The organism is Streptococcus sp. HMSC078H12 (genome assembly GCF_001814615.1).
Lineage (GTDB): Bacteria > Bacillota > Bacilli > Lactobacillales > Streptococcaceae > Streptococcus > Streptococcus salivarius_F.
Window position 1 is genome coordinate 195099 of sequence record NZ_KV817316.1, and the last position, 55519, is coordinate 250617.

Genomic DNA, 55519 nt, shown 5'->3' on the forward strand with positions numbered 1-55519 from the left:
TTTGTGTTATAATGGGTCCTAAAACCTAAGGAGGTCACGTATGCTACTAACTGAATTTGATGATAATAGACAAGCGATTATCAATCCACAAGACTTACACGAACCAATTGAAGGATTTCCCAAAGTTGTCATCTCTTGCTTTTCAAGAGTAACTTTTGCTCGCCTCCTTGAGAATTATGACCATGAGGTCATTGCAAGAACCTCTATGGCTAATTTTGAAGTCGTGGTCTATGGGATCACTATTGGAGACCAACAGATTGGTGCCTTTAATGCACCCGTTGGGGCATCTTCCTGTGTGGGGATTATTGAGGACCTAATTCAATTTGGGATGGAAAAGCTCGTTCTTTTTGGGACCTGTGGAGTTTTAGATCGAGATATCGAAGCGACCTCCATCATCATTCCAATAGCTGCTCTTCGCGACGAGGGGACCAGTTACCACTATCTTCCAGCTAGTGATGAAGTGGAAGTAAACAAGAAAACCCTTCCGATCTTCCAAGCCTTTCTGGAAAGCCACAAGGTTTCCTATCAGTCAGGAAAAGTGTGGACGACAGATGCACCGTACCGGGAAACCATCGACAAGATGAAGCGACGAAAGGAAGCAGGAGCCATCTGTGTGGATATGGAATGTTCAGCAGTGGCAGCTTTAGCAGCTTATAGAGGCTTTGAGCTCTGCCATTTCTTCTACGCGGCAGACCACCTCTCTGAAGAAAAATGGGATATCCGAACCTTATCTAGTCATGAGGATTTAGATGAAAAAGATAAGGTGGCTTTATTAGCTTTGGAGTTTGCGTGTGACTGGAGTAAACCTTAAAAATTCTACTTTTTAAACTTCTTATTTGTAATCATTCTAAATAACTGTTATAATACTTTTTAGAATCATTCTAAATAAGGAGTAAGAAAATTGGAAGATAAGAATTTTGCAGAACGTTTAAATATTTTGAGAGCTGGTGTTTTGGGTGCCAATGATGGCATCATTTCCATTGCAGGAGTGGTTATCGGTGTGGCCAGTGCGACATCTAACATTTGGTTCATCTTGATTTCTGCCTTGTCAGCGATTTTTGCCGGTGCCTTTTCGATGGCCGGTGGCGAATATGTCAGTGTCTCAACGCAAAAAGATACCGAAGAAGCTGCCATCGCTAAGGAACAAGCTCTCCTGGATCGCTCACCTGAAGCAGCTAGAGAGAGTTTGTACCAAACCTTCCTCAGTCAGGGGGATTGCGAAACAGCAGCCGAAGTCAAGGTCAATCAAGCCTTCAGTAAAAATCCTATCAAGGTCTTAGTTGAGGAAAAATATGGAGTGGACTTGGATGAAATTACCAATCCATGGCATGCTGCCGTATCAAGTTTCTTTGCTTTTTCAGTGGGTTCCTTGCCACCAGCACTAGCTATCATGCTTTTCCCAGAGCCTTACCGTATTCCTGTAACAGTGGTCGTGGTTGCCCTTACCTTGCTCTTGACTGGTTATATCAGTGCCAAGCTCGGAAAAGCACCTGTTAAACAAGCGATGTTGCGTAACTTGACAGTAGGACTCTTGACCATGCTTGTAACCTTCTTGGTCGGGCATATCTTCCACGTGAATGTGTAAGTGTTAATAATGGATAAGTCTACCATGTGAGGTGGGCTTTTTTAGTCTGCTAGACCAAGCTTATCCGTGGTACAATAGGGTTATGCGTTTAGATAAATTATTAGGACAGGCGGGCTATGGTTCTCGCAATCAAGTCAAGAAGCTTATTCGTAGCCGTCAGGTATACGTGGATGGCATCTTGGCTGAACAAGATAATCTTAATGTGGATGCTAGTCTTCAAACTATTACGGTTTCTGGTAAGGAACTGGAGCATGCCCCAGAAGTCTACTACCTTATGAATAAGCCGTCAGGGGTGGTGTCAGCTCGAAGGGACAAGGAACACCAAACAGTCATTGATCTGATTAAGCCTGAAGATCAGCGAGACGGCCTCTATCCTGTTGGGCGATTGGATAGAGATACGGAAGGATTGGTGCTGATTACTAACAATGGTCCCTTGGGATTTGCCCTGCTTCACCCACGTTATCATGTGGCTAAGACTTATTACGTTGAGGTTAATGATATTCTGGGGCCTGATGCACCTGCATTTTTTGAATCCGGTGTTGTCTTTGAGGATGGTACTGTTTGTCAATCAGCTCAGCTAGAAATTCTAAATTCTGCGAGTGACAAGAGCTGTGCTAGAATTACGATTTCAGAAGGTAAGTTTCATCAAGTGAAAAAGATGTTTTTGGCTTATGGCGTCAAGGTGACCTATCTTAAGCGTATTTCTTTTGGAGCGTTTAAGCTTGATGAAGGGATAGCAGTAGGATCCTACAGAGCCTTAACGGAAGCGGAAAAAGTGATTTTGCGTACTTATTTGGGCTAGTCATTTCTTCTTATTAAGCTATGATAGGAACTTTCAATCTCCTGATAGGTCTATCCTATCAGGAGGCTTAATACTGTAAGGCCCATAACGACGGTCTTTTCTAGGGGTATAAGTGAAACTTATGGCATTCCATAAGTTTTTTTAATTTCTCAAGCCTTGTTTCTGGTGGTATGATGGTATCAATTCGATTGAGAACTGAAGTAAGTCAGGAGCAATGACCAAGTCTAATCAGAGAGGGAGGTTCATTATGACAGAAGTATTTTATAATCATTTAGCAAAGACACGTCATCAGATTCACCAACATCCAGAGGTTTCTGAGGAGGAGCACGAGACGACAGTCTTTTTGAAAGGTTATTTGAAAAATCTAGGTATTGAGCCTTTAAATTATCCCTTGAAGACGGGACTCGTCGCTGAGATTGGGTCAGGTCATCCGATTATTGCTTTGCGTGCTGATATTGATGCCCTACCGATCAAGGAAAAGACAGGACTTCCTTATGCCAGCGACAATGGGGCCATGCATGCCTGTGGTCATGACTTTCACCAGACCTCTCTACTTGGAGCTGCTCAGCTTTTAAAAGAGAGAGAAGCAGAGCTTAAGGGGACTGTTCGCTTGATTTTTCAACCAGCCGAGGAAAATTTCCAAGGGGCCTATCAGGTCATTGAAGCGGGTGGTCTTGACGGTGTGTCAGCTATCATCGGTTATCACAATAATCCTCACTTGAAACCTGGTCAGATTGGTCTTCGTTCGGGAGCTATCATGGCAGGTGTGGAGCAGTTTAGGGTTGATGTTAAAGGTGTTTCGTCCCATGCTGCCCGTCCTGATTTGGGTGTGGATACGGTCTTGGTCACTACGACCATCATCAACAATTTACAACAGATTGTTGCTCGTACGGTATCGCCCTTTGAATCGGCTGTATTGTCAGTCACTCATATCGAAGTTGGAAATACCTGGAATGTCCTTCCGGCATCGGGATTTTTCGAAGGAACGATTCGTACCTTTGAGCCTAAGGTTCGTGAAGATGTCATTGCTCGCTTTGAAAAAGTTGTTCAGACGACAGCGAATCAGTTTGGTGCTCAAGTTGACATTACTTGGGGTAATTCACCTTACGTGACCTACAATGACCAGACACTCACACCACTCATCTTTGAAAATTCTAAGGCCTTTGCAGAAGTGATTGAAACGCTGCCATCAACAGGGGGCGAAGACTTTGCGGCCTATCAAAAGGAAATACCAGGAGTCTTTGCCTTTGTTGGCTCAAATGGTGAAGAAAATGCACCAGACTGGCACCATGATGATTTCCTTGTGAAAGATGAGGCCTTGCCAGTAGCTGTGAATTACTATGTGGAAAACGCCCTTTTCCTACTTGACTATTTTAAGGAGAAAGGCAAATGACCATTCCCTTAATCGGTATTACCAGTAATGAAAAGCTTGTTAGAGAGTTGAGAGCTTCACTGACGCCCCATTTATAGGTGTTCAGTGGCATCCTGAGTTTCTCTTGGAACATAAGCTCTTAAAAGACCAAGGACTCTTTGATTATTTTGTTAAGAGTTTTAAATAAAGCTTAAGAACTTTAAATTGGTACTACTTTTGATATTGAAAAGGAGGACGTGCTTAAGGAGAAAAAATCTTTTGATCATTTAGTTTACACTTAAGAACCCAGCCGATTGGTTGGGTTCTTTTGTCGTATTTTAGAAGCAAGATTTCAGGACTTAGAAAGGGAGGGAAGATTTTTCACTTGCTATTTTTGAGTTTTTTAGATAAAATGAAAGCGTTATCATTTCAAAAATAGATAGGGAGTGGTCAAGTCATCTTTTTGATGTTTGACCTTATAACTTCCGAATAAGGAGAAACGTATGTTAATTGGTATTCCAAAAGAAATCAAAAATAACGAAAACCGTGTGGCTCTAACGCCTGCAGGTGTCCAAAGTCTTGTGGCTAAGGGACATGTCGTGTTAATCGAAACAAATGCAGGCCTTGGCTCTGGTTTTGCGGATGCAGATTATGCCAATCAAGGTGCTAAAATCGTTGCAACTGCTGCAGAAGCATGGGCAGCTGAGCTTGTGGTTAAAGTTAAGGAGCCTCTTGCAGCAGAATATGGCTTCCTTCGTGAGGATCTTTTACTCTTTACCTACTTGCACATGGCAGCAGCTCCAGAATTGGCAGATGCTATGGTCAATGCTAAGACAACAGGTGTGGCCTATGAAACAGTACGTAGCCAAGAAGGTCACCTACCACTTTTGGTTCCAATGAGTGAAGTTGCAGGACGTATGGCCGTTCAAATCGGTGCTCACTTCTTGACCAAACAAGAGGGTGGCTCTGGCGTTCTCCTAGGTGGGGTACCTGGTGTTCCTAAAGGGAAAGTGACTATTATCGGTGGTGGTGTCGTAGGGACACATGCAGCCCGCATTGCCCTTGGACTTGGAGCTCAAGTGACTATCCTTGATATCAGTGCTAAACGTTTGTCTGTCCTTGAAGAGGTCTTTGGTAGCCAAATTCAAACACTTATGTCAAATCCGCTCAATATTGAAGCGAGTGTCCGAGATGCTGACGTGGTTATCGGTGCTGTTCTTATCCCAGGTGCTAAAGCACCGAAACTTGTTACTAACGATATGGTTAAACAAATGCGTCCAGGTTCAGTTATTGTTGACGTTGCCGTTGACCAAGGTGGGGTTGTTGAAACTGCGGATCGCGTGACCACTCACGATGAGCCCGTTTATGAAACACATGGTGTTCTTCACTATGCCGTTGCCAATATCCCAGGAGCTGTAGCACGTACATCAACTATTGCCCTTACCAATGTCACTTTGCCTTATATCGAAGCCCTTGCAGGAAAAGGATTCAGAAAAGCCATTAACGACGACGAAGGTCTGCGTCAAGGGGTTACAACCTACCAAGGTCATATTACTAGCAAACCGGTTGCAAAGGGCTTAGACAGAGAGTATACATCAATTGATGAATTGGCATAAATAGATTATTTAGCATAAACAAAGAGGAGTCGCACCATGATTTGGTTGACTCTTTTTTTGTGGTCTGAGACAAGAAATGCTACAAAGCCGAAACTGTTAGAATTTTTCTAATTTTGCTCTTATTTTATGCTATAATGAGTAGACATATTAAGGGCAGTAATGAGTATCTATAAGGTATTTTATTCATGTTTGCCATTAGGAGGTTTTATCGTGGCCAACCATATTCGTGTGATCACAGTAATTATTTTCTCTCAGCTTGTCGTTCTTTATTTTGGTTTTCGTATGGATGTCTCTTTGACCGAACTGCTAACTACAGTAGCTGTGGCATCTCTGGTTGAGATTATTTATCATGTGAAGTTTGTTCGTAAGATAGGAGCCAATATTTCTTTTGAGACTTTTTGGAAAAACTGTGACCAACTTTTTAGAAAAAATGCTGTGCTGTTGGCTATTTTACTTTGTGACCTGCTTATTTTTAAAGGTGGGGATTTCATGGCCTTCATTCTTTGGCAAGTTACCTTTGTTGTCTTGGTAAGTATTATCATCATGGCATCAAATAATGCCCCGGACGCATGATACTACTTAAATCTTACAATAGAAAGTGTGTAGATAATGTTTACCATTCAAAGAAATCATTTGTCGGACCAAGGTGTAGATTATGTCACTTTTGGTAAGGGAGACAAAACTCTTATTATCATTACGGGATTAAGTTTGCAACGATTAGGTGATATGTCCAACCTTGCCATTTACTCGCTATTTTATCGATACGCTAAGGAGTATACGGTCTATATTTTTGATAGAAGGGACCACATCGAAGAAGGCGTTTCTATTGAGGATATGGCGGATGACCTCTATCAGTCCTTTCAAGAATTACATATTGATAATGCTTCTATCATAGGCATATCACAGGGAGGTATGATTGCTCAGCTATTTGCTATCAAGTATCCTCAAAAGGTAACTAGTCTGGTGTTAGCTCTGACATTCTCTCGAAATAATGATATCAGTAGAGAAACCATTGGAGGGTGGATAGAGATGGCAGAAAATGGTGATATGGACCAGCTAAATAAGGATTCGATGAGTAAATCATTTTCGTCACCTGTTTTAAAGAAATTATATGTGATTAACAGATTATTTTTGAGGTCTGTAAGCAAGGAAAAATGCCATCGATTTGTTGGTTTAGCCAAGTCAATTCTAGCCTTTGATTGCTATAGTTCGCTTGATAAAATCACCTGCCCGACTCTTGTCTTGGGAGCCAAAAACGATTTAGTTCTGGGTGTGGGTGGTGCAAGGGAACTTGCAAATAGCATTCCAAAAGCTTCCTATTATGAGTTTAGCAAACAGGGGCACGCGGCCTTTATTGAAAGTAATCAATTTAATAAAATGATATTAGAATTTCTGCGAAAGAATGCTTAGGCAGCAAACTCATAAAAATAAATCTAACCACTTACTCTCTCTAAAAAAATCAAAAAAAATAGTAAAAAAGTTATTTATTCATTTTAGATTCATCTTTCTTAGCTAAAATAAAATCATCAAGAGAAACTTGATAAGTTAATAAAAAAGAAAGTTGGAACATATCATGAAAAAAACAATTAAACAAAAAACAGTTATCACACTTGCATCACTTGGTCTCGCATGTAGTTCAGTAGTAGTGTTTGCTAATACTGCTAAAGCTACTAAAAGTACTGGGTCAACTACCCAATCAAGTTTGACGGTAGACCAAGCCAAAGAAAAAGCTCTCAATGAATCAAAAAGTGGTCAGGTAATCGGTTATGAGCAAGAGGCTAAGTTTGGAAAAACTGTTTTTGAAATTACTATTCTTGATGGTCAAAATGAGAAGGAGTACAAAATTGATGGTCAGACAGGGGATGTCTTGAAGTCTAAAACGAAAGACTTGACCAAGGATAAGGATGATAAGCAATTGATTAATGCTAGTTATAAGATTGATTTAGCTGGTGCTGAAAGTCAGGTTAAATCTAAATATCCTAAGTCTACTATTGAAAAATTGCAATTAGATGTTGAGAATAATACACTTGTCTATGACGTTAGTCTAACTGAGGGCAAGAAAGAGATTGATCTTGAACTTGATGCTAATACAGGCCAAATTGTAGAAGAAGACATTGAAACAGAAAAAGATTAATTTTAGTTATTAAAAATCTAAATCTCGACTAGTCCTTTACTAGCCGAGATTTTTCATACGAACATGATATAATATGGGATAAGAGAGTGAGAGTAGATGTCTATGAAAATATTAGTAATTGAAGATGAAGTTGACTTGAACCGAAGCATAGTGAAATTATTAAAGACACAAAAATACAGTGTTGATTCGGCTTATGATGGTCAAGAGGCATTGGATTACATCAAAGTTTCACAGTATGATGTGATTATTTCAGATATTATGATGCCTAAATTAGATGGTTTGGGGGTATTGTCCTACTTGAGAAATCATCATATTAAGACACCGATTTTGTTGTTAACGGCAAAAGATACACTAGAAGACAAGGTGACGGGTTTGGATGCTGGTGCAGATGACTATCTCGTAAAACCTTTTGAATTCGATGAATTGTTAGCTAGAATTCGTGTCATGCTTCGAAGAGATAATAGGGAAAATCTAACCAGTAGTGTGGTTTTTGGAGACTATTGTCTAGATTTTGTGAAAAAAACGTTGACTCAAAATGGCCAGCTGATTGACTTAACCTCTAAGGAATTTGAACTTCTTGAATGCCTGGTTAGACACCCGAATATTGTTTTAAGTCGGGAGCAAATTAGAGAGCATATTTGGGATTTTGATTATGTGGGAGAATCGAATATCATTGATGTGCTAGTCAAGAATATTCGAAAGAAATTGGGGAATCCGTCAATTATTCAGACAAAGAGGGGCATGGGCTATGTTTTCAAAAATGAAGAATCAGACTAAACAACTCTCTATAATTTCGAAGGTAACACTTTGGTATACAGTGTTTGTCTCCTTACTATTCATTGTCATGTTTGTAGCCTCTTTTATCATATCAGGAACTTGGTCTGACTATGAATCACGAAGTGAGTTGGAACAAGAAACGGTAGAATTGTCTACGGATCTTGATGATTTTGAATCCTTTGATGATGGTATCTATTTTGCACTCTACAATCAAAATAAGGAGTTTGAAAAAGGGGCACTCCCAAGTGATTTTGATGCGAATGCTTCCTTTAAGTCTGGTAAATTATCTACCTATAGCAGTTCACAAATGAACTATTATTATTACGATGTTTATAATGCCAAGAAAGGAAAGTGGATTCGTGGTGTGCGAACCGCATCTGGACTGAGTAAGGAATTAACCTTGTTTTTAATTTCGATAGCTATTCTTGCTCCCATTTCAATTCTTGGTATGGCATGGGTAGGACGTCGAATTTTAAAACGTGCATTTGTGCCAATTAAAGATGTGACTCAGATGGCGGAAGAGATTACAGAAAGTAGAGACTACACTAAACGTGTTTCCTCTTCTTATAAGCTGTCTTATGTTGAAACGACACGATTGACCAAAGTTTTTAATGACATGATATCATCGGTCCAGTCGACTTTTGAGAAAGAAAAGCGGTTTAATCAAAATGTTTCTCATGAACTTAGAACACCACTTTCTGTCATCTTGTCTGAAAGTGAGTTTGGTTCGAAATATGCTGATAGTCTGGAAGAATCCAAAGAATCCCATACTATCATAAACCGTCAGGCGAAATTAATGAAAAATATGACGGAGCAAATTTTGGAGTTGTCTAAAACTCAGAAGCTTAATTGGAATGATTTAGAAAGATTATCGTTGTCAAGCCTGATATCAGAATATTGCCAGGCACAAGAAAGAAAGTGGGCAGAATCAGCTATTGATTTTAAAGTAGCTATTGAACCCAATTTATGGATAAAGGGTGAGAAGTTACTTGTCATCCGAATGCTAGATAATCTGCTGAGTAATGCTATGAAATTTACTCGTACTAGTATTTCCATTACTCTTGAAAGGGTGGACAATCAGGCTCTTTTAAAAGTGGCAGATGATGGTATTGGTATCTCAGAAGACCAGCTCAATAAAATCTGGGACCGTTTTTATCAGGTCGAAGATTCTCGAAACAAATCGCTCAATAGTGGTGTTGGGTTAGGTTTATCCTTTGTCAAAGATATTGCAGAGTTACACCGGGCAGAACTTGATATTCAGTCTAAAGAAGATGTTGGGAGTAGCTTTATGATTCGTTTCCCTCTATGTGATTAGGAAAATGGGGTGAGTCTAAAAAGTAGTTATTTCTAGCTAGACTATTTTAAAGTCTTACAGTTTAGCTTCTATATTGAACTAGGGGGAGGTTACTAAACTTCCCCTTTTTGATTTACGGATCAGATATGTGCAGTCTGAAAAATTAAATGATAGAATGGCAATAGATAGGAGGATACAGAAATGTTAAACTATGATTTGATTGTTATCGGTTTCGGTAAAGCCGGTAAAACTCTGGCTGCTAAGATGAATGCAGCTGGTAAGAAAGTTGCTGTCATCGAGCGCAGTAAAGCGATGTATGGTGGTACTTGCATTAATATTGCTTGTATCCCAACTAAGACTATGATTGTTGCGGCTGAGAAGGGCTGGTCATTTGACGATACCATGAAAGAACGTGGTGCAGTGACTGGTCGTCTTAATGCTAAGAATTATAAAATGTTGGCAGACAATGGCGTTGATGTCATTGATGCAGAGGCACATTTTGTGTCAAATAAGGTTATTGAAGTAGTGGCTGGTGATGACCGCCAAGAGCTAACAGCTGAGACTATTGTCATCAATACAGGTGCCGTGTCTAATGTCTTGCCTATTCCTGGCTTGACAACAACTAAGCATGTTTACGATTCAACTGGTATTCAAACCCTCAAAGCCTTACCAAAACGTTTAGGTGTCTTAGGTGGTGGTAATATCGGTCTTGAATTTGCTGGCCTTTATAACCGTTTGGGAAGTCAAGTGACTGTCTTGGATGCAGCGACTAGCTTCTTGCCACGTGTGGAGCCATCTATTGCTAAGTTGGCCAAGGAATACATGGAAGAGGACGGCATTGTCTTTGAGCAAGGTGTTAAAACTTCCGAAGTGAAAAATGACGGTGATGAAGTTGTCGTTGTTACTGACAAAGGCGAGTTCCGTTTTGATGCACTCCTCTATGCGACAGGACGCAAGCCTAATATCGAACCTCTTCACTTGGAAAATACTGATATCGCCTTGACTGAGCGCGGTGGTATCCAGGTCAATAAACATTTGGAAACAAGTGTTCCTGGTGTCTTTGCAGTTGGTGATGTTAATGGTGGTCTTCAATTTACCTATATCTCACTAGACGATTTCCGTATTGTCTTTAATTACCTAACTGGTGATGGCAGCTATAACCTTGAAACACGTGGAGCTGTTCCAACTGCTATGTTCCTCAACCCACCTTTGGCACAAGTTGGTCTTACTGAAGACCAAGCCAGAGCAGCAGGTGGACCGGTTGCTGTCAAGGAACTTCCAGTTGCTGGTATGCCTCGTGGTCATGTTAATGGCGATTTGCGTGGTGCCTTCAAAGCTGTGGTAAACCCTGAAACTAAGGAAATCTTGGGAGTGACCCTCTTTGGTCAAGAATCTCATGAAATTATCAATCTAATTACCCTAGCTATGAATCATCACATTCCATACACAGATTTGGCTAAACAAATCTTTACTCACCCAACTATGGCTGAAAACCTAAACGATTTGTTTGCGATTTAAAATGAAAAGAGCCGAGAGGCTCTTTTTTTGGAAACATATCTCTAATGCAAAGCGACACTCTAGGTTAGATGTCGCTTTTTTTGCGCTTTGATGATAAGATAGAAGTGACATAGGAAAATTCCTTAGATTGGTGCTCTTAATCTACTCAGGGAGGTTGATAGACCTTGAGTCACCACTAGAAACTGTATGAAAAACTTAGAAAGATACTCGTATACCAACTGGTCTGTGAGTGTGTATAGCTTATGACTAAGAAAGTAGGAGTGGGCAAGGCCCACAGTAAGATTATTTTGATGGGGGAGCACTCGGTTGTTTATGGCCATCCTGCCCTTGCTCTCCCTCTTAAGGATATTGAGGTTGTCTGTCAGATTCAGGCGGCTGAGACTCCTTTGACACTCAAGGCTCAAGATCCCTTGACTATGGCGATTTTTTCAGCCCTTAACTATCTGAAAATCAAGAACCAGCCTATCAGTTATGATATTTCGTCTAGTGTCCCTGAAAAGCGTGGCATGGGGTCATCTGCTGCAGTGGCCATTGCGGCTATTCGTGCGGTTTTTGATTATTTTGACCAGGAGCTTAGCCAGGAGACCTTGGAAATGCTGGTTCATCAGGCAGAGACCATTGCCCATAGTAAACCTAGTGGCTTAGATGCCAAGACCTGCTTGAGTGACCAAGCCATTAGTTTTACGCGGAATATTGGTTTCAAGGAAATCGAGGTCAATCTGGGTGCCTATCTGGTCATTGCTGATACGGGCATCCATGGAAATACCCGTGAGGCCGTGGAAAAAGTAGAGGCTATTGGACTAGATGCCTTGTCAGACCTTAACCGATTGGGAGAATTAAGTCAGAAGGCGGAAGGAGCCCTCAAAGCCAAGGATCAAAAGCTTCTTGGTCAGCTCATGTCTCAAGCCCATAATCACCTTAAATCTTTAGGCGTGTCTTGTGACCTGTCCGACCTTCTGGTAGCAACTGCTCTAGAGCATGGTGCACTGGGAGCTAAGATGTCAGGCGGAGGACTTGGTGGCTGTATTATTGCCCTAACAAGTACCAAGGACCAAGCCCAAACGATTGCTAAAAAACTTCAAGAAAAAGGAGCCGTAAACACGTGGATAGAAAGCCTGTAAGCGTCAAATCGTACGCAAATATTGCTATTGTCAAATACTGGGGTAAGGCAGATGCGGAGCGTATGATTCCTTCAACCAGCAGTATCTCACTGACTTTGGAGAATATGTATACGGAAACCAAGTTGTCTTTTCTGCCTGAGGATGCGACTGGAGATGTCATGTATATCGATGACGAGCTCCAAGGGGAAAAAGAAACAATCAAGGCCAGCAAGGTCTTATACCTCTTCCGTACAAATCCTAACCAACATGTCAAGATTGAAACTTGGAACAACATGCCGACAGCTGCTGGTCTATCCTCAAGTTCCTCTGGCCTTTCAGCTTTGGTCAAGGCAGCTAACGAGCTCTTCCAAGTAGGAAAAACGCAGTCTGAATTGGCTCAAATTGCCAAGTTTGCTTCAGGCTCATCATCACGTTCTTTCTTTGGACCATTGGCAGCTTGGGACAAGGATAGCGGAGAGGTTTACCAAGTTGAAACAGACCTCAAATTGGCCATGATTATGCTGGTTTTGACAGATCAAAAGAAACCCGTATCAAGCCGTGATGGTATGAAGTTGTGTACTGAAACATCGACATCCTTCCCAGACTGGATTAAACAGTCTGAGCAAGATTACAAGGATATGTTAGGCTACCTCAAGGCTAATGATTTCCAAGCGGTCGGTGAACTCACTGAAGCCAATGCCCTTCGTATGCACCAAACCACAAGTACGGCAAACCCTCCATTTTCATATCTGACGGATGCTTCCTATCAGGCTATGGACAAGGTTAAGGCTCTCCGTGCTTCTGGTGAGCAATGTTATTTCACAATGGATGCAGGACCAAATGTTAAGGTGCTTTGTCTGGAAGAAGACCTGGACCGCCTAGCTGACCACTTCCGTAAGGACTATCAGGTCATTATTTCACGCACCAAGGAGTTGCCAGATGCTTAAGCAGTCGGTCAGTCGAGCCAGGGTAAAAACTGGCGGAAAACTCTACATTGCTGGAGAATACTCAGTCCTAACAGCTGGGCAGACAGCCCTAATCCAGTTTATCCCTATCTTTATGTCAGCAGAGGTCAAGGAAGCACCAAGCACACAGCTATCTTCTGATATGTTTGACTATAGTGTTAACCGTGAGCCAGACGCAAATTATGCCCTCATTCAAGAGGCTTTGAATACTTTTGAAGCCTATTGTGGTGAGAACTTGCCCGCTCTGGACCTTTCAATTACTGGAAAGTTGGAGCGAGATGGTGTTAAATTTGGCATTGGCTCATCAGGTTCAGTTGTGGTATTGACCCTCAAGGCCCTGGCAGCGGCTCTGCAGAAAGACTTGTCCGAAGACATTCTCTTTAAATTAGCTAGTTACACCCTCCTCAAACAAGGAGACAACGGTTCTATGGGGGACCTAGCTTGTATCGTATACGAGGATCTGGTTTCCTATCGCTCTTTTGACCGTGCAAAAATAGCAGAGCTTATAGACCAAATGACTCTATCAGAACTTTTGGAGAAAGACTGGGGATATCGTATCAGACCTGTAGTGCCAGCTCTCAAAGCTCATTTTTTGGTGGGGTGGACCAAGCAAGCTGCTATCTCAAAAGATATGGTTAAGATGGCCAAATCTCGTATATCAAGCAAGTATCTAGGTGAAACCGAAGTTGCTGTTCAAGTTGCCATCAAGGCTCTGGAAACAGGAGATAAGAACTTGCTTAAGAGCAGCCTTCAAACTGTCAGTGACCAGTTGGAATCACTGAGTCCAGATATTTATGTGGACAAGCTGAAAAAACTCAAAGAAGCAGAGCAAGGACTCGATGCCATTGCTAAGTCCTCTGGAGCTGGAGGTGGCGACTGTGGTATCGCCTTTGCCTTTGACCAATCTAGCCGAGATGCTCTAGTTGAGCGTTGGCAGCAGGAAGGTATAGAGCTCTTGTATGAGATTTAGGGATCAGCTAAGTAGACATTATCACGCAAGAAAGTAAAGAAATAACCTATGACAAATCGTAAAGACGATCACATCCGTTATGCCCTCAAGTACCAGTCGCCCTACAATAGTTTTGACGATATGGAACTTATCCACAAGTCTCTACCGACTTATGATTTAGATCAGATTGACTTGTCCACACATTTTGCGGAACGAGATTGGGATTATCCCTTTTATATCAATGCCATGACAGGTGGTTCCGCCAAGGGTGGTGCTGTTAATCGAAAATTAGCTGAGGTGGCCAGTCGAACAGGTATTCTCATGGTGACAGGTTCCTACAGTGCTGCTCTAAAGGGAGAAGAACCAGAATCCTTTGACTATCGCCAAGAGTTTCCAGACTTAGACCTAGCGACTAATATCGGTGTGGATAAGTCTGTGGACCTGGGCATTAAGACGGTGGAAGCTATGAAACCAGTCTTTTTACAGCTCCATGTTAATCTTATGCAGGAGCTCCTCATGCCTGAGGGAGAGCGTATTTTCCATACATGGAAGGAAAATGTGGCGGCTTATGCACAGAAAATAGAGGTTCCTCTTGTACTCAAGGAGGTCGGCTTTGGTATGGATGTGGAAACCATTCGTTATGCCATGTCTCAGGGCATCAAAACTGTGGATATCTCAAGTCGTGGTGGGACTAGCTTCGCCTATATTGAAAATAGTCGAGGTGGCAACCGAGATTACCTCAATGACTGGGGACAAAGCACCGTTCAGACCCTCTTGCAAGCCCAAGACCTTCGTGATAATGTGGAAATCCTAGCCTCAGGTGGCGTGCGAAACCCACTTGATATGGTCAAATGTCTGGTCCTAGGAGCAAAAGGTGTAGGCCTCTCACGAACAGTCCTTGAATTGGTAGAACGCTACCCTGTGGATAAGGTTGTGGCTATCGTTAATGGCTGGAAAGACGACCTTCGTCTCATCATGTGTGCCCTTGATTGTCGAACTGTTGATGAGCTCAAATCTGTGGATTACATCTTACACGGTAAGCTGCAAGGGACTTATATCAAGCAAGGAAAGTAGGAAAGAGCCAAGTGCTCTTTTTTTCTTTTTCTTATTATGTTAAAATATTGTAATGTAAAACATCGTGTTTTTCAGCCAATGCACGCTTGTTTTCAGGAAAATATGTGGAATGATAGGTTTTAGGTTAAAGAAATATTAAAGGAGTAACTATGTCTCAGCAGGTTATTAAAGCGGACAATTTAGGTAAAAGCTTTGGGTCTTTTAAGGCCATAAGTTCCCTCACTTTCGAGGTCAACAAGGGAGAAATTTTAGGTTTCCTTGGGCCATCTGGATCTGGTAAAACGACTACGATTAACATTCTCACAGGTCAATTGACACCAGACCAAGGGCAATCATCAATTCTAGGTAAGTCCTCTACCAATCTGAATGAGGAAGACCTTACCAATATCGGTCTAATTACGGAAAATAGTGGCTATTATGAAAAGTTGAGCCTTTATGACAATCTCCTCTTTTTTGCAAAGCTCTATGATGTTCCACAAGGGGACCTTGATGATTTGATGAAGCGTGTAGGTCTCTATGACAGACGTAAGACCCTGGCTGAAAAGTTATCAACAGGGATGAAGCAACGTATGTTACTCGTCCGTGCCATTATTAACAAACCTCAAGTTCTCTTTTTGGATGAACCGACTTCAGGCTTAGATCCGTCAACTTCCCAGTCTATTCATGAACTTATTAAGGAGTTGCAAGCAGAAGGGACGACCATTTTCTTAACGACCCATGATATGCACGAGGCGACTATCCTCTGTGACAAGATTGTCCTTCTTAATAAGGGGCAAATTGTGGAAGCGGGGACTCCAAGTGATCTGATTCAAAAGTATAATACAGATAAACGTGTCAAAATTACCTATCAATCTGGTAAGGAGGACTACCTATCGTTTTCAGAGTTGGGACAGGTCAGCCAGACTGATGATATTCTAACCATCCATTCTTGTGAACCAACCTTGGAAGATGTCTTTATCCAACTAACAGGAGGTAAGCTCAATGCGTAAGCAGTTAAAATCACTCATGTGGCTCAGACGCCGAATTATCTTATCAAATAAAAGTATCTTGATTCAAGTTTTCCTACCATTTGGCTTTACTTATCTATATAAAAAACTCACTGAGATACAGGGAGCATTGAATACAGAATCCAAGGTTCGTTTGCTTGTACAGTGTTTGTCTATGGCCCTTTTATTTGGGGCTGGGAATACAATTAGTACCATTGTGTCTGAGGAAAAGGAGAAAAAGACCCTCCGAACTCTCCTTCTGAGTGGTGTTAAGACTAAAAATTACATAATCTCAACCCTTGTTATCCCATTCGCCATTAGTCTTGCTTCGGCTCTTTTCATTCCTAAAATTCTAGAGATTGATTTGGGTAAACAGTCAGATACTTATTACCTTATTGTTTTATTAACTGCGGTAGCTGTCATGCTTATTTATCTATTTATTGGTATGGTGTGTAAAACTCAAATGTCTTCACAGATTATTGGTCTACCAATAACAATGATTAGCCTTTTCATTCCAACACTTTTAGGCATGAGTGATACCTTTGATACCGTTATAAAATATAGTCACATGGGGCTTTATACAAATGCACTCAGTGATTTTGACCACTTTAAGTGGCAGGACCAAAAAGCTAGTTTAATAGCTCTAATCATCTGGATCCTTGTCTTTGCATTGCTTGACTTCGTGCAGGCTAAGAAAATACGAAAGATTTCTTAATTCGTCTATTGATAAGATAAGTTCCTATTTTGACTACGACGTCCGCACTCACTTAAGGAAAGTCTAAAAAAATCCATTTTACAAAAGAATATCTTACAAAAAAGAGCGGAAGCTCTTTTTTTATTACCCACTCAAGCAAAAAGTAACTTTTCCCCTTGACAAGTTACCGCCTTAGGAGTATTATTTTCAGTGAAATACGGTAGGTGAGGCTACCACAAGGATACGGATGACTACCGCAAAGCAGTGGAGACACTACTCGTTGGTCAACAGTCCTGATCGCCAAGGTCAAGACTAAGCTCATTTCATCGCCTTGCGGAGCTAAAGCTTGAACGGTCCATTTTTTGACAGAATCTATTAAAAAATCAACCTCGAGTTTATAGAGTCTTACCTGTATATGGGTAGGACTCTTTTCATTTGTCTGAGGTCCACCCAGCATCAAAAAATTGAAAGGAGAAACCTATGAGACTAATCGACGATCACCCCGAACCGCACCTAACCAGTCAATCGCTGATTAGTGTCTTAGGGACTCCATAAGTGATTGGCTCATGATTAAATAAGGAGATTCCAATGTCAACAAATAAAGAAAGACTTATTGCTGCTCTTCAAGAGCCACTTGAAACAACCCTTACTCGCTACAAGACTCATTTGGATGGCTTGAAGGAAGACCAAGTAGAAGAAAACCGTGACCTTTATGGGGAAAATATCATAACCAAAGGACAAGAGGATTCTATCATCAAAAAGATTTATGAATCTATCATCAATCCCTTTACTGTTATTCTCCTAGTCATCGCTCTGGTTTCCTTTATCACCAATGTCTGGCTTGCTAAACCAGGTGAAGAAGATCCAACGACTTCTATCATCATTGTCACTCTAGTTTTGATATCTGGTGGTATCCGTTTTATTCAAGAACTTCGTAGTGACAAGGCTGCTAGCAATTTGTCTCGCATGATTGTCAATACAGCAACAGTGCTTCGAGATGGCAGTGAGCAAGAAATCCCAATCGATGAAATTGTGGTTGGAGATGTGGTCAAACTGAGTGCGGGAGATATGATTCCGGCTGATGTGGTCTTACTAGATTCTCGTGATTTCTTTGTTCAACAGTCTGGCTTGACAGGTGAAAGCGATGCTGTGGAAAAAGCTTGTCTGGCTAAAGCAGATGGTCAAAATCTAGAGAGCCTGCTTGAAAGTGAGAGCCTTGCTTTCATGGGAACTAATGTTATCTCTGGTCGTGCAACAGCCTTGGTTTTAGTTGTTGGTGATGAAACCATGATGGGAGCAATTGAGCAGACCATCAATACTTATGACGAACCAACTTCATTTGAACGTGAGATGAATTCCATTTCTTGGCTCTTGATTCGACTCATGTTGGTTATGGTTCCTGTTGTTTTTGTGATTAACGGTTTAACAGATGGGGACTGGCTTGAAGCCGGCGTCTTTGCCCTTAGTGTGGGAGTCGGTTTGACCCCAGAAATGTTGCCGATGATTATCACAGCCAGTCTTGCCAAGGGTTCTATCATTATGGCCAAGGAAAAGGTGGTCATCAAAAAACTTAATGCTATTCAAGACCTAGGGGCTATCGACATCCTTTGTACGGATAAGACAGGAACCCTGACTCAAGATGAAATCGTTCTTGAGTACCCTCTTGATATCCATGGCGACCTTGACCTTTCAGTGCTTCGGAGAGCCTATCTTAACTCTTATTTCCAAACTGGCTTGAAAAATCTTATGGACCGTGCCATTATTAGTCGAACTGAAAGAGAAGCTAAGAAACATGACATCGTTCGTGACCTTGACCAGACCTTCCACAAGATTGATGAGCTACCTTTTGATTTTGAACGTCGTCGCATGAGTGTCATTGTTCAAGACACTGATGGATTTGTTAGCATGGTGACAAAAGGTGCCCTTGAAGAAATGCTCTCTGTTTCTAACTATGTGGAATACAAGGGAGACATTATCCCATTGACTGACGATGTTCGTGAGGAAGTCCTTGCGGAAGTTGCACAGTTGAATGAACAAGGTTTGCGTGTTCTCGGTGTTAGCTACAAATCACAGCTTAATGAAAATGACGTCTTTAGTGTCGAAGATGAAAGTGATATGATTTTGACGGGATATCTTGCCTTCCTTGACCCACCAAAACCATCAGCAGCACCTGCTATCAAGGCTTTGGCGGAATATGGTGTGACCACAAAAATTTTGACTGGAGACAATGATAAGGTGACACAGGCTGTCTGTGAAAAAGTTGGTCTAGATGTGACGCACATTCTACTTGGAAGTGATCTTGATACCATGTCAGATCAAGATTTGGCTAAGGCTGTGGAAACGACAACAGTCTTTGCTAAGTTATCCCCAGACCAAAAGGCACGAATTATCCTAAGCCTTAAGGAAAATGGGCATAAGGTAGGCTATATGGGTGATGGTATCAACGATGCCCCATCCATGAAGGTGTCAGATGTGGGGATTTCTGTGGATACAGCTGTTGATATCGCCAAAGAAACTGCAGATGTTATCTTGCTTGATAAGGATTTAATGGTCTTGGAAAAAGGTTTGGTTGAAGGACGGAAGGTCTATGCTAATATGACCAAATATATCAAGATGACCGTTTCTTCAAATTTCGGGAATATCTTTTCTCTCCTCTTTGCCAGCATTTTCTTACCATTCCTACCAATGGCACCTGTGCATTTGATTGTCCTAAATCTTGTCTATGATATCTCTTGTATCGCCCTTCCATTTGACAATGTGGACAAGGAATTTCTTAAAGAGCCACATATCTGGGAAGCCAAATCAATCATGCGTTTCATGGCTTGGATAGGACCTATTTCGTCCGTATTTGATATTTTGACATATATCTTGCTCTATTTCATCATTGTGCCAATGATTTTGGGGCATGGCTATGTTCATGGTTCACCAGAAGCAGCAGCCTTTATCATCATTTTCCAAACAGGTTGGTTTATCGAATCTATGTGGTCTCAAACCATGGTTATCCACATGTTACGTTCACCAAAACTACCATTTATTCAAAGCCACCCAGCACTATCTGTTGTTGTGACAACCCTATTTGCTGCTGTCTTTGTAACCTCTCTTCCTTACAGTCCATTGGCTAGTCTCTTAAAACTCAGCCATCTAAATGGTCTCTATTTCATTCTCTTGTTTGTTATTATCGTTTTGTATATGCTTAGTGTTACCTTTGTGAAGCATATCTACATTAAGAAATACAAAGAATGGTTGTAGGATAACTATCCATAGAAAAAAGAGCGTTAGCTCTTTTTTCATTACCTTTCATTCTGCCAAAACCTTTTCATTTATGGTATAATAGGGCGATTATAGATAATCAGAGGCCCTAAAAAACGTCAGTTATGAGGACATATTTTCTAAGAAATGAGTGACTATGTTTTCAAGGCCCCTTTCTTTCGTAGGCTATCCCAGTGGGAGGTGGAGGCCCTGAGATTTGGGGCTCAAGGCTAAGACCGCCACGAAGGAAACCATCACAAAAAAATCTTAAGAAGGAAAAAGAAAATGAGTAATTACGCAATTATCCTTGCTGCGGGTAAAGGAACTCGCATGAAATCAGATCTTCCAAAAGTATTGCACAAGGTTTCAGGCATCACTATGCTTGAGCATGTCTTCCGTGCAGTTTCAGCCATTGATCCAGCTAAAAACGTTACTGTTATTGGTCACAAGGCTGAACTTGTTCGTGAGGTTTTGGATGGTCAATCTGCTTTCACTATGCAAACTGAGCAGTTGGGGACTGGTCACGCAGTAATGATGGCTGAAGATGAGTTGGCTGGACTTGAAGGTCAAACGCTTGTTATTGCTGGTGACACGCCTTTGATTACTGGTGAAAGCCTTAAAAACCTTATTGATTTCCACGTTAATCATAAAAATGTTGCCACTATCTTGACTGCAACTGCGGACAATCCATTTGGTTATGGTCGTATCATCCGTAACGAAAATGGCGAAGTGACTAAGATTGTAGAGCAAAAAGATGCCAACGAATTCGAACAACAAGTCAAAGAAATCAATACAGGGACTTACGTTTTTGACAACAAACGTCTCTTCGAAGCACTTAAAAATATCAACACTAACAACGCTCAAGGGGAATACTATTTGACTGATGTCATTTCTATTTTCCGTGAGAATGGTGAAAAAGTAGGTGCCTTCACCCTTCGTGACTTCGAAGAAAGTCTTGGGGTTAATGACCGTGTTGCCCTAGCTACGGCAGAAGATGTTATGCGTCGTCGTATCAACAAAGCTCACATGGTCAACGGTGTTACTTTCCAAAATCCAAACGCTACTTATATTGACGTGGATGTGGAAATTGATCCAGATGTTGTCATTGAAGCTAATGTGACACTTAAAGGACAAACTAAGATTGGTGCAGAGTCAGTGCTTACTAATGGTACTTATATTGTTGATTCAACTATCGGTGCCAAAACGGTTATCACTAACTCTATGATTGAGCACTCAGTGGTTGAAGAGGGCGTTACCGTTGGTCCATTTGCCCATGTTCGTCCAGATTCAACCCTCAAAAAAGATGTTCATATCGGTAACTTCGTTGAGGTTAAGGGGTCTACTATCGGTGAAAATACCAAAGCTGGTCACTTGACCTACATTGGTAATGCGGAAGTTGGTTCTGACGTTAACTTTGGTGCTGGAACCATTACCGTTAACTATGATGGTCAACACAAGTTCAAGACACAAATTGCCAATAATGTTTTTATCGGAAGCAATTCAACCTTGATTGCACCGCTTGAAATTGGGGCTAACGCTCTCACAGCGGCTGGTTCAACCATCACAGATGATGTGCCAGCTGACAGCGTAGCCATTGGACGTGGCCGTCAGGTCAATAAAGAAGGCTATGCCATTAAGAAACCTCACCACCCAAGCCAACAAAAGTAGGCTTAAGGCTATCTGAGCTAGATTCTCTTGTAGAGTAGAGGTAGCTTAGAATGAGGTCAGAAGTAAAAGGAGTCAATTCATGGAGTTTGAAGAAAAAACACTCAAACGTGAGTCAAAATTTAAGGGACATATTTTTGAAGTTGCAGTAGACGAGGTCCTCTTGCCAGACGGTAAGACGGCTGGTCGTGAACTCATCTTCCACAAGGGAGCAGTAGCCGTTTTAGCGGTTACCCCAGAAGGAAAAATCATTATCGTAAAACAATACCGTAAGGCTATTGAGGCAGTTTCTTACGAGATTCCTGCAGGCAAACTGGAAGTCGGTGAAGCTGGCGATGAAATGGCTGCAGCAGCGCGTGAACTCGAAGAGGAGACTCAGTATAAGGGTGATCTGGAATTGATTTATGAATTTTACACAGCCATTGGCTTTTGTAATGAGAGAATCAAACTCTATGTAGCGACCAACCTTAAACCTGTGGAAAATCCACGTCCACTTGATGATGATGAGTTCCTTGAACTCTATGAATTGACCTATGAGGAGTGTATGGAACTTGTAGCTTCAGGAGCTATTCAAGATGCCAAAACCATCATCGCGCTCCAATACTATGCACTTCATTTCGGAGGAAAATAAGCTATGGGAAAACCACTTTTGACCGAAGATATCATTGAGCAGGCCAAGCGTGGGGAAATCGATTTAGAGGAACATCCTTATTATGAGGACTATGATCAAGAGTTCTACGATGAGGATTATGAGGCTGATTACCAGCCTTCTGCCTACAAGAGCCGTCGAATTGAGAATGCTAAACGCAATCAATTTCAACACAAGCTTAATCGCATCCTCTTTTGGGTTGTGGTCCTCTTGATTATTCTCTTCATTGCTGTCTTTTATTTCTAAAAAGTCTATGAGTCAGATAGCCCTAGCTACTTATTCAGGAAAGATTACAAGCTGAAAAGGAACTATATGAAAATTGGAATTATCGCTGCCATGGAGCAGGAGTTAGTGCTTCTAGTGGAGCAATTGGAAAATAAGGTTGAAGAAACTGTTCTTGGCAATACCTACTACACAGGACGCTTAGGAAAACATGATGTTGTTTTGGTGCAATCAGGTGTTGGTAAGGTTATGTCAGCCATGTCTGTGGCTGTCTTGGCAGACCATTTTGGCGTTGATGCCCTCATTAACACTGGTTCTGCAGGAGCAGTAGCACCTGGACTTAAAATTGGAGATGTGGTTGTAGCTTCAAAATTGGCCTATCACGATGTTGATTTGACAGCCTTTGGCTATGATTATGGGCAAATGTCTATGCAACCACTTTATTTTGAAAGTGACTCTACCTTCGTAGAGACTTTCGAAAAGGTCTTGGCTCAGGCTTCCATTGATTCTAAGATTGGGCTTATCGCTACGGGTGATAGCTTCATTGCGGGTCAAGACAAGATTGATGCTATTAAGGGTCATTTCCCAGAAGTCTTGGCTGTAGAGATGGAGGGAGCAGCTATTGCTCAAGCCGCACACAGTGTCAAAAAGCCTTTCATCGTTGTACGTGCCATGAGTGATACAGCTGCTCATGATGCTAACATTACCTTTGATGAATTCATTATTCAGGCGGGGAAACAATCAGCTGCTATCTTGGTTGAGTTTCTCAAAGAACTTGCCTAAAATACATTAAATGAGTGCTTATGCTCATTTTCTTAATTAATTTAAAGACGACTGCTATTCATTTAAGAATGGCAGTTTTTTTCTGCTTTTAAATAAGAAAACCTTCTCATTTTTTAAAGAAAAAATCTGAATTTTAGCATTTTTCAGACGGAAATTTAATTAAAATTATGTCAATAAAATGAGAAAGAAAAACAATATTAAAAGAGAGACTCCGAAAGAAAGCTTATAATATAAGGGTTTGAAAATTTCACTATCTATTGATATCTTAGAAAGCTTTACAAAACCTCCAAAGGGGTAAATAATTATCTTGCAAAGTTCTGAAAATAGTGTATAATTCAGAATGAAAAGGGTTACAAAAATGTTAAGATTTGTAAAAATGGGAGGATAGAATCATGAATAACCGATTCGGTGATTCGAGGCAGCGTTTCTCAATCCGTAAGTTTACGGTGGGCGTTGCTTCGGTCTTACTTTCGTCTGCAGTTTTTGGTGTAAGTACCGCCAAAGCAGATCAAGCTGAAGAGCCTAAAGGCCAACCAGCGACGAGTGTACTTGAGGAAGCCAGTGAGTCTGATGGTGGGGGCCAAAGGACAAGCACTAGTGCCTCAAGTCAAGAAGTGACAGCTGAACCTACCGTTCAAGCAGAAAGTACCAGTGCTATCTCAGTAACTGCTGTTTCTAGTGAAGTTGCGCTTCAAGAGCAAACGGTTGCAAGCTCTGAGCAAACAAGTTCATCACAAGATAAGACTAGTGAGGGGATCAGTGAGAAACCTGTTACAGTCAATGAAACACGAGAAGCTAGCGCTAGCGACCTCGCTGCAGCAAACAATACGAGTTCCGCTTCGTCTGATAATTTCGGACTTAAGGTTACCAACCTAAGTCGTCCGATTCCAGCGGATGTCAAGGTGACTAAGACAGGTACTGAAATCACTGTTCAAAATCCTGATGTGGAAATGGAATTTCCAAACGGAAATAGTAAGTACGCTACTAGCAAGGTTGTCTACCACAATATTCCTTTCCCTGATGATATGACCATCAATGAAGGGGATCAGGTCATTTTTAATTTGCCTGAGCAGTTGCGTTTCCGTACTAGCTACGATATCAATGTCTATAATCCAGACAATCAAATTGTAGGTCTGGCTCAAATTGATCCTGAGAAGAATCGTGTCACAACGACCTTTAATAACTATTTCCAAACACATCCCAACAATAAGCTCATGAGTTTAGAGTTGGATACCCTTTATTCTGAAGAAGTAGATGAAGGGGAACATCTTACTCTTGATTTTGAGGGACGTATCATTCATGTTTCAGTGGGTAAAGAGCAGTCACCTCCTCCAGGTCAAGAGGTTATTTCTAAGTGGGGTAGTCAAGATAAGAATGATCCTACGCTTTTGAATTGGCAGATGCGTCTCAATTACTCACGACGTCTCCTTAACAACTTGAAACTGGTTGATACTTGGTCTGACAATCAAAGATTTGTGGACGGTTCTTTGCAACTTCGCTACATTGATTCGGCAGATCCTTGGATTGACAAGGGATCAGCTATGGATCTGATTAAGAGTTTCTCTTATGATGATAGCCATTTTGAGCTTAAACTCAATCAGTTGGACCGCATGGTTTATGTTTGGTATCAAACCCGTTTGACACAACCTGTTGAAGAATCAACTAACCCTGTCAACCGTATTAAACTTCATGCGGATGTTGTTTCTGATTCTTACAAGTCAACCATTCGCTTGGTTGGCGGTCGTGGAGATGCCATTGGAGATAATCTCGCTCATTTCAATCTTGAGCTTGAGAAGGACTTGGCGGGTAGAGACCTTAAGGATAAAGAATTTACATTTAAATTAGTTGATGTGACTGATAGTGCCAATCCTGTTGACTTAGGGGAAACCACTAATGATGCCAAGGGTAAAATCGTCTTTTCAGATCTCTCACTCAGTAAGCCAGGTATCTATCATTATCGTGTGACAGAGGTTCCCGGTAATGACGAAGATGTGGTCTATGACAAACTAGAAGCCAATATCACCATTCAGGTTGTTCGTGAAACTGTGGACAATCAAGTCAAATTGGTTGCCAAGGTTGCCTATCCAGAAGACATTATCTTTAACAATAAATTGGTAACACCAGCCAAGGCCAAAATTGCATTTGGTAAGGAATTGACCAAGGCAGGCGTTAAACAAGATCTAAAAGCAGATCAATTCCAATTTGTTCTTAAAGACCGTTTTGGAAAAGTCCTTGAAACTGTTGGTAATACAGCTGATGGTCAGGTTGCTTTTAGTGAGTTAACCTTTAACAAGGTAGGTACTTACAACTACACTGTTGAAGAGCTTACAGGTAAGGATGACTCAATTGTTTATGACAGCATGAAAGCTGCTGTTTCTATCACGGTAACACGTGATGGCGACGCCCTTGTTTCAACCGTGGTTAATCCTAAAGACACTATCTTTAACAACAAGTTTGTGACTCCAGCTAAGGCCGCTATTCAGTTCAGTAAGGAATTGACTAAGGCAGGTGTCAACCAAACTTTGACTGCTAATGAGTTCCAATTTGTTCTCAAAGATAGTGCCGGTCATATTGTCGAAACAGTTGGTAATACAGCTGATGGTCGTGTTGCCTTTAGTGAACTTCACTTTGATAAGGCAGGAACTTACACTTATACTGTTGAAGAAGTTAAGGGAACTAACGAAGATATCATCTATGATGGTATGAAAGCAACTGTCTGGATTACAGTGACACGAGATGGTGATGCTTTGGTATCAACAGTTGCTAATCCAAAAGATACTGTTTTCAATAACTATGTGAAAGACGTGCAACCAGCTAAGGCCAAATTCGAATTGACCAAGGTTCTTACAGGTCGTAACCTCAAAGATGGTGAGTTTAGTTTCGTTCTCAAGGACGACAAGGGTAATGTTATCCAAACAGTGACCAATAATGCACAAGGAAACATTAGTTTTGGAAATATTGTCTACGACAAACCAGGTGTTTACTACTACACTGTTGAAGAAGTCAAGGGTAATGAAGCTGACGTGGTTTATGATAACATGGTGGCTAAATTCCAGGTGACCGTAACTAAGACTGTAGGTGAAAAGGAAAATCTACTTGTAGCAGCCGTTCTCCTTCCTTTGGATACAGAATTTAACAATAGTTACATTCCTCCAAAACCTCCTACACCGCCAACACCACCGACACCACCAAGTGTCCCACCTAAACCACCAGTGGTTCCGCCAACACCACCAACTCCGCCTACTCCACCGGTGACTCCAAAACCAGCTAAGCCAGTTCAATCCTCTGAGAAATCAGGACCTCAACTTCCAGAGACTGGTCAAGCTAACGATACTGCCTTGCTTGCCCTTGGTGCGGCAGCAGAAGTGGCAGCAGTCATGGGTGTAGCATATAGCCATCGTCGCCGTAAAGACGTTTAAGATGATGACCTAAAAGATCGAGTATTCTCGATCTTTTTTAGTATTTGGCCGCCTATCTCATTAAATGAGAAATCAAGATAAAGCCAACTGCAAGATGAAATTTCTACTAAATTAAGCTATAATGAAGAGTATGAAAGTTCTACTTTATCTTGAAGGAAAATCGGTTCTTGAAAAATCAGGAATCGGACGGGCTCTCCACCATCAGATGCATGCCTTGGACTTGGCGGGGATTCCCTATACAACGGACATCTTGGGTGATTATGATGTCGTTCATATTAATACTTATGGGCCACGCAGTTTGATGTTGTTGCACGCTGCAAAACGCCGTGGCAAGAAGGTCATCATGCATGGCCATTCGACACGTGAGGACTTTGAGAATTCATTCATCGGTTCTAACCTTTTGGCTCCACTTTTTGGGAAATACTTGGCCCACATGTATCAAAAGGCCGATTACGTGATTACGCCATCTGAGTATTCCAAAAAATTGATTCAGTCTTACGGAGTTACCACACCAATCATTGCTGTTTCAAATGGGATTGATTTGAAAAAATACGGTAAGGATCCACGTAAGGAAGAAGTTTTCCGAGACTACTTTGGTATCGAGGAAGGACAGCCAGTGGTTATTTGTGCGGGGCTTTATTTCCAACGCAAGGGAATTGAAGACTTCGTCAAGGTGGCCGAAAAGATGCCTCATGTTCGTTTTATTTGGTTAGGTAGCATCAGCAAATGGTTGATTCCTAAGAAGATTCGAGACATTGTCAATGGTAAGCATCCTGATAATGTCAGCTTCCCAGGTTATTTCAAGGGAGCCGTCTTCCAGGGAGCCATGAGTGGTGCTAATGCTTTCTTTTTCCCATCTTACGAGGAAACTGAAGGGATTGTGGTGCTAGAAGCCTTTGCCAGTCACCAGCATGTAGTTTTGCGTGATATTCCTGTTTATGAAGGCTGGGTTGATGACAAATCGGCCTCATTTGGGCACAACGTGGACGAATTTGTAGTAGCCTTGCAAGATATTATCGATGGTAAAGTGGACAAACGTGAAGAAGGCTATAAGGTTGCAGAAAGTCGCTCGATTGACGATGTCGCCCAAAAGCTTGTTGAAGCCTACAAAGAAGTATTGGAGATTTAAATGCGTATCGGATTGTTTACAGATACCTATTTTCCACAGGTATCAGGTGTTGCGACCAGTATTCGCACGCTGAAGACGCAGTTGGAAAAAATGGGACATACAGTCTTTATCTTTACCACGACTGATAGAGATGTTGACCGCTATGAAGACTGGCAGATTGTCCGTATTCCGAGTGTGCCTTTCTTTGCTTTTAAGGACCGCCGTGTAGCTTATCGAGGCTTTTCTAAGGCACTAGAGATTGCCAAACAATATAAGCTTGATATTATTCATACGCAGACAGAGTTTTCATTAGGTCTGCTAGGGATTGCCATTGCACGCGAACTTAGGATTCCTGTTGTGCATACCTACCATACTCAGTATGAAGACTATGTCCGCTATATTGCCAAAGGTATGGTTATCCGTCCAAGTATGGTTAAGTACATTGTTCGTGGCTTTATGAGCGATTTGGATGGAGTCATTTGTCCGAGTGAGATTGTTTATGACCTTTTGCTCAAGTACAAGGTTGCAGCTGAAAAACGTGTCATTCCAACTGGGATTGAACTTGAAAAGTTCCAACGTCCAGAGATTACTGAAGATGATGTGGCAGACTTGAGATCCAAGCTTGGTATCGCCTCTGATGAGACCATGTTGTTGAGCCTCTCTCGTGTGTCCTATGAGAAAAACATCCAGGCTGTGCTGGCTGCTCTCCCTTCTGTTTTGGAGGAAGACGACAAGGTGCGTTTGGTTGTGGCTGGTGACGGTCCTTACCTAACAGATCTTAAGTCTCAAGCCAAAAAACTTGGTATTCAGGACAAGGTGGTTTTCACTGGTATGATTGCGCCTAGTGAGACAGCACTTTATTATAAGTCTGCTGATTTCTTCATTTCGGCATCAACCAGTGAGACTCAGGGCTTGACCTATCTGGAAGCCTTGGCTAGCGGTACCCCTATCATTGCCCACGGAAATCCTTATTTGGATAATGTAGTTACAGACCAGATGTTTGGAACGCTTTATTATCATGATAATGATTTAGCTGGGGCCATTTTGGAAGCTGCCATTGCAACACCAGAAAAAGACGAAACTAAGTGGGCTGACAAGCTTTATGAAATTTCTGCGGAAAACTTTGGAAAACGTGTCTATGAGTATTACTTGGACCTTACGATTTCTAAGGATTTCCACAATGATTTGAATGGTGAAGATAGTACCATGAAACGCTTGACGCGTATGGTAACTTATTTGCCAACTAAGGCTATTACCTTGCCTGTTAATGGCTCTGTTCGTATCCTCAAAGGATCAGCCAAACAGGTCAAGAAAATCAGAAATATCACGAAACTTTTGGATTAGAAAAGCAACCAGATTTTCCTAGTCAGATAAAATCTTAGAATTGATTAATAAAAGAGATAATTAGCTTGAAAAATTACAGTTTCATGCTATAATAACGCATAGAGATATATCAGTCATGGGAAATCTTTCAGAGAGCGTGTGGTGCTGGAAATCACGCAGAGGACATGATTGGGACTACTCGATTAACTTTTTATGCAAACATAAAACGGTGGCCACGTTAGAGCCAATCAGAGGTGTAGGACAGACTCGTTTTTTGTCGTACATGAACTAAGGTGGAACCACGTTGCGACGTCCTTTTTAGGATGTCGCTTTTTGTATTGTTTGGTATGCTTTACAATTTTTAGAATGTCTAGTTTAGATAGAAAAGCTTTACTTTGTGACTAAATATTTTCTCTTTGATTACTAAAAGGATTGTTTAGAACGAGGTGACACTATCTATTTAGTTGAGGGAGAATTTTATGGGGTTCAAATATGAAGCTATCAAGGCCTACTTGATTGATCACGGTGTAGATCCTAGTCTTGCTGAGACTATGCACGCTATCTATGCTACCCAAAGACTTGGTGGAACAGCCAATGCCTATTTTCTTATTGTTTTTACAGAAAAAGAGGTTTACATTATCTCGATTACTCCTTTAGGAAAATTAGGAAAGATTATCGCTACACTTCCTGAAGAGATGATTAAGTCCTATCAGTTTAAGAAACGTTTGTTCATTGGTTACAAACTTCGTTTCGTTCTAACTGATGATAGGGAGCTAGACTTTAATATCAACAAGATGATGATTGGTGCAGGTTGGCATAAGACGGAATTGCAAAGCATCCTAGAAACAAACTATTACAACAAAAACATTAAATAGAGAGGAAGAAGGGGCTCATCCTTTAGAGCTCTGACATCTTAATTATGATTAACATTACTTTCCCAGATGGCGCTGTTCGTGAATTCGAATCTGGCGTTACAACTTTTGAAATTGCACAATCTATCAGCAACTCTTTGGCTAAAAAGGCACTTGCTGGTAAATTTAACGGTAAATTGATTGACACAACTCGTGCGATTACTGAAGATGGAAGCATCGAAATCGTGACACCTGATCACGAAGACGCTCTTCCAATCTTGCGTCACTCAGCGGCTCACTTGTTTGCCCAAGCAGCTCGTCGCCTTTTCCCAGATATTCATTTGGGTGTTGGTCCAGCTATCGAAGATGGTTTCTACTACGATACTGACAATGAAGCTGGTCAAATTTCTAACGAAGACCTTCCTCGTATCGAAGAAGAAATGAAGAAAATCGTTAAAGAAAACTTCCCATCAATCCGTGAAGAAGTGACTAAAGACGAAGCGCGTGAAATCTTCAAAAATGACCCATATAAATTGGAACTGATTGAAGAGCACTCAGAAGACGAAGGTGGTTTGACTATCTACCGTCAAGGTGAGTACGTTGACCTTTGCCGTGGCCCACACGTGCCATCAACTGGTCGTATCCAAGTTTTCCACCTTTTGAATGTTGCAGGTGCTTACTGGCGTGGAAATAGCGATAATGCTATGATGCAACGTATCTACGGTACAGCTTGGTTCGATAAAAAAGATCTCAAAGCTTACCTTAAACGTCTTGAAGAAGCTAAAGAACGTGACCACCGTAAACTTGGTAAAGAACTTGATTTGTTCATGATTTCTCAAGAAGTTGGTCAAGGTCTTCCATTCTGGTTGCCAAACGGTGCGACAATCCGTCGTGTCTTGGAACGCTACATCGTGGACAAGGAAGTAGCAGCAGGCTACCAACACGTATACACTCCACCAATTGCCTCAGTTGAGCTATACAAAACTTCAGGTCACTGGGATCACTACCGTGAAGATATGTTCCCAACAATGGATATGGGAGATGGTGAAGCCTTTGTCCTTCGTCCAATGAACTGTCCTCACCACATCGAAGTTTACAAACACCATGTGCACTCTTACCGCGAATTGCCTATCCGTATCGCTGAAATTGGTATGATGCACCGTTATGAAAAATCTGGTGCCCTTACAGGACTTCAACGTGTGCGTGAAATGTCACTTAATGACGGTCATACTTTCGTAACACCTGAACAAATCAAAGATGAGTTCCAACGTACGCTTCAATTGATTATCGATGTATACGAAGATTTCAACTTGACTGACTATCGTTTCCGTTTGTCATACCGTGACCCTAAAGATACTCACAAATACTTTGACAATGATGAAATGTGGGAAAATGCTCAAAGCATGTTGAAATCAGCCATGGATGACATGGAACTCGACTACTTTGAAGCAGAAGGTGAAGCTGCCTTCTACGGTCCAAAACTTGATATCCAAGTGAAGACTGCCCTTGGTAATGAAGAAACACTTTCTACTATCCAATTGGACTTCTTGCTTCCAGAACGCTTTGACCTTAAATACATCGGAGCCGATGGGGAAGAACACCGTCCAGTTATGATTCACCGTGGGGTTATTTCAACAATGGAACGCTTTACAGCTATCCTTATTGAAAACTATAAAGGAGCCTTCCCAACTTGGTTGGCACCTCAACAAGTAACTGTTATCCCAGTTTCAAATGAAGCCCACACAGATTACGCTTGGGAAGTTGCTAAACAACTTCGTGACCGTGGTATCCGTGTTGAAGTGGATGAACGTAACGAGAAAATGCAATATAAGATTCGTGCGTCTCAAACACAAAAAGTCCCTTACCAATTGATTGTTGGTGATAAGGAAATGGAAGACGGAACTGTTAACGTTCGTCGCTATGGACAAAAACAAACACACACTGAAGCTGTGTCAGAATTTGTAGAAAATATCCTTGCTGATATTGCTCGCAAATCACGCCCAGATGCCGAATAAATCAGAAAGTCGGTTAGCTAAGCTAGCTGACTTTTTAGTAGGATAAACCATGCACGTTTTTAGGAAAAGACTTTTATTTCTGCTGGGAGCAGTTCTAGTCTTGTTACTGGCTAGTTTTACTTACCATAGATTGGCCTTGCAAAGAGAGAAGGTTTCTCTCAACCCTATGGGGCAAATGGTGTCTGTTAATGGCCATGACATGAGCGTCTTTGTAAAGGGGGAGGGGCCACAAACTCTAGTTTTTCTTTCTGGTGCTGGAACAGCCTCTCCCATTCTAGATTTTAAAGACTTGTATAATGGGCTTTCGAAGCAGTATAAGATAGTCGTTGTTGAAAGGGGTGGCTATGGTTACAGCGAGGACACGTCTAAGTCCCGAGATGTTTCTGAGGTTCTTTCAGAGACACGTCAAGCCCTAGCTAAGGCTCATGTCTCAGGTCCTTATATAATCCTTTCTCATTCGATGGCCTCCTTAGAGACACTTCTGTGGCAGGAAAAATACCCTAGTGAAGTGAAAGCCATCATTGGTTTAGATTGGGCCCTACCAGAAAGTTATGCTCATTTAACAATACATCCCCAGATTTTACGTATGGCTCGTTGGGGAAGTCAATTAGGCTTATTAAGGTATTTACCGAGTCGCTTATATGTGCCTAATGCCAATCTCAGTAGTAGTGACCACCGCCTCTATCAACGGATAGCCTATCGTCAAATTTTGTCAAAGGCTATGTTAAATGAGAGCCTGTCTGTTAAGGAAAATGCGAAAAAAGTTACTTCTAGCATTGATTCACAAATTCCAACCTTACTGATGGTCTCGAATGGTGGGGGTACTGGTTTTAGCCAGAAGGACTGGCGGCATTATGCGACTAGCTTTGCAAAGGACCAGAAAAATATCGAAGTGACTTTTTATGATGCTCCGCATTATCTTTATCACTATCAGACCAAAGAGGTGGCCGAGAAGATAGAGGAGTTCATCAAAGAGACGACTGAATGAATTTACATATATTATCGAGGAGGGATGTGATGCTCATTGGTTCAAAAACCTTTCGAAACTTGTGGGAGGACTGGCGAAGGGACTACCAGCCATTGCAGGTGCTTAAGCTATTGCTAGCTTATATAGGGATGCCAGAGGATTTATCGGGAGAGCTTGAAGAAACCCAACACCTTTTATCTTATTTTGATCCTGACTTAGCACCGCATGATTCCTTCTGGAAGGATGTCGTGAAATTGGTAGATCTGGCTTTTCCTGATGATAGTTTGTCTAAGAATGTTTCTATAGAGCGACAAATCCATCAGCTACGATACCTGATTTCTAGTCAACAGGCCCAGTATGTGCGAAAGCATTATAAAAAGCCGGGGATGACAGATAAAGAAGCTTTGGCTGTCTATCTCAGATGGAAGCCTTTCACCATGTTTGATCAGGGACGTTTGCACCAGAAGGTTTCTATCTGTGATGGCAAGGCGGTTTATCCTGATGGGATTCCAAGTGTTAATCTAAAAATTCTTCTCTATAATCGGATTGAGTTTATTCTGGATAGTCAGGGAAACTTTCTCAATGAGGTCGATGCGGAGCAGGTGACTGAGAGTGGGATGGTTAATGGTGCCAGTTTTAACTATGGTAATTTCAAACGCCACTGGCAACTGGATGTGGAGCCGGTCCAACCACATGACCCTGATTTTCGTAATCGGATGACCAAGGGCTTTCGTTCACCCAACAAATTGAAAAAACGTTGGGGACAGCAAGCGCCTGAACAGTTTGATAAATCTTTCTACAATCCAAAAGGCATCTATGCCCAGTCTCATAGGTCTTTGGCAAATGATGTCAAACGCCAAGCCAGACTTTTTCTCGCTCTGGTTTATGGCTTTAAACCGGATCAGAACAAGCAATCAAAGGAGGTTCATATGTCTAAACAACCACAAAACAATAAGGGAACAGCAGTTCTAGGCTCACTAGTCTTTATGGCCTTATACGCCCTAGGTATTTGGCACAATGCTGTCCGAGGAAATATTCCCTTTCTCATTCTTTGGAGTGTTTTACTCCTTGTTAATGTCAGCTATTTGATTTTCCGCTTGAGAAAATAAAAAAAGAAAGTGATACAGACCTAAATGGTAAGAAATTTAGGTCTGTATCACTTTTTTGTTTACATATATCTATAAATTAAGGTAACTCTATTTCACTTAACCATTCAAAGATTTCGTCATTACTATCAAAAGCAGAACCATTCTGACAGTGAAGGTCGCTTGAGTAGTTTTCTTTATCAAAAATAATTAACTTTTTCTCTTTCGAGGGTATGGATTCAAAATACTTAAAACCTAGTTGTTTATCGTAATACATATCATTGGCAGCTAAAAGTACGAGAACGGGCCCCGTAATTGTTACTTCCTTAAATTCCTTACAGCGATTAATCAAAGAAGATAGTGAGGATGCTCCAAAATTCCATTTTGCATGTTCAACCTGCCAATTTAAAAACTTATTTCTTTGAATATAAAACATAGCTAACTTTTCAACAAAACTTGGCATTGTATCACCAATGAAACGATGGAATATTCTAGGGATATTATTTTTGAAGGATTCTAGTACACTTGGGAAATAATTATATAAAACAATACTATCAAATAAGTCATTTTTATTTCCTTGTGCGCGAGCCATTAGCAAACCACCCAAGGATAGACCGATTCCGATGAAAGGTTTAGAAACTTGATTTTTGTAGTAATTAATTACGACTTGGCAAACCTTTTCCCAATTAAGAATAAATGGAAGATGATGTTCTCTAAGGACAGAGGATTGACCTGGTCCCTCAAAAATGATGACATCATAACCTTCTTCGATTCCTGCAACAACATTTGTAAAGTAAAGTTCTTCTAACAAGGCATCGAAACCACCACAGATAAAGAGTGTTCCTTTGCATGTTTTTGTCTTATGAGTGAAATAAAGAGAACGTAACGATATATCATCATAAGGAATGTTTTCCAAACGATAAGGAATTTCTAACGTATTTAGTCCCTCATAAAAATATTTAACTGATAGTTGATAGACGTCTATTTTTCTTTTATCCAAAGGGGAAAGGAAAAATTCAGAGGCTTGGAAATAACGACTGGCTCGCAAAAAAGCATGTCCTCGACTAATTTTAGAGGAATATCTTTGACTACGTTTTAATAGTTTTTCAGCACCATTTTTCCAGCCATGATACCAAGATTCGTAGTTGCCATCTGTGATTTGTCGGCAAATATTTTCAACCTCGGCAAAGTCACTTCCACCATTTGGACAGTACCACATGACACGTCGTGTTTCAAATTCGAATTCTCTTGTTTTAAAAAATACCATGCTTTGCTCCTTTCGAATGTAGTACAATAGTAACAGACTTCAATAATGAGAAAAAGAAGGTACCTAGAGGTAACATGAAAAACGAAATCTATTTACGCAAGCTTGCTCAACCTTTGTTAGGGAAATGGGCTATATTTATTATTTTAACGTTAGAAAATGAGAGACTTCATTTTGCAGAACTTGAAAGAAGGTTGAAGACTATATCTCGAAAAGTTCTTGCTCAAAATCTTCGTGAGTTAGAGTCAATTAATATCATTAGTCGTGACGGAAAAGCTAGTACAGGTTCTCCAGTTTATTATGGTTTAACTGATTTGGGAAAAGATTTTTTACCACTTTTATACCAAATAAAAAAGTGGATTAGAGACCATGAAGACTTACTTTCACGGGAATAAGGTTATTGTTTGCTAATATGAATAATACATAGTGGAGCTTCCTAGATTCCTGAAATCATCCACTGGACAAGTTCATCTAATGATTGATATTATCTAAAGAAATTCCCAAAACTTTATCTTCAATCTAAAAAAGGTTTACCAATTGGCAAACCTTTTTTGTATATTCAATGATAACTTACCACTTGCTTTCTTCTGGGATAATAATCCAGCAAATGATGTAGAAAAGAAAGCCTGTTCCGAATAAGAAAATCGCTGCAGCCCAAATGAGGCGAATAATGACAGGGTCGATGTCAAGATATTTAGCGATACCAGAACAAACACCGGCAATGATTTTGTTGTTTGGATCTCGTCTGAGTTCTTTTTTCATATGATTTACCTCCGTATGCCTTATTATACCATAACACCTAGAAGTCTAGTATTAGCTTAAGGAAGCATGAAGTAGACGATACCCAGATATTGAAGCGCTGAAGCCAGCATGATGAAGAGGTGCCAAATCATGTGGAAGTATGGTTTTTTCTTAGCATAGAAAGCTGCACCAACCGTGTATGACAATCCTCCAGCAAGCATGAGTCCCCAAAAGGCTGGTCCTGTCTTAGTGACGATAGCTGGAATAATGAAGATAACCAACCATCCCATCATCAGATAGAGGAAGAGGGAGAATTTTTCATTGATTTTTTTAGCAAAGATTTTATAGAGAATACCAAAAATGGTTGTTCCCCATTGGAGGATGATGATGCTATAGCCTAGCCATCCGCCAACCAGTGAGAGGGCAACAGGGGTGTAGCTTCCAGCAATGGCGATATAAATCATGCTGTGGTCAATAATTCTTAGAACCATCTTGTGGGGTGAGTTGTAATCCATAGCATGGTAGATGGCTGAGCTCAAAAACATGAGGAAAAGGCTGATAACGAAAACAGACATCCCGACAGCAGCAGTCATGCCGTAGCCGTTGTTGGCATGAACAGCAGTAATTGGCAGTAAGACTAGCATGGCCACAGCTCCGACGGCGTGAGTCACGCTGTTTGCCACTTCCTCACCAAAGCTAAGTTTTTTACTGAGTTTGAGGTTGGGAGAAGTATTAAAAGTAGCGGTATTAGACATTATTTCCTCCTTCAAGGTCGTTCAAAAGTTGATGGGTAGCTCGGTAGCATTGCAGTGTTTGACAGGCTGAGAGTATGACTGGCGGAGCTTCTTGGGGAAACTGACCATTCATACAGGCTACAAAGTCATTGTAGTAGCTCTTTTGGCTTTCAGCATCTGTTCGTAGGATTTCTAAGGTTTTGGCAATCTCAGAAATCTCAAAGACGGTCTTTAGACTAGTGATGACAATAAGTCTAGCTACCTGAGCAGCATTATATTTTTTCTTGATGGGTTTTGCGACATGGCCGTGTTTGACATAATTATTGACCATAGAGGCGGTTAGCCCCTTGTCGTTTGGTCCCAAAGTGCTTTGGGTGACCTGATTGACATAGAGCAAAACCTGATCCAAATAGAGTTCAATCTCTGGTAATTCTTCCCAGAGAGGGTATTGTTGTGTTGTCAAATTATAAAAACCTCTTTATCTAGTTTTCATAACTAGATTATAACATTATAGAAATTCAAGTCAAGTCAGAACTTTTGAGATATGAAAAAGATGTTGGGATAAAATTTCCAACATCTTTATTTTTTATGTGATAAGGCGGAGTGATTTTTTTATTGCTTCTGATGCACTACTTATGGTTTCTGAGTTTCTCCAAAATTGCTTGTGCAGTTTCTTGGTTCATATGTTTGGCCTTGAGAAGTTCAGCCAAAACTTGAGGCATTTCTTCAGGACTAGCTCCGGCTAACAAGGCCAGGGATTTGGCTTGGAGTTTCATATGTCCTGCTTGTATTCCTGTTGAAGTCAGAGCTTTGAGAGCAGCTAGATTTTGTGCTAAACCAAGAGAGACGATGATACTGGCTAGGGTTTTGGCATCTGGATGATTAAGCAAATCATGGGCGATAGAAGCACTAGGGTTAAGTCCGATAGAACCACCACGGGTTGCGATTGGCATGGGGAGGGTTAATTCTCCAACTAGTTCCTTAGCTTCCTGATCATAAATCCATGTGGACAGACCACGGTAGCTACCATCCTTGCTTGCATAGGCATGGCTACCGGCCTCAACTGCTCTCCAATCGTTTCCGGTTGCGATAACTAGGGCATCGATACCATTGAAAATTCCCTTGTTATGGGTAGCTGCTCGGTAGGGGTCCACCTGAGCCAGTTGGCTAGCCATCTCCATTTTCTTGGCTAGGTCATGTGCCTCTTCCTTATTACGACTGAGGAAGCGTGTGCTAAGACGACAAGTCGCTGTCACAAGACTCTCAGTGGCTAGATTTGAGAGAATAGCCATGAGGCTTTGACCTTCTGATAGGTCTTCCAATTCTGGTACCAGGGCTTCCATCATGGTGTTGACCATGTTGGCTCCCATAGCTTCTTGGGTATCAACGGCTAGATAGACAATGAGGAAGTCTCCTTTCGTCTCAGTCCAGAGCTTGCGAGGGCCACCCCCACGCTTAACAATAGAAGGGTGAGCCTCTTTGGCAATCTCTATAAGGTTCTGACTGGCTGCTTGAATTTTGCTTGAAGCAGAGGCTTTATCAGGGACATCAAAGAGGGCAACTTGGCCAATCATTTGACGGTCATGGATTGTAGTCGTGAAACCACCAGAGCGCTTAATGAGCTTGCTAGCGTAGGAAGCAGCAGCCACAACTGAGGGTTCCTCGGTAACCATGGGAACTTGATAGGTCACACCATCTACCAATACATCTGGGCAAATGGCAAAGGGGAGTGTGAAGCGACCAATGACATTTTCCGCCATTTGATTGGCTGTTTCAAGGGTAAGTTGTTGGTCCATATCCAGAAGATCTTGATTTTCCTGAGACAAAAGAGCATTCGTTTTCAAATGCTCTTTACGTTCTTGCGGTGTCTTCTTGGAAAAACCAGTCCAAGAGAGTTTAGTCATATTAATTTCCTTTGTAGATACGTTGGTGTTCAGAGATTTCGGCTAAACGGAAAGCCCCGGTGTGGTAATCAGCGAATTGAGTAGAACCAGTGTCATCCAACTGAGCCTCTTCATAGAAAAGTTTTTCATAATCAGCAACGCTTAATTGTTGACGTTTGGCAAAGGTATCTAGGCGGTCCGAACGAAGCAGGTCTTTGTAACCTTCAACCAGACGACCTGAGAAAATCTCAGAGACAGCTCCAGAACCGTAAGAGAAGAAGCCAATCTTATCTCCGGCTTTAAGGTCTTGCGACTGTTCAAGCAAAGACAGAAGTCCAAGATAGAGTGATCCTGTATAGATGTTTCCAATTTGACGACTATAGGTAATTGAAGCATCGAAGTTGTTTGTCAGACGCTCTTTATTCTCTGGATTCAAATCTTTTGGAATAATCTTGTTAAGTCCCTTAAGAGCTAGCTTAGGATAAGGGAGATGGAGACAAAAAGCGGCAAAATCAGCAAAGTCAGCCTGATGGCGTTCTTGATAAGCTGCCCAAGTTGTCTTCAAACTGTCAAGGTACTGCTTGGTTGAATAAATGCCTTGAACAAAAGGCGTTGAACTGTAGTTTGGACGCCAGAAGTCCATGACATCACGAGTTTGTGCCACATTATCATCAGCAAGCTCCAAAATACGTGGATTCTGACTGACTAGCATAGCTACAGCACCAGCTCCCTGAGTTGATTCACCAGAAGATTCGACACCATAGCGGGCAATATCACTAGCGATAACCAGAACCTTGCTATCTGGGTGGGCTGCCACATGCAACTTAGCATAGTTAAGTCCAGCAGTTGCAGCGTAACAAGCTTCCTTCATTTCAAAAGAACGGGCAAAAGGCTGAATACCTAAAAGACTGTGAACATAGACAGCAGCAGCCTTAGACTGGTCAATGGAAGACTCAGTCGCCACGATGACCATATTGATAGCTTTTTTGTCGTCGTCATTTAAAATATCAGCCGCCGCATCAGAGGCAAGCGTCACGATATCTTCTGTAATCGGCGTAATACTGGTTGCATCAAGCATCAGCCCCTTGCTGAATTTTTCAGGCTCCGCCCCACGGGCAAGAGCGAGATCAGCCATGTTTAGAACATATTGACTGGTCGCAAAACCAATCTTATCAATTCCAATAGACATATGATGTTTCCTTTTTTCTTCATTGTAGAGTATCCAGATGATACTAATCTATAGTGATTTTACCATAAAAGAGCGCTTTCGCCTTGAAAAAACTTTGATAGTTAGTTATATCTTATTTGTTGTCTTCTTTTTTGATGAGGACTAGCGGATTTTACACGACTTACTTTTGCTATTCCATAGCTTATATTTCTCATTTACACCAGAATAAGGTAAAATTGAAGTGGTAATCTACTTGTTTTTTAGCTATGTTAGAAAAGTAAAATTGTTGTTATATATTGAAATCATTGCGAGCGTTAAGTGAGACTTTCCGCTGTGAGATAAGTGTCTGTAAATAAAGTGTTTTGTTTACAGACACTCGGAATTTTTGAGACCATAGGCTCAAAAATTAGTCTTGGAACTTCGAAGAAGTTCGCAGACGTCCGTAATCACTTAAGGGAAGTCTCAAAAAATACTTTGTTTTCAATAGAATAAAGAGGAAAATCATGACAAAAGCAGACACTATATTTAAAGAAAATATCACTAAAATCATGGAAGAAGGCGTTTGGTCGGAGCAAGCACGTCCTAAATACAAGGATGGCACCACAGCCAACTCCAAATACATCACTGGAGCTTTTGCAGAATATGACTTGAGCAAGGGAGAGTTTCCAATTACCACTCTTCGTCCTATCGCTATCAAATCTGCTATCAAAGAAGTGTTTTGGATTTATCAAGACCAGACAAACAGCCTAGATGTCCTTGAAGACAAATACAATGTCCACTATTGGAATGACTGGGAAGTTGAAGGCGTGCCCGCCAATAATGGAGACAAGCGTTCAATTGGTCAGCGTTATGGGGCGGTCGTTAAGAAGCACGATATCATTAAGCGTTTGCTGTCTCAGTTGGAGGCTAATCCATGGAACCGTCGCAATGTCATCTCACTTTGGGATTACGAGGCCTTTGAGGAAACAGCGGGACTTCAGCCTTGTGCCTTCCAAACCATGTTTGATGTTCGTCGTGTGGGTGAGGACATTTATTTGGATGCCACTTTGACGCAGCGTTCTAACGATATGTTGGTGGCCCATCACATTAATGCCATGCAGTATGTGGCTCTTCAGATGATGATTGCCAAGCACTTTGGTTGGAAAGTTGGTAAATTCTTTTATTTCATCAACAACCTCCATATTTATGACAATCAATTTGAGCAAGCCGAGGAACTCCTCAAACGTCAACCATCTGATTGCCAACCACGTTTGGTTCTCAACGTTCCTGATGGAACTAATTTCTTCGATATCAAACCAGAAGATTTCGAATTGGTTGACTATGATCCTGTTAAGCCTCAACTCAAATTTGACTTAGCAATTTAATAAATGTTTATGGTTTAAGCCCTTAAAGAGCTGGCAAAGTTTTTCCAAGCTCTTTTTCTCTTTTTTTGTTAGAATGGATTGTAAACTTAAAAAGAAAAGGAAATACTGTGTCTAAACAACTCATTGCTATTTGGGCGGAAGCTCATAACCATGTTATTGGGAAGAATCACACCATGCCTTGGCATTTGCCTGCTGAACTGGCACATTTCAAGAAAACGACCATGGGCTCAGCAATTCTCATGGGGCGTGTGACCTTTGATGGCATGAACCGTCGTTGCCTGCCAGGACGTGAAACCTTGATTTTGACACGAGACGAGGACTTCGACTGTAAGGATGTAACGACCGTTACGAGTGTTGAGGAAGCTCTAGCTTGGTTTGAACAGCAAGATAAGGATCTCTATATTGCTGGTGGTGCTGGTGTCTACAAGGCTTTTGATGGCCATTATGATGCACTCATCAAGACAACTATTGAGGCTGATTTAGAGGGAGACACGTATTTTCCACAACTAGATATGACGGCATTTAAAGAGGTATCACACGAACGTGTGGCCAAGGATGATAAAAATGCCTACGACTTTAGCATAAGTCGCTATGAAAAAGAAGGAGACTAGGTTCATGCAACGTAGTGTTTTTGGGTTATTTACTGCATTATTGGGAGTACTTTGTGTGCTCTCTGCCATTCCTGCCTTTCGCAAGAAACGTTATGGGTTAGCAGTTTTTCTCTTTTTAAATGCTTTTACCAACCTTGTCAATACTATTCACGCCTTCTATGGCACCCTATTTTAGAAAAGAGTGAGGAATAAATGGCTGGAAATCGTAATGAAGAAATGGTTTATTGTTCATTTTGTGGCAAAAACCAAGAAGAAGTAAAGAAAATTATCGCTGGGAATGGCGTCTTTATCTGTAACGAATGTGTGGCCTTGTCACAAGAAATCATTCGTGAGGAAATGGCAGAAGAAGTTTTGGCTGACTTGGCTGAAACACCAAAGCCAAAAGAACTTTTGGATATTTTGAACAACTATGTCGTGGGGCAAGACCGTGCTAAACGTGCCTTGGCGGTAGCTGTTTACAACCACTATAAACGTATCAACTTCACAGAAAGTCGTGAAGACAATGATGTGGATTTGCAAAAATCAAATATTCTCATGATTGGACCAACTGGTTCAGGGAAGACTTTCTTGGCTCAGACCTTGGCTCGTAGCTTGAATGTTCCTTTCGCGATTGCGGATGCGACATCATTGACAGAGGCAGGTTATGTGGGTGAGGACGTGGAAAATATCCTGCTCAAACTGATCCAAGCGGCAGACTTCAATATTGAACGTGCGGAACGTGGGATTATCTATGTCGACGAGATTGATAAGATTGCTAAAAAAGGTGAAAACGTATCAATCACTCGTGACGTTTCTGGTGAAGGGGTTCAACAAGCCCTCTTGAAGATTATTGAAGGAACAGTAGCTAGTGTTCCCCCTCAAGGTGGTCGTAAACACCCTAACCAAGAGATGATTCAAATTGATACGAAGAATATTCTCTTTATCGTGGGTGGTGCTTTTGATGGTATCGAAGATATCGTTAAGCAACGTCTTGGTGAGAAAATCATTGGTTTTGGTCAAAATAATAAGGCTATTGATGATGACTCATCATACATGCAAGAAATTGTGGCTGAAGATATCCAAAAATTCGGTCTTATCCCTGAGTTTATCGGACGTTTGCCAGTCCTTGCTGCCCTTGAACAGTTAACGGTTGACGACTTGGTTCGTATCTTGACAGAGCCTAGAAATGCCTTGGTTAAACAGTATCAAACCCTCTTGTCTTATGATGGAGTTGAACTTGAGTTTGATCAGGATGCTCTTGAAGCTATTGCAAGTAAGGCGATTGAACGTAAGACTGGTGCGCGTGGGCTTCGCTCTATCATTGAAGAAGTTATGATGGATGTCATGTTTGAAATTCCTAGCCAGGAAGATGTGACTAAGGTTCGCATTACCAAAGAAGCCGTTGACGGTACAGCTGCTCCAGTTTTGGAAACAGCGTAAGGAGGACCTATGGCTGAAGAACAAGTCCTAAATACGCACAATGCTGAGATTTTGCTCAGTGCGGCGAATAAGAGTCACTATCCCCAAGATGACCTCCCTGAGGTTGCCCTAGCAGGACGCTCGAATGTTGGTAAATCAAGCTTTATCAATACCCTTCTTGGTCGTAAAAACCTCGCACGTACATCTGGGAAACCAGGAAAAACTCAGTTGCTCAATTTCTACAATATTGACGACAAGCTACGCTTTGTGGATGTGCCAGGTTACGGTTATGCCCGTGTGTCCAAAAAAGAACGTGCCAAATGGGGCAAAATGATTGAGGAGTATCTCGTGACTCGAGACAATCTTCGTGTGGTTGTTAGCTTGGTTGACCTCCGACATGAACCAACTCAAGATGATATTCAAATGTATGAATTTCTTAAGTATTATGAAATTCCAGTGATCGTTGTGGCGACTAAGGCTGACAAGATTCCTCGCGGAAAATGGAACAAGCACGAATCTATCATTAAGAAAAAACTCAATTTTGATAAAAATGACCATTTCATCGTCTTTTCATCTGTCACACGTGACGGTTATGATGAAGCATGGGATACGATATTGGCAGAATTGTAAGAAAAGCTCGGAGAAATCCGAGTTTTTTTCATGTGATAGTCTTTAACTATCTCTTTGATAGTTTTCACTTATTATCCAAGGGGATAATATTGTGATAAGCTTGTTTTATCACATATATTGGAGGAATCTATGGAAAACCATAATTATGAAAATGAGGGTCAGTTCCAACGGAAGATGACTTCTCGACACCTCTTTATGCTATCGCTGGGTGGTGTCATTGGTACTGGTCTTTTCTTGAGTTCAGGCTATACGATTGCACAAGCTGGACCCCTTGGAGCTATCCTATCTTATCTTGTGGGAGCTATTGTTGTTTACTTGGTCATGCTTTCATTAGGTGAGCTAGCTGTTGCCATGCCAGTAACGGGATCCTTTCACACCTATGCTACTAAATTTATCAGTCCGGGGACCGGCTTTACAGTAGCTTGGCTTTATTGGATTTGTTGGACGGTAGCCCTGGGAACAGAATTTCTGGGTGCTGCCATGTTGATGCAACGTTGGTTTCCATCAGTTCCGGCTTGGATTTTTGCGGCATTCTTTGCCTTGGTGATTTTTGGGATTAATGCTCTGAGTGTGAGGTCATTTGCGGAAGCGGAATCCTTCTTCTCGTCAATAAAAGTCATTGCTATCATGGTTTTCATTATTCTGGGGCTAGGGGCTATGTTTGGATTGGTGAGTTTTGATGGTCACCATGAGGCCATTATGTTCAAGCACTTGACGGCCAATGGTCTCTTTCCAAATGGCGGTATTGCTATTGTGTCGGTCATGTTGGCGGTTAACTATGCCTTTTCAGGTACAGAGTTAATTGGTATTGCGGCTGGTGAAACAGACAATCCTAAAGAGGCTGTTCCAAGAGCTATTAAGACAACTATTGGACGTTTGGTTATCTTCTTTGTCTTGACCATTGTGGTTCTAGCTTCGCTACTTCCAATGAAAGAAGCAGGGGTTTCTTCAGCACCTTTCGTTGATGTCTTTGATAAGATGGGAATTCCATTTGCGGCGGACATCATGAACTTTGTTATCTTGACAGCTATCCTTTCTGCTGGAAATTCAGGACTTTATGCGTCAAGCCGTATGCTGTGGTCTTTGGCCAATGAGGGAATGCTCAATAAAAAGCTAGTGAAAATTAATAAGCATGGTGTTCCAATGACAGCCCTTTTGATTTCTATGGCAGGAGCAGTTTTATCGCTCTTTTCTAGTATCTATGCAGCAGATACAGTTTACCTAGCTTTGGTATCGATTGCTGGATTTGCAGTTGTTGTTGTCTGGCTCTCTATTCCTATGGCACAAATCAACTTCCGTAAACAGTGGAATTTAGAGCATTCTGATGATGAGTTGGATTATAAGACACCGTTTAATCCAATCCTACCTTATATTACAATCGTTCTCTTGGCCATTTCTGTTCTTGGTATTGCTTGGGATAGTTCGCAGCGTGCGGGACTCTACTTTGGTATTCCTTTCATGATTTTCTGCTACCTCTATCACTACCTTCGCTTTAAAAAATGGTAAGGAGGCCTTGTATGGCAATATTTAAAGACTATTTAGAGAATAAATCTCCCCTCATTCTTCATGGGGCTCTGGGAACAGAGATGGAGAGCTTGGGTTATGATATTTCTGGCAAACTCTGGTCAGCCAAGTACCTGCTTGAAAGGCCAGAAGTTATTCAAAAAATCCACGAAACCTATGTAGCTGCTGGGTCTGACTTGATTACCACATCGTCTTATCAGGCAACCTTACCAGGCTTGATAGAGGCTGGACTTACTGAGAAAGAAGCGGAGCAGATTATTGCCTTGACAGTTCAGTTGGCAAAGAATGCACGTGATAAGGTTTGGACAGCTTTGGATGACAGTGAGAAAGCTAAGCGTCCTTATCCATTGATCTCTGGTGATGTCGGTCCTTACGCAGCCTATTTGGCCAATGGTTCTGAGTACACTGGTGATTATGGTCAGATTACCATCAAAGAACTTAAGGAGTTTCATCGTCCTCGAATTCAAATTCTCCTAGATCAGGGTGTCGATTTGTTGGCTTTGGAAACCATTCCTAATCGTCTGGAAGCACAAGCTTTGATTGAACTTCTGGCTGAAGAATTTTCAGAAGCAGAAGCTTATATCAGTTTTACAGTCCAAGAACCAGGAACTATCAGTGATGGGACTTCTTTAGATGAGATTGTCAAGCTTGTTTCCCAGTCGGACCAAATCTTGGCTCTAGGAATCAACTGTAGTTCGCCTCTGCTGTATAATCAGGCTCTTACTGTTCTTAAAAATGCTGGAAAAGCTCTCATTACTTACCCCAACTCAGGTGAGGTTTATGATGGTAGTACGCAGACTTGGAAACCTAAGGACAAGGATGCTCTGACCTTAGTGGAACACAGCAAGGATTGGCATGGTCAGTTTGGAGTTAAGATTTTAGGTGGTTGCTGCCGCACACGTCCAAATGATATTAAAGCCTTATATGCAGAGTTTAGAACCTAGTCAAATTTCTAATTATTTGTTATAATAGGAGACTGTAAGGCTATGAGCTCTACACACTATTAGTAGAAAATGAAGCCAGCGTTAAGCTGGTTTTTAAAATGAAGAGGAAAATATGACCTACGAACAAGAATTTCTAAAAGACTTCGAAGCCTGGGTTGTTACCCAAGTTAAAGTAAACGAAACGGCCTTGGCCGCTAGCAAGAAAATCTGGGAAGAAGATGGCGATGAGCGTGCACGTGATGCAAGTTACCGTTATGAAGCCAAATTGGATGCTTACAATTTCCTAATTGGCAAGTTTGCCAACTATCGTGCTGGCAAAGGTTTCCATGATATGCCAGATGGCTTGTTCGGGGAACGTCACTATTAATAGAGGATGAAAAAGAAAGTGGCGACAGCACTTTATGGAAAGGTGTCGTCGATTAAAATAGGAGAATACTAAAAATGGCTAAAGTAAAAAATAAAAAGAAAGCTTTTAAACACCGTTTGAAAAAACAAGGACTTTTCAATAATGTTAAAGCCCCTGTCCCACCAGTTGCGCCTGTTCCACCAGTGCCACCAGTAGCACCACAACCTGTTGTTGAAACTAAGACAGTTGCTAAGGAAGAAGTAGCAGCAAAAGACCTTAGTCTTGAAGCTTTTGCAGAACTTCCAGAAGTTGAAGGCCTTCGTTCAAACCTTGTAGAGACTCTTTACAATGAAGGTTTGACTTCAGCAGAGGCTTTTGCTACTGTGACTGAAGAAGAAGTTCTTGCCCTCAAGGGTGTCGGACCTGCGACAGTTAAAAAATTGAAAGAAAATGGTGTCAGCTTTAAAGCTTAAGCCTAAAAAAGATCCGAGGTTTAGACTTCGGATCTTTATTCTTTGCATTGGGAAGCATTGTTTGATTAGGAGAACAAGAAAACCACTAGCTTTTTGCTAGTGGTTGATAGATCTGTATTATTTATTTGGATTTTGTTTGGTTAAATTAAGTCCAAAAGGTACCAAGTTTTCTTGATGCCTACGGATTCGCCCCATATTTTCAGTGTGGCGGAAGATAATAATCAAAGCCATGATGGTAAGGACCCCAGTGAAAATAAGGTCATAGCCATCTAGCAAGAAGTGGATGGCCGGAAAGACAGCCAAGGTAATCAGTCCAACAATTGCAGCAGTGACACTTGAAAATGAAATCATGCTGGTTAGATAGAGTGTTAGTGCAAAGACCAAGAGTAGGAATATACAGTAGAGTGGGGCAAAACCAAGAAGCACCCCAGCACTTGTCGCAACGGCCTTCCCACCTTTAAATCCAGCAAAGATTGGAAAAACATGTCCGATAATGGCAAAGAAACCAATAACTAGAGGTGAAACCTCTGTAACACCAAGCCAGATAGGAAGAAGAACAGCCAAGGTACCCTTGAACATATCCACCAAAAAGGTGATGGTACCAGCAGTCTTACCTAGAACACGAAAGGTATTGGTTGTTCCAGTATTTCCAGAGCCATGCTCACGAAGATTGATATGGAAGAATAGTTTCCCAATCCAGAGGCCGGTCTGAATGGAACCTAGCAAGTAGGCGATTAGGATTAACAATAAGATTTTCATGAGATAATTATAGCATACAGCTTAGTAATTGACAAAGTCAGTCAGCCTTAAGATATCTTTTGGACTTTCTTGATTTCTTTTGCAAATTCTTCTGAAAACTTATAAAATAATAAGGATGAAAATTTTGGAGGTCACTCTTGGCTAAAAAAGAAATTAATGTAAATAATTATAATGATGATGCCATTCAGGTACTAGAAGGGTTGGATGCGGTTCGCAAGCGCCCTGGAATGTACATTGGCTCAACAGATGGAACAGGACTTCACCACCTAGTTTGGGAGATTGTCGACAATGCGGTCGATGAAGCTCTTTCTGGTTTTGGTGATGTTATCGCTGTTACCCTAAATAAGGATGGTTCCGTTTCTGTTTCTGACTCTGGACGTGGGATGCCGACAGGTATGCATGCCATGGGTAAACCCACAGTTGAAGTTATTTTTACCGTTCTCCACGCGGGTGGTAAATTTGGACAGGGTGGTTATAAGACTTCTGGAGGTCTTCACGGTGTGGGTTCCTCAGTTGTTAATGCGCTGTCTAGTTGGCTTGAGGTAGAAATTACCCGTGACGGTAGTGTTTATCGCCAACGTTTTGAAAATGGTGGTCACCCTGTAACAGGGCTTGAAAAGATTGGTAAAGCGCCTAAGTCTAAGACAGGTACAAAAGTTACCTTTATGCCTGATGCGAGCATCTTTTCAACAACTGACTTTAAATTTAACACTATCTCAGAGCGTCTCAAAGAATCAGCCTTTCTTCTTAAGAATGTCACTATGACATTGACTGACTTGCGTGGCGAAGAAGAAGTTCGTGAAGAATTCCACTATGAAAATGGGGTTCAAGACTTTGTGTCTTACTTGAATGAGGACAAGGAAACGCTGACACCAGTCATCTATATTGATGGAGATCAACAAGAATTTCACTTGGAATTAGCCCTTCAGTATAATGACGGTTACTCTGACAATATCCTTTCCTTTGTCAATAATGTCCGTACCAAGGATGGAGGAACTCACGAAACAGGATTTAAGTCTGCCATTACCAAGGCTCTTAACGATTATGCGCGTAAGACGGGTCTTCTCAAAGAAAAGGATAAGAACCTTGAAGGGTCAGATTACCGTGAGGGCTTGTCAGCAGTTATCTCGCTCTTGGTTCCTGAAGAACACCTTCAGTTTGAAGGACAAACCAAGGACAAACTTGGATCTCCTTTAGCTCGTCCGATTGTTGACAGTATCGTTTCAGAGCATCTGACTTACTTCCTTATGGAAAATGGGGACTTAGCTTCTAACTTGGTGCGTAAGGCTATCAAGGCTCGTGATGCCCGTGAAGCTGCCCGAAAAGCGCGTGATGCCAGTCGAAACGGCAAGAAAAATAAAAAAGACAAGGGTCTTTTGTCAGGAAAATTGACGCCAGCCCAGTCTAAAAATGCTAAGAAAAATGAACTTTATCTAGTCGAAGGGGATTCTGCCGGTGGATCAGCCAAACAAGGTCGTGATCGTAAATTCCAGGCTATCCTGCCTCTTCGAGGTAAGGTCCTAAACACTGAGAAAGCTAAAATGGCTGACATTCTCAAAAATGAAGAAATCAATACCATGATTTACACCATTGGTGCAGGTGTAGGAGCTGATTTTAACCTTGACGATATCAACTACGACAAGATTATCATCATGACCGATGCCGATACCGATGGGGCTCATATCCAGACCTTGCTACTTACTTTCTTCTATCGTTATATGCGTCCACTGGTTGAAGCAGGACACGTTTATATCGCTTTGCCTCCTCTTTACAAGATGTCCAAAGGGAAAGGCAAGAAGGAAGTTGTCGAATATGCTTGGACGGATGGGGAACTTGAGGAACTTCGTCAAAAATTTGGTCGTGGAGCGATTCTCCAACGTTACAAGGGGCTTGGTGAGATGAATGCTGATCAGCTTTGGGAAACAACCATGGATCCAGAGACAAGAACCCTTATCCGAGTGACGATTGACGATCTAGCGCGTGCCGAACGTCGTGTCTCTGTTCTTATGGGAGATAAGGCAGCACCACGCCGTCAATGGATTGAAGATAACGTTAAGTTTACCTTGGAAGAAAGCGGCGCATTTTAAGTTGCAGGCCAGAAGGGAATGTAATAAGATAGAGTTAGGGAGAGCGCTTACTATCAATAGATATTTGGGATTATAAAGAAACAATTTGATTATTTTCTACATCGTTTATTAACTATTTGCAGTGTCATTGACTAGAAATCAATGGAGGTAGAAAAATGGATTTTAATGTTATGGATTACCTAGCTTACCATGCAAATGTAGCTGTTCCTGCTATTATTCTTATGGTTATTGTTTCTGCTATATACTTAATTTTTTATGGCATACGTCCTATAAAAACACGCTTTTTGATCCTTTTTCTCTTATCTATAGTCTCCCTCATAATCTTCGTGCTGGATAACCCCCTCTATTATTATTTGGGTAGTCCATTCTCAGGCTTATTATTTGTTTTTTACTACCTGATGGTCTTTTCAGTGTTTTATGTACCATTCTCACTAATAGCTTTTATAAAAAGTCTTCTACATTTAACACGCTTTCAAACCAATTATTCAATCTTATTAGCGATTAATAGTTTCTTCGCCACATTACTGGCTTTCCTCAACCTACTTTTCTTACAAGGGGCTTTGGAATTTCTCCCAAATTCATCCATGTACTTTATTTTTATCCTCCTAGCGGCAAGTGGTATTGCTCAAACTATAATAGGAAGAAAGGAAAACGAAAAAAATAAAGATTATATGGCTGAGTCAGGAAAAGACAATGTGAGGTAGACCTATGTTATCTAAGGTATTAAGTTTTATACTTTACTATTCTCAAGTAGTTCTCCCTGTTTGTGGAGTGGCAATAGCTTATTTAAGTGTTTATAAAAAGAGACCAATAAAAACACGCTTTTTGCTTCTGCCTATACTAGTAGTGGTAACCTTCCTTCTATCTTTGATTGATAATCCATTCTCAGATAGGACCTACTCGGGTTTGTTATTTGTCTTCTATAATGTGTATGTTTTTACTCCCTTAAGTGTTGCTTGTAGTATCACATCACTTTTAAAAAGTATCTATCATTATAGATTATTTCGTATCCCATTAGCTACTGTTCTCGTAATCAACGCCTCTATAATGACTTGTTTAACACTCATAAACTTTATCTTATTCTTTGGTGAACTTTCTACTTCATTGACACTATTTTGTGTATTTTTCATTTTAATTGCGATAAGTACAATCGTTCAATTTGTGGTTGGTGAAATAGAAATTAGGAAGGTTAAAACCATTCTTCTACAGTTGCAAAATCAAGGAAAGACATTGTGAGGCGTGGCAGTGAGGAAAGTTACTATTTGTCTTTCACATTATTTCAAATCATTACTTAAACTAAAAAATAAAGAGAAATCTTATGTCTAATATTCAAAATATGTCCCTTGAGGACATCATGGGGGAGCGTTTTGGACGCTACTCCAAATACATTATTCAGGAGCGTGCGCTTCCTGACATTCGTGACGGTTTGAAACCCGTTCAACGTCGTATTCTTTATTCCATGAATAAGGATGGCAATACCCATGACAAGGGCTATCGTAAATCTGCCAAGTCGGTGGGTAACATTATGGGTAATTTTCACCCACATGGCGATAGTTCCATTTATGACGCCATGGTGCGTATGTCCCAGGACTGGAAGAATCGTGAAATCTTAGTTGAAATGCACGGTAACAACGGTTCTATGGATGGTGATCCACCAGCGGCTATGCGTTATACAGAGGCGCGCTTGTCAGAGATTGCTGGCTACCTTCTTCAAGATATTGATAAAAACACCGTTCCTTGGGCTTGGAACTTTGATGATACAGAGAAGGAACCAACCGTATTACCTGCCGCCTTTCCAAACCTCTTGGTTAATGGTGCTACAGGGATTTCTGCTGGTTATGCCACAGATATTCCACCGCATAATCTGTCAGAGGTCATCGATGCCGTTGTCTACATGATTGATCACCCATCTGCTAAACTGGATAAATTGATGGAATTCTTGCCTGGTCCAGATTTCCCAACAGGGGCTATTATTCAGGGCAAGGATGAGATTCGTAAGGCCTACGAAACTGGTAAGGGCCGCGTCGTTGTGCGCTCACGTACTGAAATTGAACAACTCAAAGGTGGCAAGGAACAAATCATCGTTACTGAAATTCCTTATGATGTCAATAAGGCAGTTCTTGTTAAAAAAATCGATGATGTTCGAGTCAATAACAAGGTTCCAGGTATTGCGGAAGTTCGTGATGAGTCTGACCGTACAGGGTTGCGTATTGCTATTGAACTTAAGAAGGATGCTGACAGCCAAACTATTCTTAACTATCTTTTGAAATATACGGATCTTCAGGTCAACTACAATTTCAACATGGTGGCTATTGATAATTTCACCCCACGTCAAGTTGGCTTGCAAAAGATTTTATCTAGCTACATTGCCCACCGTCGTGATATTATCGTTGCTCGTTCAAAATTTGACAAGGAAAAAGCTGAAAAACGTCTTCATATTGTCGAAGGTTTGATCCGAGTTATCTCTATTTTGGATGAGGTTATCGCTCTTATCCGAGCTTCTGAAAATAAGGCTGATGCTAAGGAAAATCTTAAGGTCAGCTATGATTTTTCAGAAGAACAAGCCGAAGCTATTGTGACCTTGCAACTTTATCGTTTGACTAATACGGATATCGTCACACTCCAAAATGAGGAAGCCGATTTACGCGAACAAATCGCAACCTTGGCTGCTATCATTGGTGATGAGCGTACCATGTTTAATGTCATGAAACGTGAACTCCGTGACATTAAGAAGAAATTCGGTAATGACCGTCGTTCAGAGTTGCAAGCAGAAACCAAGACTATTGAAATTGATACTGCAAGTTTGATTGTTGAAGAAGAAACCTATGTCAGCATCACTCGTGGTGGTTATGTCAAACGTACAAGCCCACGTTCTTTCAATGCTTCAACGATTGACGAAGTCGGAAAACGTGATGACGATGATTTGATTCTTGTCCAGCAGGCCAAGACGACACAACACCTCTTGATGTTCACTAATCAGGCCAATGTGATTTATCGTCCAATCCATGAGCTACCAGACATTCGTTGGAAGGATTTGGGAGAGCATTTATCACAAACTATCACCAATTTATCTAAGGATGAAGAAGTGCTTTACGCAGAAATCCTGGATGATTTTGAAACAGGTACTTACCTAGCAGCTACCAAGCTGGGTCAGATTAAACGTTTCGAACGCAAGGAATTTACACCATGGCGTACCTACAAGTCTAAGTCAGTGAAATACGCTAAACTCAAGGATGATAGTGATTTTATTGTCACGGTTACGCCAATTCAATTGGATGATATCATGATTATCACTCAAAAGGGTTATGCCCTTCGCTTTAATGCTGACGAAGTGCCCGTAGTTGGTGCCAAGGCAGCAGGTGTTAAGGCAATCAATCTTAAGGATGATGATACTGTTCAGGCTGTCTTTGTGGCAAATACTCAAAGTTTCTACCTTTTGACACAAAGAGCCAGTCTCAAACGTGTGGCTACAGCCGATATTCCGCAGGCTAAGCGAGCTGGTCGAGGTCTCCAAGTTCTTCGTGAGCTTAAGACTAAACCACATCGTGTCTTCACTGCGGGTCCAGTCTTTACGGAAAATGCTGGTGGCGAAATAGATCTTCTAGCAACACCAGTGGAAGAGACTCCTCAGACCTTGCTTGTAACAGCTACAACAGGTGAAACGGCAGAGGTTGACTTGTCCCTTCTAAATCTTTCGGACCGTACTAGCAACGGTAGTTTCATTGAAGGATTAGCAGACAAAGAAGTCTTTTCTGCCAAGATTATTGAAAAATAAAGATAAGAAAGCTTTGTTCTCTTATTAGAGGGCAGAGTTTTTTTTTCTTTGATGGGCAAAATAAGTGTTTTAAAAAGAATTGTCAGAATTTTGCAACATAACCTTGAAATTTTCAATGAAAAGGACTATACTAGAAAGCACATAGTAACAGAAAAGAGGATATACACATGACAGTTGATTTAGACTGGGAAAATCTAGGATTTAATTACAGTAAACTTCCATTCCGTTATATCTCATATTACAAAGACGGTAAATGGGATGAGGGGCAATTGACTGAGGATGCCACTTTGCATATTTCAGAAGCATCTCCAGCCCTTCACTATGGTCAAGAAGCTTTTGAAGGACTCAAGGCTTACCGTACTAAAGATGGCTCTATTCAATTGTTCCGTCCAGATGAAAATGCTAAACGTTTGCAACGTACTGCTGATCGTCTTTTGATGCCACAAGTTCCCGTTGACAAATTTGTAGATGCATGTAAACAAGTTGTACGTGCAAATGAAGAATATGTTCCACCATATGGTACAGGTGCAACACTTTATCTCCGTCCATTGTTGATTGGGGTTGGTGATATCATTGGTGTGCATCCAGCAGATGAGTATATCTTTACCATTTTTGCTATGCCAGTAGGTAACTACTTCAAAGGTGGTTTGGCTCCAACAAACTTCCTTATCCAAGATGATTATGACCGTGCTGCTCCACATGGTACAGGTGCTGCTAAGGTTGGTGGTAACTACGCAGCAAGTATGTTGCCAGGTAAGATTGCACATGATCGTAACTTCTCTGATGTGATCTACCTTGATCCAGCAACTCACACTAAGATTGAAGAAGTGGGTTCTGCAAACTTCTTTGGTATCACAGCCGATAACGAATTCGTTACACCACTCAGCCCATCTATCTTGCCATCTATCACTAAGTTCTCATTGCTTTACTTGGCTGAAAATCGCTTTGGCATGAAAGCTATCCAAGGTGATGTTAAGATTTCTGAATTGGATAAATTTGTCGAAGCAGGTGCCTGTGGTACAGCTGCCGTTATTTCACCAATTGGTGGGGTACAACATGGTGATGACTTCCATGTCTTCTATTCAGAAACAGAAGTAGGTCCTGTAACACGTAAACTTTATGATGAGTTGACAGGTATCCAATTTGGTGATGTTGAAGCACCAGAAGGATGGATTGTCAAAGTTGACTAATTCTTAATAGTAATTGATTTTTTTAAGGCTTGCTCTTGCAAGCTTTTTTCTTTTTCGGTAGAATTAAGAAGATACATTAAGAAAGGATGGCTCGAACCAAGGATCGGGTATAAATCTATGAGTAAAAAAGATAAAAAAATTGAAATCCAAATTAATGATGCTAAAGTAGTCGTCAATAAAGCAACTATTGAAGGTTTTGAACTTCTTGTTGGTAAGAAAGTCATCGGACAAATTGTGGAAATTGATGGTAAGTTTGCCGCTGTTGACAAGGAAAATGTTGTAGGTTTCCACAAAAAAATGGATGATGCAGTAGTTGCCATTATTGAATCATACAATCTTAATCATTAAAATCCAAAGTAAAGGCTTGCTTTGGTCAAGAAACTGTGATATACTATTTCTTGTTCTTAAGGAGAGATAGCGAAGAGGCTAAACGCGGCGGACTGTAAA

50 protein-coding genes, 1 pseudogene and 1 riboswitch are annotated in these 55519 nt (G+C 41.2%); of the genes and pseudogenes, 44 read left to right on the forward strand and 7 right to left on the reverse strand.

The genetic code is table 11. From position 1 onward, the window contains the following. Positions 1 to 40 precede the first annotated feature (40 nt). The 29 genes from HMPREF2979_RS02320 to HMPREF2979_RS02460 all read left to right on the forward strand — a co-directional run bounded on the left by HMPREF2979_RS02320 (position 41) and on the right by HMPREF2979_RS02460 (position 34205). Positions 41 to 811: a nucleoside phosphorylase gene (locus HMPREF2979_RS02320; RefSeq protein WP_070654931.1), complete on the forward strand. Its 771-nt coding sequence runs from the start codon at positions 41 to 43 to the stop codon at positions 809 to 811. 90 nt (positions 812 to 901) lie between these two features. Continuing rightward, positions 902 to 1585 carry a VIT1/CCC1 transporter family protein gene (locus tag HMPREF2979_RS02325; RefSeq protein WP_070654933.1) on the forward strand — a complete coding sequence of 228 codons (684 nt, stop codon included), beginning with the start codon at positions 902 to 904 and terminating at the stop codon, positions 1583 to 1585. Positions 1586 to 1667: 82 nt separating this feature from the next. Next, a complete protein-coding gene (locus HMPREF2979_RS02330) occupies positions 1668 to 2387 on the forward strand; it encodes a 16S rRNA pseudouridine(516) synthase (protein WP_070654935.1) in 720 nt (239 codons plus the stop codon). A 247-nt stretch (positions 2388 to 2634) separates the two neighbouring features. Next, entirely contained in the window at positions 2635 to 3780 is a 1146-nt protein-coding gene (locus tag HMPREF2979_RS02335) for an amidohydrolase (RefSeq protein ID WP_070654937.1), read from the forward strand. A gap of 461 nt (positions 3781 to 4241) precedes the next feature. Beyond that, on the forward strand, positions 4242 to 5354 hold the full coding sequence (ald, locus tag HMPREF2979_RS02340) for an alanine dehydrogenase (protein ID WP_037601550.1): 1113 nt from the start codon (positions 4242 to 4244) through the stop codon (positions 5352 to 5354). Between the two features lie 210 nt (positions 5355 to 5564). Further along, positions 5565 to 5927 (forward strand): hypothetical protein, encoded by a 363-nt coding sequence (locus HMPREF2979_RS02345; protein WP_261787280.1) that lies wholly within the window; start codon positions 5565 to 5567, stop codon positions 5925 to 5927. A 36-nt stretch (positions 5928 to 5963) separates the two neighbouring features. Further along, complete coding sequence (locus HMPREF2979_RS02350) at positions 5964 to 6764, forward strand: alpha/beta fold hydrolase (RefSeq protein WP_070654941.1); 801 nt, start codon at positions 5964 to 5966, stop codon at positions 6762 to 6764. 163 nt (positions 6765 to 6927) lie between these two features. Further along, positions 6928 to 7488 (forward strand): PepSY domain-containing protein, encoded by a 561-nt coding sequence (locus tag HMPREF2979_RS02355; RefSeq protein WP_037602048.1) that lies wholly within the window; start codon positions 6928 to 6930, stop codon positions 7486 to 7488. Between the two features lie 102 nt (positions 7489 to 7590). Further along, entirely contained in the window at positions 7591 to 8265 is a 675-nt protein-coding gene (locus HMPREF2979_RS02360) for a response regulator transcription factor (protein ID WP_037602124.1), read from the forward strand. Positions 8266 to 8392: 127 nt separating this feature from the next. Beyond that, positions 8393 to 9580, forward strand: a complete 1188-nt coding sequence (locus HMPREF2979_RS02365; protein WP_261787281.1) for a sensor histidine kinase — start codon at positions 8393 to 8395, stop codon at positions 9578 to 9580. A gap of 180 nt (positions 9581 to 9760) precedes the next feature. Beyond that, positions 9761 to 11077, forward strand: coding sequence for an FAD-containing oxidoreductase (locus HMPREF2979_RS02370; RefSeq protein WP_061652258.1), 1317 nt, complete (start codon positions 9761 to 9763; stop codon positions 11075 to 11077). A gap of 242 nt (positions 11078 to 11319) precedes the next feature. Then, the gene (mvk, locus tag HMPREF2979_RS02375) at positions 11320 to 12198 is read left to right on the forward strand and encodes a mevalonate kinase (protein WP_070654943.1); all 879 of its coding nucleotides are present in this window, start codon (positions 11320 to 11322) and stop codon (positions 12196 to 12198) included. After that, the gene (gene mvaD, locus HMPREF2979_RS02380) at positions 12180 to 13124 is read left to right on the forward strand and encodes a diphosphomevalonate decarboxylase (protein ID WP_070654944.1); all 945 of its coding nucleotides are present in this window, start codon (positions 12180 to 12182) and stop codon (positions 13122 to 13124) included. Before mvk ends, mvaD begins: the two co-directional genes overlap by 19 nt. Next, on the forward strand, positions 13117 to 14112 hold the full coding sequence (locus HMPREF2979_RS02385; RefSeq protein ID WP_070654947.1) for a phosphomevalonate kinase: 996 nt from the start codon (positions 13117 to 13119) through the stop codon (positions 14110 to 14112). Before mvaD ends, HMPREF2979_RS02385 begins: the two co-directional genes overlap by 8 nt. A gap of 48 nt (positions 14113 to 14160) precedes the next feature. Then, positions 14161 to 15165, forward strand: a complete 1005-nt coding sequence (gene fni / locus HMPREF2979_RS02390; protein WP_070654949.1) for a type 2 isopentenyl-diphosphate Delta-isomerase — start codon at positions 14161 to 14163, stop codon at positions 15163 to 15165. A 149-nt stretch (positions 15166 to 15314) separates the two neighbouring features. After that, the gene (locus HMPREF2979_RS02395; protein ID WP_070654950.1) at positions 15315 to 16154 is read left to right on the forward strand and encodes an ABC transporter ATP-binding protein; all 840 of its coding nucleotides are present in this window, start codon (positions 15315 to 15317) and stop codon (positions 16152 to 16154) included. Next, on the forward strand, positions 16147 to 16866 hold the full coding sequence (locus HMPREF2979_RS02400; protein WP_070654951.1) for an ABC transporter permease: 720 nt from the start codon (positions 16147 to 16149) through the stop codon (positions 16864 to 16866). Before HMPREF2979_RS02395 ends, HMPREF2979_RS02400 begins: the two co-directional genes overlap by 8 nt. A 188-nt stretch (positions 16867 to 17054) precedes the next feature. Continuing rightward, a riboswitch (M-box (ykoK) riboswitch) is annotated at positions 17055 to 17210 on the forward strand. 223 nt (positions 17211 to 17433) lie between these two features. After that, a complete protein-coding gene (gene mgtA / locus HMPREF2979_RS02405) occupies positions 17434 to 20094 on the forward strand; it encodes a magnesium-translocating P-type ATPase (RefSeq protein WP_070654953.1) in 2661 nt (886 codons plus the stop codon). A 285-nt stretch (positions 20095 to 20379) separates the two neighbouring features. Further along, a complete protein-coding gene (glmU, locus tag HMPREF2979_RS02410) occupies positions 20380 to 21762 on the forward strand; it encodes a bifunctional UDP-N-acetylglucosamine diphosphorylase/glucosamine-1-phosphate N-acetyltransferase GlmU (protein WP_070654955.1) in 1383 nt (460 codons plus the stop codon). Positions 21763 to 21841: 79 nt separating this feature from the next. Then, positions 21842 to 22390, forward strand: coding sequence for an NUDIX domain-containing protein (locus tag HMPREF2979_RS02415; RefSeq protein ID WP_014633436.1), 549 nt, complete (start codon positions 21842 to 21844; stop codon positions 22388 to 22390). Between the two features lie 3 nt (positions 22391 to 22393). Then, a complete protein-coding gene (gene macP / locus HMPREF2979_RS02420) occupies positions 22394 to 22654 on the forward strand; it encodes a cell wall synthase accessory phosphoprotein MacP (RefSeq protein ID WP_070654957.1) in 261 nt (86 codons plus the stop codon). A 66-nt stretch (positions 22655 to 22720) separates the two neighbouring features. Next, positions 22721 to 23413, forward strand: a complete 693-nt coding sequence (locus HMPREF2979_RS02425; protein ID WP_002886153.1) for a 5'-methylthioadenosine/adenosylhomocysteine nucleosidase — start codon at positions 22721 to 22723, stop codon at positions 23411 to 23413. A gap of 392 nt (positions 23414 to 23805) precedes the next feature. Next, on the forward strand, positions 23806 to 26832 hold the full coding sequence (locus tag HMPREF2979_RS02430; RefSeq protein WP_070654959.1) for a Spy0128 family protein: 3027 nt from the start codon (positions 23806 to 23808) through the stop codon (positions 26830 to 26832). A gap of 130 nt (positions 26833 to 26962) precedes the next feature. Beyond that, complete coding sequence (locus HMPREF2979_RS02435; protein WP_004182965.1) at positions 26963 to 27961, forward strand: LTA glycolipid anchor biosynthesis glycosyltransferase, IagA/BgsA family; 999 nt, start codon at positions 26963 to 26965, stop codon at positions 27959 to 27961. Then, positions 27962 to 29284 carry a glycosyltransferase family 4 protein gene (locus HMPREF2979_RS02440; protein WP_070654961.1) on the forward strand — a complete coding sequence of 441 codons (1323 nt, stop codon included), beginning with the start codon at positions 27962 to 27964 and terminating at the stop codon, positions 29282 to 29284. Positions 29285 to 29742: 458 nt separating this feature from the next. After that, positions 29743 to 30138: a hypothetical protein gene (locus tag HMPREF2979_RS02445; protein ID WP_070654963.1), complete on the forward strand. Its 396-nt coding sequence runs from the start codon at positions 29743 to 29745 to the stop codon at positions 30136 to 30138. Between the two features lie 44 nt (positions 30139 to 30182). Further along, positions 30183 to 32129, forward strand: a complete 1947-nt coding sequence (gene thrS / locus HMPREF2979_RS02450) for a threonine--tRNA ligase (protein WP_070654965.1) — start codon at positions 30183 to 30185, stop codon at positions 32127 to 32129. Positions 32130 to 32178: 49 nt separating this feature from the next. After that, positions 32179 to 33117: an alpha/beta fold hydrolase gene (locus HMPREF2979_RS02455; protein WP_070654967.1), complete on the forward strand. Its 939-nt coding sequence runs from the start codon at positions 32179 to 32181 to the stop codon at positions 33115 to 33117. A 29-nt stretch (positions 33118 to 33146) separates the two neighbouring features. Next, positions 33147 to 34205 carry a DUF3114 domain-containing protein gene (locus HMPREF2979_RS02460; RefSeq protein ID WP_070654969.1) on the forward strand — a complete coding sequence of 353 codons (1059 nt, stop codon included), beginning with the start codon at positions 33147 to 33149 and terminating at the stop codon, positions 34203 to 34205. A 76-nt stretch (positions 34206 to 34281) separates the two neighbouring features. Here HMPREF2979_RS02460 and HMPREF2979_RS02465 read toward each other — a convergent pair whose 3' ends face one another. Continuing rightward, a complete protein-coding gene (locus HMPREF2979_RS02465) occupies positions 34282 to 35448 on the reverse strand; it encodes a dipeptidyl aminopeptidase (protein WP_037602087.1) in 1167 nt (388 codons plus the stop codon). Between the two features lie 74 nt (positions 35449 to 35522). Between HMPREF2979_RS02465 and HMPREF2979_RS02470 the strand changes: the two genes are divergently transcribed. Then, complete coding sequence (locus HMPREF2979_RS02470) at positions 35523 to 35840, forward strand: winged helix-turn-helix transcriptional regulator (RefSeq protein ID WP_037602090.1); 318 nt, start codon at positions 35523 to 35525, stop codon at positions 35838 to 35840. 175 nt (positions 35841 to 36015) lie between these two features. Here the strand turns inward: HMPREF2979_RS02470 and HMPREF2979_RS02475 are convergent, their stop codons facing one another. From HMPREF2979_RS02475 to HMPREF2979_RS02495, 5 genes are all read right to left on the reverse strand, one after another. Next, entirely contained in the window at positions 36016 to 36207 is a 192-nt protein-coding gene (locus HMPREF2979_RS02475) for a PspC domain-containing protein (RefSeq protein WP_002886147.1), read from the reverse strand. 56 nt (positions 36208 to 36263) lie between these two features. Continuing rightward, on the reverse strand, positions 36264 to 36941 hold the full coding sequence (locus HMPREF2979_RS02480; protein WP_002886236.1) for a PAQR family membrane homeostasis protein TrhA: 678 nt from the start codon (positions 36939 to 36941) through the stop codon (positions 36264 to 36266). Further along, entirely contained in the window at positions 36934 to 37383 is a 450-nt protein-coding gene (locus HMPREF2979_RS02485; protein ID WP_070654971.1) for a DUF1836 domain-containing protein, read from the reverse strand. The genes HMPREF2979_RS02480 and HMPREF2979_RS02485 overlap by 8 nt, the downstream gene beginning before the upstream one ends. Before the next feature lie 166 nt (positions 37384 to 37549). Continuing rightward, positions 37550 to 38824 carry a hydroxymethylglutaryl-CoA reductase, degradative gene (locus HMPREF2979_RS02490; protein ID WP_070654973.1) on the reverse strand — a complete coding sequence of 425 codons (1275 nt, stop codon included), beginning with the start codon at positions 38822 to 38824 and terminating at the stop codon, positions 37550 to 37552. 1 nt (position 38825) lies between these two features. After that, positions 38826 to 39992, reverse strand: a complete 1167-nt coding sequence (locus HMPREF2979_RS02495) for a hydroxymethylglutaryl-CoA synthase (protein WP_070654975.1) — start codon at positions 39990 to 39992, stop codon at positions 38826 to 38828. Between the two features lie 482 nt (positions 39993 to 40474). Between HMPREF2979_RS02495 and HMPREF2979_RS02500 the strand changes: the two genes are divergently transcribed. The 9 genes from HMPREF2979_RS02500 (at position 40475) to HMPREF2979_RS02535 (ending at position 47261) form a co-directional block, all read left to right on the forward strand. Continuing rightward, complete coding sequence (locus HMPREF2979_RS02500) at positions 40475 to 41335, forward strand: thymidylate synthase (RefSeq protein WP_070654977.1); 861 nt, start codon at positions 40475 to 40477, stop codon at positions 41333 to 41335. A gap of 107 nt (positions 41336 to 41442) precedes the next feature. Then, positions 41443 to 41946: a dihydrofolate reductase gene (locus HMPREF2979_RS02505; RefSeq protein WP_070654979.1), complete on the forward strand. Its 504-nt coding sequence runs from the start codon at positions 41443 to 41445 to the stop codon at positions 41944 to 41946. 4 nt (positions 41947 to 41950) lie between these two features. Then, positions 41951 to 42121 carry a hypothetical protein gene (locus HMPREF2979_RS10210; protein WP_002886174.1) on the forward strand — a complete coding sequence of 57 codons (171 nt, stop codon included), beginning with the start codon at positions 41951 to 41953 and terminating at the stop codon, positions 42119 to 42121. Positions 42122 to 42138: 17 nt separating this feature from the next. Continuing rightward, complete coding sequence (gene clpX / locus HMPREF2979_RS02510; RefSeq protein WP_002890340.1) at positions 42139 to 43365, forward strand: ATP-dependent Clp protease ATP-binding subunit ClpX; 1227 nt, start codon at positions 42139 to 42141, stop codon at positions 43363 to 43365. Positions 43366 to 43374: 9 nt separating this feature from the next. Then, positions 43375 to 43974 (forward strand): ribosome biogenesis GTP-binding protein YihA/YsxC, encoded by a 600-nt coding sequence (gene yihA, locus HMPREF2979_RS02515; RefSeq protein WP_002885996.1) that lies wholly within the window; start codon positions 43375 to 43377, stop codon positions 43972 to 43974. 129 nt (positions 43975 to 44103) lie between these two features. Beyond that, on the forward strand, positions 44104 to 45480 hold the full coding sequence (locus HMPREF2979_RS02520) for an amino acid permease (RefSeq protein WP_070439192.1): 1377 nt from the start codon (positions 44104 to 44106) through the stop codon (positions 45478 to 45480). An 11-nt stretch (positions 45481 to 45491) separates the two neighbouring features. After that, positions 45492 to 46442, forward strand: a complete 951-nt coding sequence (mmuM, locus tag HMPREF2979_RS02525; protein WP_070654981.1) for a homocysteine S-methyltransferase — start codon at positions 45492 to 45494, stop codon at positions 46440 to 46442. 112 nt (positions 46443 to 46554) lie between these two features. Further along, entirely contained in the window at positions 46555 to 46809 is a 255-nt protein-coding gene (locus HMPREF2979_RS02530) for a DUF1912 family protein (RefSeq protein WP_002886199.1), read from the forward strand. Positions 46810 to 46883: 74 nt separating this feature from the next. Beyond that, complete coding sequence (locus HMPREF2979_RS02535; protein WP_070654982.1) at positions 46884 to 47261, forward strand: helix-hairpin-helix domain-containing protein; 378 nt, start codon at positions 46884 to 46886, stop codon at positions 47259 to 47261. A gap of 117 nt (positions 47262 to 47378) precedes the next feature. Here the strand turns inward: HMPREF2979_RS02535 and plsY are convergent, their stop codons facing one another. Continuing rightward, positions 47379 to 48020: a glycerol-3-phosphate 1-O-acyltransferase PlsY gene (plsY, locus tag HMPREF2979_RS02540; RefSeq protein ID WP_070654984.1), complete on the reverse strand. Its 642-nt coding sequence runs from the start codon at positions 48018 to 48020 to the stop codon at positions 47379 to 47381. A 137-nt stretch (positions 48021 to 48157) separates the two neighbouring features. On the opposite strand from plsY, the gene parE reads away from it, so the two are divergent. From parE to HMPREF2979_RS02570, 5 genes and pseudogenes are all read left to right on the forward strand, one after another. After that, positions 48158 to 50107 (forward strand): DNA topoisomerase IV subunit B, encoded by a 1950-nt coding sequence (parE, locus tag HMPREF2979_RS02545; protein WP_013990942.1) that lies wholly within the window; start codon positions 48158 to 48160, stop codon positions 50105 to 50107. Between the two features lie 155 nt (positions 50108 to 50262). Next, positions 50263 to 50811, forward strand: a complete 549-nt coding sequence (locus HMPREF2979_RS02550; protein WP_070654985.1) for a hypothetical protein — start codon at positions 50263 to 50265, stop codon at positions 50809 to 50811. 614 nt (positions 50812 to 51425) lie between these two features. Further along, the gene (gene parC / locus HMPREF2979_RS02560; RefSeq protein WP_070654990.1) at positions 51426 to 53882 is read left to right on the forward strand and encodes a DNA topoisomerase IV subunit A; all 2457 of its coding nucleotides are present in this window, start codon (positions 51426 to 51428) and stop codon (positions 53880 to 53882) included. 158 nt (positions 53883 to 54040) lie between these two features. Continuing rightward, positions 54041 to 55072: pseudogene (locus tag HMPREF2979_RS02565) on the forward strand (branched-chain amino acid aminotransferase); the annotation flags it as partial. Positions 55073 to 55189: 117 nt separating this feature from the next. Beyond that, positions 55190 to 55420 carry a DUF2969 domain-containing protein gene (locus HMPREF2979_RS02570; protein ID WP_070654992.1) on the forward strand — a complete coding sequence of 77 codons (231 nt, stop codon included), beginning with the start codon at positions 55190 to 55192 and terminating at the stop codon, positions 55418 to 55420. Positions 55421 to 55519: the final 99 nt, after the last annotated feature.

What these genes read in the sequence shown, in the direction of transcription:
- HMPREF2979_RS02320 (WP_070654931.1), top strand. Translation starts at nt 41, where the DNA reads ATGCTACTAACTGAATTTGATGATAATAGACAAGCGATTATCAATCCA.
- HMPREF2979_RS02330 (WP_070654935.1), top strand. Translation starts at nt 1,668, where the DNA reads ATGCGTTTAGATAAATTATTAGGACAGGCGGGCTATGGTTCTCGCAAT.
- HMPREF2979_RS02335 (WP_070654937.1), top strand. Translation starts at nt 2,635, where the DNA reads ATGACAGAAGTATTTTATAATCATTTAGCAAAGACACGTCATCAGATT.
- ald (WP_037601550.1), top strand. Translation starts at nt 4,242, where the DNA reads ATGTTAATTGGTATTCCAAAAGAAATCAAAAATAACGAAAACCGTGTG.
- HMPREF2979_RS02350 (WP_070654941.1), top strand. Translation starts at nt 5,964, where the DNA reads ATGTTTACCATTCAAAGAAATCATTTGTCGGACCAAGGTGTAGATTAT.
- HMPREF2979_RS02355 (WP_037602048.1), top strand. Translation starts at nt 6,928, where the DNA reads ATGAAAAAAACAATTAAACAAAAAACAGTTATCACACTTGCATCACTT.
- HMPREF2979_RS02360 (WP_037602124.1), top strand. Translation starts at nt 7,591, where the DNA reads ATGAAAATATTAGTAATTGAAGATGAAGTTGACTTGAACCGAAGCATA.
- HMPREF2979_RS02370 (WP_061652258.1), top strand. Translation starts at nt 9,761, where the DNA reads ATGTTAAACTATGATTTGATTGTTATCGGTTTCGGTAAAGCCGGTAAA.
- mvk (WP_070654943.1), top strand. Translation starts at nt 11,320, where the DNA reads ATGACTAAGAAAGTAGGAGTGGGCAAGGCCCACAGTAAGATTATTTTG.
- HMPREF2979_RS02385 (WP_070654947.1), top strand. Translation starts at nt 13,117, where the DNA reads ATGCTTAAGCAGTCGGTCAGTCGAGCCAGGGTAAAAACTGGCGGAAAA.
- fni (WP_070654949.1), top strand. Translation starts at nt 14,161, where the DNA reads ATGACAAATCGTAAAGACGATCACATCCGTTATGCCCTCAAGTACCAG.
- HMPREF2979_RS02395 (WP_070654950.1), top strand. Translation starts at nt 15,315, where the DNA reads ATGTCTCAGCAGGTTATTAAAGCGGACAATTTAGGTAAAAGCTTTGGG.
- HMPREF2979_RS02400 (WP_070654951.1), top strand. Translation starts at nt 16,147, where the DNA reads ATGCGTAAGCAGTTAAAATCACTCATGTGGCTCAGACGCCGAATTATC.
- mgtA (WP_070654953.1), top strand. Translation starts at nt 17,434, where the DNA reads ATGTCAACAAATAAAGAAAGACTTATTGCTGCTCTTCAAGAGCCACTT.
- glmU (WP_070654955.1), top strand. Translation starts at nt 20,380, where the DNA reads ATGAGTAATTACGCAATTATCCTTGCTGCGGGTAAAGGAACTCGCATG.
- HMPREF2979_RS02415 (WP_014633436.1), top strand. Translation starts at nt 21,842, where the DNA reads ATGGAGTTTGAAGAAAAAACACTCAAACGTGAGTCAAAATTTAAGGGA.
- macP (WP_070654957.1), top strand. Translation starts at nt 22,394, where the DNA reads ATGGGAAAACCACTTTTGACCGAAGATATCATTGAGCAGGCCAAGCGT.
- HMPREF2979_RS02425 (WP_002886153.1), top strand. Translation starts at nt 22,721, where the DNA reads ATGAAAATTGGAATTATCGCTGCCATGGAGCAGGAGTTAGTGCTTCTA.
- HMPREF2979_RS02430 (WP_070654959.1), top strand. Translation starts at nt 23,806, where the DNA reads ATGAATAACCGATTCGGTGATTCGAGGCAGCGTTTCTCAATCCGTAAG.
- HMPREF2979_RS02435 (WP_004182965.1), top strand. Translation starts at nt 26,963, where the DNA reads ATGAAAGTTCTACTTTATCTTGAAGGAAAATCGGTTCTTGAAAAATCA.
- HMPREF2979_RS02440 (WP_070654961.1), top strand. Translation starts at nt 27,962, where the DNA reads ATGCGTATCGGATTGTTTACAGATACCTATTTTCCACAGGTATCAGGT.
- HMPREF2979_RS02445 (WP_070654963.1), top strand. Translation starts at nt 29,743, where the DNA reads ATGGGGTTCAAATATGAAGCTATCAAGGCCTACTTGATTGATCACGGT.
- thrS (WP_070654965.1), top strand. Translation starts at nt 30,183, where the DNA reads ATGATTAACATTACTTTCCCAGATGGCGCTGTTCGTGAATTCGAATCT.
- HMPREF2979_RS02455 (WP_070654967.1), top strand. Translation starts at nt 32,179, where the DNA reads ATGCACGTTTTTAGGAAAAGACTTTTATTTCTGCTGGGAGCAGTTCTA.
- HMPREF2979_RS02460 (WP_070654969.1), top strand. Translation starts at nt 33,147, where the DNA reads ATGCTCATTGGTTCAAAAACCTTTCGAAACTTGTGGGAGGACTGGCGA.
- HMPREF2979_RS02465 (WP_037602087.1), bottom strand. Translation starts at nt 35,448, where the DNA reads ATGGTATTTTTTAAAACAAGAGAATTCGAATTTGAAACACGACGTGTC.
- HMPREF2979_RS02470 (WP_037602090.1), top strand. Translation starts at nt 35,523, where the DNA reads ATGAAAAACGAAATCTATTTACGCAAGCTTGCTCAACCTTTGTTAGGG.
- HMPREF2979_RS02475 (WP_002886147.1), bottom strand. Translation starts at nt 36,207, where the DNA reads ATGAAAAAAGAACTCAGACGAGATCCAAACAACAAAATCATTGCCGGT.
- HMPREF2979_RS02480 (WP_002886236.1), bottom strand. Translation starts at nt 36,941, where the DNA reads ATGTCTAATACCGCTACTTTTAATACTTCTCCCAACCTCAAACTCAGT.
- HMPREF2979_RS02490 (WP_070654973.1), bottom strand. Translation starts at nt 38,824, where the DNA reads ATGACTAAACTCTCTTGGACTGGTTTTTCCAAGAAGACACCGCAAGAA.
- HMPREF2979_RS02495 (WP_070654975.1), bottom strand. Translation starts at nt 39,992, where the DNA reads ATGTCTATTGGAATTGATAAGATTGGTTTTGCGACCAGTCAATATGTT.
- HMPREF2979_RS02500 (WP_070654977.1), top strand. Translation starts at nt 40,475, where the DNA reads ATGACAAAAGCAGACACTATATTTAAAGAAAATATCACTAAAATCATG.
- HMPREF2979_RS10210 (WP_002886174.1), top strand. Translation starts at nt 41,951, where the DNA reads ATGCAACGTAGTGTTTTTGGGTTATTTACTGCATTATTGGGAGTACTT.
- clpX (WP_002890340.1), top strand. Translation starts at nt 42,139, where the DNA reads ATGGCTGGAAATCGTAATGAAGAAATGGTTTATTGTTCATTTTGTGGC.
- yihA (WP_002885996.1), top strand. Translation starts at nt 43,375, where the DNA reads ATGGCTGAAGAACAAGTCCTAAATACGCACAATGCTGAGATTTTGCTC.
- HMPREF2979_RS02520 (WP_070439192.1), top strand. Translation starts at nt 44,104, where the DNA reads ATGGAAAACCATAATTATGAAAATGAGGGTCAGTTCCAACGGAAGATG.
- mmuM (WP_070654981.1), top strand. Translation starts at nt 45,492, where the DNA reads ATGGCAATATTTAAAGACTATTTAGAGAATAAATCTCCCCTCATTCTT.
- HMPREF2979_RS02530 (WP_002886199.1), top strand. Translation starts at nt 46,555, where the DNA reads ATGACCTACGAACAAGAATTTCTAAAAGACTTCGAAGCCTGGGTTGTT.
- HMPREF2979_RS02535 (WP_070654982.1), top strand. Translation starts at nt 46,884, where the DNA reads ATGGCTAAAGTAAAAAATAAAAAGAAAGCTTTTAAACACCGTTTGAAA.
- plsY (WP_070654984.1), bottom strand. Translation starts at nt 48,020, where the DNA reads ATGAAAATCTTATTGTTAATCCTAATCGCCTACTTGCTAGGTTCCATT.
- HMPREF2979_RS02550 (WP_070654985.1), top strand. Translation starts at nt 50,263, where the DNA reads ATGGATTTTAATGTTATGGATTACCTAGCTTACCATGCAAATGTAGCT.
- parC (WP_070654990.1), top strand. Translation starts at nt 51,426, where the DNA reads ATGTCTAATATTCAAAATATGTCCCTTGAGGACATCATGGGGGAGCGT.
- HMPREF2979_RS02570 (WP_070654992.1), top strand. Translation starts at nt 55,190, where the DNA reads ATGAGTAAAAAAGATAAAAAAATTGAAATCCAAATTAATGATGCTAAA.